This window comes from Micrococcus sp. EWR3.9.1 (assembly GCF_052615555.1).
Genome location: NZ_JBQXFD010000009.1, coordinates 55,877 through 100,242 on the forward strand (window position 1 = coordinate 55,877; position 44,366 = coordinate 100,242).

Here is a 44,366-nt window from a genome sequence, read left to right on the forward strand (position 1 = left end):
GCTCCGAGTCCTGGGCCGCCCGCTACGGGGACGAGGAGATCTCCCAGTTCCGCGGGGCCGAGATGATGGCCCGGCACTGGAACCTGGACCGCGACGCCCTGGAGGAGTTCGCGGTGCGCTCCCACGAACGCGCACTCGCCGCCCAGGCCGACGGTCGCTTCGACCGCGAGATCCTGCCCCTCGCCGGCCTCACCGCGGACGAGGGCCCCCGCACCCCGGACGCCGCGAAGATCGCCTCGCTCGACCCGATCGTCCCCGGCGGGCTGCACACCGCGGCCACCGCGTCACAGATGTCCGACGGCGCGGCCGCCCTCCTGCTCGCCTCCGAGGAGGCCGTGCGCCGCCACGGCCTCACCCCGCGAGCCCGCATCCACCACCTCTCCGCCCGCGGCGCCGACCCCGTGATGATGCTCTCCGCCCCGATCCCGGCGACGGCGTACGCGCTCGACCGCATGGGCCTGACCATCGACGACATGGACCTCGTGGAGATCAACGAGGCGTTCGCCGCCGTCGTGCTGGCCTGGCTGACCGAGACCGGCGCGGACCCGGCGAAGGTCAACGTCAACGGCGGGGCGATCGCCCTGGGCCACCCCATCGGCGCCACCGGCGCCCGCCTGATGACCTCCCTGCTGCACGAGCTCGAGCGCAGCGGCGGCCGCTACGGCCTGCAGACCATGTGCGAGGGCGGCGGCCAGGCCAACGTCACCGTGATCGAACGTCTCTGACCCATCCCCCGGAGGTTTCCATGCCCGACCAGATCACCCACCCCACCGACGCCGGCCACCTCTCCCCCGCCCCGGAGGACACGATCGGCCGCGTGTTCGCACGCGCGGTCGCCCGTTCCCCGCAGGCCGTCGCCCTGCGCTTCGAGGACCGCGACTGGACCTACGCCCAGCTCCGGGACGGAGCGCACCGCGTGGCCCGCCGCCTCCAGGGCACCGGCCTGCCGGCCGGCACCCGGGTGGCCGCCTACGCCACCAACTCGGACGCCTATGCGCTGCTCTTCCTGGCCTGCGTCACGGCCGGCTACGTGCACGTGCCCGTGAACTTCGCGCTCAAGGGCGGCGAGCTCGCGCACGCCCTCGAGGACTCGGGTGCGGAGCTGCTCGTGGCCGACGCCGGCATGCTCGAGCGCGTCGACCAGGTCCAGGCCGAGGGCCGCGCGTCGGCTCTGCGGCACGTGTGGACCATGCTCCCCGCGGGCCACGCCGAGCCCTCCGTGCTTCAGACCGCCCAGGACGAGACGATGGACGCCGCCGCCCCGGAGGCGGAGGTGTCGGCCACCGACCTGGCCCAGCTGCTCTACACCTCCGGCACCACCTCCACCCCCAAGGGCGCCATGATGTCCCACCGGGCGCTCGTGGCGGAGTACCTCTCCTCGATCATCGCGCTGGACTTCACGGCCGAGGACCGCCCCCTCGTGGCCATGCCGCTGTACCACTCGGCCGCGATGCACGTGTTCCTGCTCCCCTACCTGAGCCTCGGCGCCACGGTGCGACTGCTGGCCGCCCCGGACATCCCCCGGATGCTCGAGCTCGTGGAGACCGAGCACATCGGCTCCCTGTTCCTGGCGCCCACCGTCTGGGTGCCGCTGGCGAACCATCCGGACCTGGCCACGCGTGACCTCTCCTCGCTGCACAAGGCCCAGTACGGGGCCTCGATCATGCCGGTGACCGTGCTGCAGCGCCTCCGTCAGAGTCAGCCGGGCATCGGCTTCTACAACTGCTTCGGCCAGTCCGAGCTGGGCCCGCTGTGCACCGTGCTGCGCCCCGAGGAGCACGACGCGCGGCCGGCCTCGTGCGGCCGCCCCGTGTTCCACGTGGAGGCGCGGGTGATGACGGCCGACGGCGCCCCCGCCGCGCCCGGCGAGCCCGGCGAGATCCAGTACCGCTCGCCGCAGCTGCTCTCCGGCTACTGGAACCGCCCGGACGCCACCGCGGACGCCTTCACCGACGACGGCTGGTTCCGCTCCGGCGACCAGGTCACCCAGGACGCGGCCGGCTACATCCAGGTGGTGGACCGCATCAAGGACGTCATCAACACGGGCGGCGTGCTGGTCGCCCCGCGGGAGGTCGAGGACGCGATCTACGAGCTCGACGAGGTGGCCGAGGTCGCCGTCATCGGCCTGCCGGACGAGCGCTGGATCGAGGCGGTGACCGCCGTCGTCGTGCTCAAGGAGGGCGCCGAGCTGACCGCGGAGACCGTGCGCACCCACGTGAAGGAGCGCCTGGCAGGCTTCAAGGTGCCCAAGCGCGTGGACTTCGTGGCGGAGCTGCCGCGGAACCAGTCGGGCAAGCTGCTCAAGCGCGCGCTGCGCGCCGAGCGGACGCAGGAGGCCCGGTGACGCGCAGGCAGAAGCCGACCTACGACGTCGTCACGCCCCTGGACGTCGACTACCTGGACGCGTTCGGGGAGGCGACGGAGGAGGACCGCGCGCACTGGGACCGCGCCCGTGCCTACGGCCGGGAGGTGCTCGAGCGGATCGACGGGCACTGGGACCGGGCGGAGTACCCGTTGGACCTGGTGGCGCGGGCGGGCGAGCTCGACCTGCTCACCGACGGGCTGGAGGTGCCGGGGCACGCGGTGATGTCGCCGTTGGCCGCGGGCCTGGTGGCGATGGAGATCTCCCGCGCGGACGGGTCGATGGCGGCCGCGGCGGCGGTGCAGGGCGGGCTCGTGCTGCGCGCCCTGGTGCACTGCGCGAGCCCGGAGCAGAAGGAGCGGTACCTCGAGCCGGTGGCGCGCGGCACGCTGCCGGGCGGGTTCGCGCTCACGGAGCCGCTGCACGGTTCGGACTCGGTGTCCCTCGAGACGTCCGCGCGGCCCGACGGCGCCGGCGGCTGGGTGCTGAACGGCGCCAAGAAGTGGATCGGCAACGGGGCCGCCGGGGGCATCACGATCGTGTGGGCGCGCGACACCGAGGACGGCCAGGTCAAGGGGTTCGTGGTGGAGCAGTCCACGCCCGGCTACGAGGCCGAGGTGATCACGGGCAAGGGCGCGCTGCGGGCCATCCACCAGGCGGAGATCACGCTGACCGACGTGCGGGTCGGCGACGACGCCCGGCTGCCGGACGTGGCGACGTTCAAGGACGCCGCGCGCGTGCTGGTGGCCACCCGCGTGAACGTGGGCTGGTCCGCGCTGGGCCACGCCACGGCGATGTTCGAGGCCGCGCTCGCCTACGCCCGGCAGCGCGAGCAGTTCGGCAAGCCGCTGGGAGCGCACCAGATGGTGCAGGAACGGCTCGCGCAGATGCTGGACGAGGTGACCGCCATGCAGACCCGCTGCGTGGCCGTGGCCCGCCTGCAGGCGGCGGGGCGGCTGCGTGACGAGCAGGCCTCCCTGCTGAAGTACGCCTGCACCCGGGGTGCGCGGCGGGTGGCGCAGATCGCCCGGGACATGCTCGGCGGCAACGGCATCCTCCTGGAACACCGGGTGATGCGGCACTTCGCCGACGTCGAGGCGCTGCACACCTACGAGGGCACCGAGTCCGTGCAGGCGTTGATCCTCGGCCGGGACCTGACCGGGATGAGCGCGTTCGCGTGAGCCCCGGCCGGCCGTTCCCGTGGCCGACACCCGCACACCCCACCTTCCGACCCCAGGAGCTGACATGACCACCGCACCCACCCCTTCCCCCCACGACGACGCCCCCGCCGTCCTCGTCGAGACGCGGCCCGGCGTCGTGCGGCTGACGCTGAACCGGCCCGCGAAGGGCAACGCGCTCGGGCTGACGATGGCGCGCGAGGTGCTCGCGGCGATCGCCGCGGCCGAGGCGGACGAGTCCGTGCACGTGCTCACGCTGACCGGTGCGGGGCGGATCTTCTGCGGCGGCGGGGACGTCCAGGCCATGGCGGCCTCCCCCGCCGGGCCGGAGCGGCGCGCGATGATCCAGGAGCTCGGCGAGGCGGCGGGCGAGGTCGCGGTGGCGCTGACGGGCTCTCGCCTGCTGGTGCTGGCCGGCGTCAACGGGACGGCCGCCGGGGCGGGGCTCGGGCTCATGCTGGGCGGCGACGTCGTGCTGGTGCGCGAGGACGCGCAGCTGGTGACGGCGTTCTCGGCGCTCGGGATGACGCCGGACACGGGCGTGTCCTACTGGCTGCCGCGGGTGCTCGGGCCGGTGCGCGCGACGCAGCTGCTGCTCGGCGGGCGGCGCCTGAACGGGACCGAGGCCGTCGCGTGGGGCCTGGCGACCGAGGCGGTGGCCGGCGACGCGTTCGCGGCGCGCCTGACGGAGCTCGAGGACGAGCTGGTGGCCGGTCCGGCGCACACCTATGGGCCGACCAAGGCGCTGGCGCGCGGGGCCGACGTCGAGGCGCTGCGCGCGCATGTGCGGCAGGAGGCGGCGTCGATCGCGGCGGCGTCCGAGCACCCGGAGGCCGTGCGGCGGGTGGAGGCGTTCGCGGGCCGGTGAGAGGTGGGCGGCGGCGCGGGCCGTGAGTGGCCAGGCCGGCGGCGCGTGTTCAGCGGGCCGACCCCGGCCGGGTCCGCGAGGGCGTGGAGGTCACTTGAACATCTTCAGGACGTCACCCAGGCCGACCGTGGTGCGCCGGTAGACGGCGTTGTAGGCGGCGCGCTTCGGATCGCGCAGCCAGCCCATCCCCTTGCGGCCGTAGCCGGGGATGACCTTGCGCTTGATCGCGCGCTTGGCGCGGCCCGTGGTGCGGGCCTTGATGGACTTCTTCAGGCTGGGCTTGCGGAGACCGATCTTCATGGGGCGAGCGTACTGGGTGGGGTGGACGGGGTAGCCCGTGACTCCCTTAGCGGTCGGCAGAAACGTATGGGCGAGGAACGCGCAGGCCTTCGGCGAAGTGGCCACCCGTTGCGAGTAGCTCCTGGACGTTTTCCTGGAACCAGGTGCTGCCGGACACGGCCTCAGAGTAGGTGGCGAGGCCAGCCAGGAGAGGGACCATGCTCTGGCTCTCGTACTGACCCCATTGCCGCTTGATCTTCCTCGCCTTCACGCCGAGGTCGGGAAGATTCGGCGGGACCGTGTTCCACAGCCGCGAATGGTGCGCGCAGGCATTCCGCAGTACTGCGAGGCTCCGGACTGTGGAGGAGAATCCCATCTGCCGGAGCCCCCAGGTGTCGGCGACGCCGCGCCGAACGTCCTCATCTCGGACGAAGTCGATCGCCTTGGAGAGGGTGCCGAAGGACAGGACGTCGACGGCGGCCCACACCGGCAGGTCGCGATAGGCATCGGCTCGATGACGGACCACGAAAGCCTGTCGAGCACGATCCAGGTCATCCCGAATCGCTTGGTCCACGGGCACCTGGCGTGCCGGAGGCTGGGTGTAGGAATCAGCCTTCAGGAAGACGCCGTACGGCCCATGCCGTTCTGCGATCACGTGGGCGAACGACGTGCGGAGAGCCACCTCCACCTCTGCGACCGCCATGCCGCACTGCTCACGAAGCTGTTCGTCCGAGCGGTACAGCGAGGCGATCTCCGAGAATCGCGTGCCGTCTCGGAAACGGTTGTCTCCGAACGCAGGGTCGTGCTGGAAGAAGCGCCAGTACCCGGAGAGCCGGTAGTAGCCGACTCTTCGGAGCTCTTCATGGGCTGCGCCGACGTCGTCGATCTCCATCCCCCGGGAGCGCAGCAGGTCGACCTGCTGCGCGTAGGAGATCCAGGGTTTGCGGCTATCTTTCACGTGCTCCTCCGAGACGAACACGGCCCCCGCGCATTTGAGCTGCGTCGCTGGAACGGGGCCTGCAACGGGAAGCTTGGCGGGGGCTCTGTTGCAACCAGTCTATCCCACAAGCAGCCCCTGTGGGGCACGGGTGTGGACAGGTTCACTCCTCCGCCGACGGCCTTTCAGTGCCCACGGGAGATGCATCGTGTCTCCTGGCTGCTGGCCACCGTACCGCCCGGCGTCGCCACGCTCGGCTGCGTGGAGGTGGCCCCGGGATGTTTTTCGCGGCGGAGCGAGCCAGTGGTCAACAGGAGACGTCCCGACCGTGATAGGTGAGGCCACGGAAGGCGCCACTCTTGCGACGGGGACAGGGGCCGCAAGCCCTTCCCGGCCTGCGAGATTACTTCCGCAGCGTCTTGACGAGCGCCTTCTCCATCGATTGCAGCGCCTTCTCTAGGCGGTACATACTGCCTCGGGCCTGCACAGACGTCTCACGCCAGTCATTGAGATCGATTCGGTAACTCAGGGCCTCCACTGGCCCGTACGGTCCGTCGGCCTCAATGGTGACCGTGATCCGTCGATCCACCTCTGGATCGTTCAGGATTTCCACAGCGGTCCCGAGTCCCCAGGAGTGGCTGCGCCCTGGAGGCAGCGATGCGTGACCGGAATTGAAACGGTCAAGTGCCCGCTGGAGGTGCTCCCGATGCCGAGGAGCGTGTGGGACATCCTCATCCACCCAAATCCGCACGTTGGTCGCCACGGTAGGTCCTGAATTACCCACCACCAATACGAGCAGCTGGCCGTCCTCATCCCTAGGGCGGATGTCCACCCACACGTAAGGCTGCATGGAGGCTTCGAACTGCGCCTGCTGGTTCGTGACCTGCTGTCCGGCCAGACGCGCAGACCGGCCCGCCGCGTACGCTGCTGCCGCGGCTGCGGCCGCCGAAACGATCGACGGGATCTGGGGGATGACGTCGTTGACCCAGCTCATGAGCCCCAGTCTGCATATGACCCCTCCGAGGGGGCGTCCACCACAGCGCCAGCGTCTGCCTGCAGGCCTCGCTCGAGAGCGGAAGTTCTTGCCTCATGCTCGCCCAGACTCCTGCCATCCGAGCCCTTCCATGAGGCAGGACCGCTCATGCTTCCTCCGGCGATGAAGCTAGCCGCTGCGGATGAGCTGCTGAACAGGGCATCTGAGGTCAGAACTCCGTCCGGGGTCAGCACTTCCCGGTGCTTCTCACGGTTGGCACGCACCCCGACAGGGGCGCTGTCCCTCAGGCCCTTGGCCACGCGGCTCCCGGCGAAGACCACGAAACCCTCAGATGTCGGACGTCCCGTGGCATTACCGTCGTTGATCGACATCGAGTAGACAGTGTCGTCCAACCGCTGCCCGGGCTGGGGTGCTGAGGATGGGTCTAGCTGTTCATCGACTTCTTCGAAGACGCGGTGCCCGAGCGCACTGATGACCAGTTGGCCCTTTTCTGCGTACTCATTCAGTTCGGCGCGTTTTTCTTCAGTCACATTGCCGCCCGAGGGCGTGTTCGCGTTGTCCACGCGATAGCGGCCGATTGTCTTCGCCAGCTCGAAGAAGTGGTTCTCCAGAAAGGTCACTTCGGTGGGGCCAAAAGAATTACCCAGGGTGGTGAGAAGGATGGCACGGTTCCAGAAGTCATGCCGGCCGTTGGCAACGTGTTCCTGGATGCGGCCCACCAACCCGTTGCCGTTGGCACGGCCCACGGCCTGACCCACGTAGACCGCGTCGTCGCCGGAGTCTGCGTCCTGGCCCAGCAGGAGGTACACACCCGTCGAGTCGAACGCTTCAGGCCGCGGCCGCACATTGAGATTGGTCCGAGGCACTACATAGACGAGGCCCGTCCAGTTGTCGAGGGTGCACTTCAGCCGACCGGTGGGTGCACCGTCCATCAGGAAGACCTGCAGTGTCTTGGGATGTGCCATCTCAGTTCCCCTTCCGGACGCGCGACGGCGTCGCACTCGCCCTTTCATCGACGGAAGTCCCCTGCGAAGGGGCCGTTTCGTCAATGAAAACGGCGGACCGTCCATGGGCAACGTCCACCGGCCCAGCCCCCTCGCTCCGCACCTTCCAGTACAGGTACTCCCCGATCGCGGCAACGATCATCTTGGACGGGTCCCCGCCCCTGCCCACGATGTCCGTCATCTTCGCGAAGGCGTCCTCATTCGCGTACACGGCGCCCATCGCTGACCGTTCCAGGTTCGGGCTCGCCAGGAACTGCTCCAGCGAGTTCGCTCCGGCCTGCCCCAGCAGCTTCTCGTCCTCCATGAGCGGCGCCACGAGGGCACTGACCCACGCCTCCTGCTGGGACGGGGAGGCATCCACGCCTTCGCCGGCGAAGATCTCGTTGATCTTCTCGATCACTTCCTCCAACGGCCCGCGCTGCTTCTCACGCACCTGCCCGCCTCCCACAGCGGTGGTCCCCTTCAGCGCGGCCCCGCCGGTCAGCCCGATGTCCCCCGAGGACGTCTTCTTCTGCCGGATGCTCACCAGCTGCACATCACTCAGGTCGATCAGCTCCTCACCGCCGGGCTGATCGCCCACGAGCTGCACCAGGTGCCGCAGGAACAGCGCCCGCTTGTAGTGCTCGGTGTCCCCGAACTCGTAGATCTGGGAGAGGAAGTCGTAGAGGCTGACAAAGGACCGCATGTCCTTGCGCACCAGAACGAGCTCGTTCACGCGCGTCTCGTCCTGGTTCATCCGCGCATGCGCCAGCTCCTTGCGGAACCGGTATGCCACGGGCTCCAGCGCGGCCTGCAGGCCCTCCTGCCCGCTCCCCGGCTTCCACGCCACCCACACGTCGGCGAACGCGTCGACCTCGTCCCAGTCGTACACGCCCGCGGCGTCGAGCTTCGTCCCCAGGTCATGGATCAGGTTCGGGTCCGTCACCGTCTCCAGCTTCGCGCCCGCGTAGTACGGCTCGAAGGCGGCCTGGATGTCATCTTCGGAGTTCACGAAGTCCAACACGTAGGTGGTGTCCTTGCCGGGTGCCGCACGGTTCAGGCGCGACAGCGTCTGCACGGCCAGCACGCCGGAGAGCTTCTTGTCCACGTACAGGGCGCAGAGCTTCGGCTGGTCGAAGCCGGTCTGGTACTTGTTGGCCACGATCATCACCTGGTAGCTGTCCCCGTCGAACGCCTTGGCCAGGTCGTCGGTCACGGACGGGTTCATGGACCGCTCGGTGACCTTCTCGAGCCCGAAGTCGTCGTCGGTGATCTCGCCGGAGAAGGCCACCAGGGTGCCCACGTCCGTGTACCCCATGTCCTGGATGTACTGGTCCATCTGACGCTTGTACCGGACGGCGGCGGCGCGGGAGTCGGTGACCACCATGGCCTTGGCCTGCCCATCGAGCAGTCCGGCCACGTTGGCGCGGAAGTGCTCCACGATGATCTTGACCTTCTGCGCGATGTTCGTCGGGTGCAGCTTGACCCACCGCATGAGCTTCTTGCTCGCCTCGGTCTGGTCCACTTCGGTGGTCTGCTTCCCGACGGCGGCCCGGTCGCCTTCGGGACGGAACTCGCCCTTCTGTCCGGCCAGGGCCAGCTTGAAGGCGGTGTCGTAGTTGGTGAAGTTCTTCAGCACGTCGAGGATGAACTCCTCCTCGATGGCCTGCTGCATGGTGTACCGGTGGAAGGAGGCCGGGATCTCCTGGCCCTTCTCGTCGTACTCGCCGGAGGGCCGGCCGAACATCTGCAGGGTCTTGTCCTTCGGGGTGGCGGTGAAGGCGAAGAAGCTGATGTTCTCCGGGCGTCCGGTGGCGGCGACCTCGGCGGCGAGGATGGACTCGGTGTCCGCCTCTCCCCCGTCTTCGAGGTCGGCCTGCTCGTCCGGGGTGAGCACGCGCTTGAGCTTGGCTGCGGCGGAGCCGGTCTGGGAGGAGTGCGCCTCGTCCGCGATCACCGCGTAGGTGCGGCCGGCGAGCGTCGAGTCACCTTTGAGGAGTTCGAGCACGGCGGGGAAGGTCTGCAGCGTCACCACGATGATCCGGTTGCCCTGCAACAGCGTCTGCTTCACCAGGGCGGACTTGCTGGTGGCCTCTCCCCCGAGGTTCTTGCGGTCCACGGCCACCACGGTGCCGGAGGTCCGCTCGATCTGCCAGACGGCCTCCTGGAGCTGGTCGTCCAGCACGGTGCGGTCGGTGACCACGATGACCGAGTCGAACACCCGCTGCTCGTCCGCCCCGTAGGTGGAGAGCAGCCGGTGGGCGGTCCAGGCGATGGTGTTGGTCTTGCCGGAGCCCGCGGAGTGCTCGATCAGGTAGGACTTGCCGGCGCCCTCATCGCGGACGGCGGCGAGCATCGAGGTGACGGCCTCCCACTGGTGGAAGCGCGGGAAGATCAGCGTGGACTTCCGGCGCGAGCGGCCGTGCTCGTCCTCCACGGTCTCCTTCTTGAGGAAGACGAACTTCTGGAGGATCTCGAGCCAGGTGTCCCGCTGGAGAATCCGTTCCCACAGGTAGGCCGTGGAGGAACCGCCGTTCGGATTGAGCGGGTTGCCGGCGTGGCCGTCGTCGCCTTGGTTGAACGGCAGGAAGAAGGTGTCCTTCCCGGCCAGCTTGGTGGTCATCCAGACCTCGCGGTTGGAGACGGCGAAATGGACCACGGCGCGGGTGCCGAACCCGAACAGCGGCGTGGCCTTGGGGTTGCGCTCGCGGTACTGCTTCTTCGCGTGGCCGATGGACTGGGTGGAGTCGGTCTTCAGCTCGATCGTCGCCACGGGCAGGCCGTTGACGAAGAGCACCAGGTCCACGGACTGGTTGGTGGCCGGGTTGAAGTGCACCTGACGCATCACACGCAGCCGCATGCGCTCGTAGGAGGCGACGGCGGCCGGGTTCAGGTTCGTGGCCGGCCGCGGCTCGGCCATGCGCAGGGTGGCGGAGGTGCCGACCTTGAAGCCCTTGCGAAGCACGTTGAGCGTGCCGCCGACGCCGGTGTCCTGCGGCTTGTTCAGCACGTCGATCAGGCGGGTGGTGATCTGGTCCCGCTGCGCCTGCTGGGCGGAGGCCGGGGCATCGGCCTTCACGAGGCGCCCGTAGTCCTCCGGCTGGTTCTCGGCCAGCCAGGCGTGGACGTCCTCGGGGAAGATCGCGTTCTTGCGGTCGTAGCCGGCATCGTTGGGCGAGTAGAGCCAGTCGTGCTGCTCCAGGTACTCGCAGATGTAGGTCTCGAGCTCGCTCTCGTTGTGGATGGCCATGTGCGGTCAGTCCTCCGTGGGGATCTCGATCTGGCCGGTGACGGCGGCAGTGATCAGCGCCGCGCGGCGCTCCTGGGCGAGCTCGATGAACCGCTCCGCTTTGGAGATGAGGGCATCGATCTTGGCGGTTTCGCGGTCGAGGTGGTCGGCGATCTCGCGCTGCTCGTCTAGAGGCGGAACGGGGAAAACGGTGCGTCGGAACTCCCTCTCGTTCAGGGACGGCACAGCTCCAGGTTGAACGAGACGGTCCAGAAGAAGTCCTTCCAACATGTACGTCGCGTAGCGGGGATAGAGAAGTGACTTCGGGCTCAGTGCGAGCATGTTGTTGTCGATACAGCTTGGTCGTGTAGCCATGCGAATCCGCCCTAGAAGAAGGGCAGCACCGATCTTTGCCATGACGAGAGTCCCCGATGGGAGGACTTTCGCCCTCAGTTTGTCTGCCGTCTCGCGACTGATCGTGTCTTCAGGCTCTCCTAGCCGCCCGTAGGAGTCCGTCCTACCGAGGTCACGGACTTTATAGAACGCGAGTTCCTCGTCGGTCACCCCCTGAAGCTCGGGCGGGAAACCGGCGCCAGAAGTCAGGTCGAACAGACGCCTCACGTGCATCCGCGACCAATGGCTCGGGGCAGATTCGAGCCACGGCTCACTGCTGGCAGCCGAAGTAGGCTTCACGCCCAAGAAACCTGTTCTCGCCAGAACTGCTGCTCTCCTTCGAGTACGAAGCGCATCGGACAACTGACGCTGTTTCTCGATCAGGGCGTCGATCGTGGCGGTCTCACGGTCGAGGTAGTCCGCGATGGCACGTTGGTCCGCAACGTCCGTAATCGGCACTTCAAGGTCACCCAGGTCTGCCGCAGTGATGGCTGCGAAAGTCGACCCCGTCGCCTCCGCATTCAATAGGTCTGAGCTCGAGGTCAGAAACCAGTAGAGGTACGCCGGGTTCATGTCAGTCGCGCGGACTGCAGCGACGCCACGGCCGATCCCTAGTGGCCCCTCCGCGATGTTGGTTGCACCAACGGGGGCCCGCACGGAGATAAGAACATCGTCCGTACACGCAACCTTCGGAGCAGTCGCGCATTGCCACTTCGGCGACGGGTGGCGAAGCCCGAACTCGGCATTCCCCTGGATAAACGGGAGCGCGTCGGTGAGATCTTCTACCTCGTCAGACACCGGCGATTGTCCGGCAATCACAGTGGCGAGGCGTTTGAGGGGTAGGCTCACCGCTCGACCTCCTGCAACAGCTCGATGATCTCGGCTGTGAGCTGCTTGAGCTCGGCGTCGATCTCCTCGAGCGGGCGCGGCGGCACGTACTTATGGAACAGTCGGGTGAAGGGGATCTCGTAGCCGATCTTCGTCTTGGACTCGTCGATCCAGGCGCCGGGCACGTGCGGGGCCACCTCGGCTTCGAAGTACTCGTGGATGTCCCGGCCGAAGGGCACCAGTTCGGTGTCCCGCAGGGAGGTGTCCGGCTCCGGCTCACCCTTCTTGTTCGTCACCACCTCCGCCTTGGGGTCGTGCACGCCGATGGCCCCGGTCAGGGCCTTCACCAGCGGGGCGCCGGCGGTCACGCCGTGCTCCTTCAACGCCTTCTTCAGGTCCAGCACGAAAGTGGGCTGGTGATCCCACACCCGGCCACGCAGGGAGGCGAGGGCCGCCTCGAGAGCCGAGCGGCCGTCGTCGGGAAGCTTGTCCGCCGGCTTGGTGGCGAGCGCCGCCGCGATGGTGGCGTCCTCCACCTCGAAGCGCAGCTGCAGCGGGCGCTCCACGGAGATCTCCCGGTAGCCGAAGTCCTGCGCGGTGAGGACCTTGGAGAACTCGGCGTTGGCCTCGGACTGGGCGTCGAAGTCCCGGTAGATGTCCAGCACGCGCTGGCGGTCCGCCTTGGACAGCTCCTTGTTCTTCGAGCCCACGTTGCGGCGCAGCTTGGTGAAGAACGTGCGGGCGTCGATCAGCTGCACCCTGCCGCGGCGCTCTGCCGACTTGTTGTTGTCCAGCACCCACACGTAGGTGGCGATACCGGTGTTGTAGAACATGTCCGTGGGCAGCGCGACGATCGCATCCACCAGGTCCGATTCCAGCAGCCAGCGGCGGATCTCGGACGGGCCCGAGCCGGCCCCGCCCGTGAACAGCGGGGAGCCGTTGAGAACGATGCCGGCCCGGCCGCCACCCTCCGAGACCGGGCGGAGCTTCGAGGCCACGAGCTGGAGGAACAGCATCTGGCCATCGCTGATGGCGGGGGTGCCGCCGGGGAAGCGGTTCGTGGCGCCGCCAGCGGCGATCTCCTTCTCCACCGCGGTGCGGGAGGCCTTCCAGTCGCCGCCGTAGGGCGGGTTGGAGAGGACGTAGTCGAAGCGCTCGGTCAGGTGGGCGTCGTTCTTGAGGGTGTCCCCGCGGGCGATGCCGTCCGCGTCCTGGCCCTTGCCGAGCAGCTCGGACTTGCAGATCGCATAGGACTGGTCGTTGAGCTCCTGCCCGAAGAGGCGGACCTCCGCGTTCGGGTTCATGCGGCGCAGGCGCTCGTCCAGCAGGGACAGCATGCCGCCGGTGCCGGCCGTGGGGTCATAGACGGTGCGGACCGGGTAGCCGGTGAGGACGTCGTCGTCGTTGGCGGTGAGCAGGTCCACGAGGAGCTTCACCGCGTCGCGCGGGGTGAAGTGCTCACCGGCGGTCTCGTTGGAGGCGGCGGCGAAGCGGCGGATCAGGTCCTCGAAGAGGGTGCCCATCTCCGCGTTGGAGACGGTGTCCGGGGAGAGGTCGATAGAGGCGAACTGCTGCAGGACCAGGAAGAGGCGGTCATGCTCGTCCAGCTTGGCGACCGTCTTGTCGAACTCGTAATAGGTGAACAGGTCCGCCACGTTCTGGGAGAACCCGTCCACGTAGGCCAGCAGGTTCGTGCGGAGCAGGTCTGGCTCCTGCAGGATGCGGTCCAGGGTGAAGGGGCTGATGTTGTAGAACGTCAGGCCCGTGCGGGACTCCACCAGGTTGTTCAGGACGAAGTCCGGATGCCCCTTGGTCGCCAGCTCCGCGAAGAACTCCCGGTGCGGGGCCATGACCGCCTCCATGCGGCGCAGGATCGTCATGGGCAGGACGAGGGTGCCGTACTGGTTCGGCCTGAACACGCCCCGCAGCTGATCCGCGATCCCCCACACGAAGTTCGAGAGGTTCTGGGGAGAGGGCATGGTGGCAGAGCCTTTCGGAGCACGGCGGTGTGGCAGTCGGCCTCATTCTGGCACGGCAACATCCCCAGGCCTGGGCACTCGCCCGGCACGGCCGATCCCCACTCCGTCTCAGTTCGTTGCGCGGACCCTCCGGCAGCCAGACCCACGCACCGAGGCCCCGGTCTGCGTCGCACTGGGCGACGCATCCCGGGGCCTCGGTCGAAGGCTGCGGCCCGTGAGACGTCAGTTCTCGGCGGCCTGGCCCTCCTGCGCGCGGAGCATGGCGTCGAAGGTGGCATCCGGCTCACCGCGGAAGAAGTTCCGGCCGTAGACCACGAGGCAGAGGATGACGCCCGTCGCCAGGCCCCATGCGGCACCGTTGGACGCCAGCACCGCCGCGGTGACTCCCGCGATGCCGAGATCCTTGAGGCTGCGGGCCTCCATGATGCCGACCTTCACGGACACGAATCCCTGGATGAGCAGGGTCAGGGCCAGAGCCACCCCGAGCACCGGCTGCACCAGCGTCACGATCGGCAGCAGCAGGAGCCCGGTGTTCGTGCCCCACCGGAACGACCCTGCCCCGCCGAAGATCGACTTCATGGCCTTGCGGCCTTCCTTGTAGCGCTCCACGATCACGACGTGCATGGCAGACCAGATCGGACCGCACATGGCCACGTCCGGACCGATCATGGACATGAGGGTGTTGCGGCCGCCGAAGATCAGGTGCGCCCGGTCCGGGTTGTACACGACCGCCTCATCCGTGCGGATCTGGTCGGCCTCCTTGAGGATCGCCCGGGACTGGAGGACGTCACCGAACACGACGATGTAGGTCGCGAGCACGGTGGGCAGCGCGGTGAGGAACATCGAGGCCGGCGGGAGGCCGATGCCGAAGATCGTGTACCCGGCGAAGAGGCCCGCGAAGTCCGGGGTGTTGAACCCCCACTCGATGGTCGGCCACGGGGCTTCGCCGGCCAGGGGCGCGATGACCACGGCCAGGAGGATCACCGGGAGGATGCCCAGGTTGCCGATCGTGTGCCACATCGGGTTCTTGGTCCGCATCGCGGCGAACCGGCTGGAGAAGAGGAGGAGGAAGGCGATCCCCACCGCGATCGTGATGGTGACCGGGAAGGTCTCGAAACGACCTCCCTCGACGAAGAGGGACTGGACGGCGGCGATCCCCGCACCCACCAGGACGCCCGCCTTGATGGCGGAGGGGATCAGCGAGACCACCTTGGAGGCGAGTCCCGTCGCACCCAGCGTGATCGAGAAGACGCCCAGCATGAACTGGAACGCGATGAGCGCATGCACACGTTCCTCCCCCTCGGGGAACGCTGAGCAGTAGGCCATGACCAGCGGGATCGCCGGGGTGATCCAGCCGGGAACCACCGGATCGCCGAGGAGGTGGTGGGTGAGGTACAGGAGGCCGTTGAACACCACGACGGCGAGGGCCACTTCGAACGGCATGCCGAGCAGTTCGACCATCAGGGGGATGGCCGCCAGGTCCACGGCGCACATCAAGAGGCCCTGGACGTAGTCCGGCCACTCGAAGCGGTAGTGCACGAACGGCAGGCGGATCTGGAAGGGCCCTGCCTTCCAATGCGGAGAGACCTCGCCGATGCCTTCATCGTCCAGCGAGTGATGCGCAGTAGTCGTCATGTCCGTGGCCTTCAGTATTCGATGATCTGACGCACCGCACGGCCGTCGGCCAGCTGGTCCATCGCTTCGTTGATGTCCTCAAGCCGCATGGTCGCGGAGACGAGCTTCTCCACCGGAAGCCGACCCTCACGCCACATCTGCTCGTATCGCGGGATGTCGCGAGCGGGCACAGAGGTGCCCAGGTACGAGCCGATGATCGTGCGGGCCTCACCCGTGATGGTGAGCGGTGAGATCTCCGCCGTCTGCTCGGGCGAGGGAAGTCCTGCCGTGACGGTCCGGCCGCCCGGCGCCGTCGCGTTGAACGCCGTCGTGAAGGCCGCCGGATGGCCGGCGCACTCGACGGCGTGGGTGGTCTTGATGCCGCGCTCCGCCATCTCTTCGGGCGAGTAGGCGGCATGCGCGCCATAGCTGAGGGCGAGCTCCCGCTTCTCCTCGGACATGTCCACCGCGATGATCTCCTGCACACCGCTCGCCACCGCCGTCAGAAGGCAGGCGACCCCCACGCCGCCGAGGCCGACGATCGCGATGGAGTCCCCCTCTTCCGGGGCCGCGGCATTGAGCAGGGCGCCGCCGCCGGTCAGCACGGCACATCCCAGGACCGCAGCGACGGCGGCCGGCACGTCAGAGCCGACGGGCACCACGGACTTCCGATTCACGACCGCGTGGGTCGCGAATCCGGAGACGCCCAGGTGATGGAGCACCTCGTCACCGTCGCGGTGGAGTCGGACTCCGCCGCCCAGGAGGACGCCGGCGTTGTTCGCCTCCGTGCCAGGGGTGCAGGGCAAGCGACCGTCGGTCTTGCACGCATCGCATTCGCCGCATCGAGGCAGGAACGTCATGACGACCCGCTGGCCGATCTCCACGTCGTCGACACCCTCACCGAGCTCCTCGACGATCCCGGCGGCCTCGTGGCCGAGCAGCATGGGGACGGGCCGAACGCGATGACCGTTCACCACGGAGAGATCCGAGTGGCACACCCCTGAAGCCTCCATGCGGACGAGGATCTCGCCTGCGCCCGGGGGATCGAGCTCCAGGTCCGAGACAGTGAGGGGACGGGACGAGGCGTACGGCCGCTGCCGGCCGATCTCCTCGAGAACAGCTCCACGGATCAGCATGTGAGCGCCTTGCACGACGGGGGTGTGTGATGTAGGCCTCAGGGCCTCCTCCCATCCCACCAGCGCTCCCCGTCAAGCGCTATAGACATCCAGTCCATCTCTCACCGAATAAAGTTGGCAGAGTGACCACTGACGCTCTCGACCACCGCCTCCTCCGAGCCCTGCTCCACACGGCTGCCGACCTCGCGGAACTGGCCGACACCGAATCCGTCCTGGCGTCCATCGTTCGACGCACTCGGGCCCTCGTCGGAACGGACATGGCGTATCTCAGCCTCAATGACCACGCAGCAGGTGAGACATACATCCGCCGGGCTGAGGGCGTCGTGACCCACGCCTATCGGACGATCCGCATGCCCATCGGCACGGGAGTGCTCGGGAAGGTGGCGGAGGGTCTGGCACCCTTCCAGAGCCTCGACTACTCCAACGACCCGACGATCACCCACATCCCCCAGGTGGACCACGCGGTGCAGGCCGAGGGCGTCCACGCGATCATGGGCTCACCCCTCGTCGTCGACGGCCGACCGCTCGGCGCCCTGATGGTCGCCGAACGTCGCGCCCGGAGGTTCACCCACTCCGAGGTGACCATCGTCGAGTCACTCGCCAAACATGCCGCCATCGCGATCCAGAACGCACATCGCTACACGGAGGCACTCAACGCCGTGGGGCGCGCGGACGCAGACCGGGATCACGAACGCCAGTCCCTGCGTGAGCTCACTCGCCTGGATGAGCTCTCCTCGCGCCAATGCCAGTCCCTTCTGGAAGAGCCCAATGAGACGTCCGTGCTCAATCGGGCCGCCGAGCACTTGGGGGTGGAGGTGGAACTCCTCTCCCCCGAACGTCCGACGTCGCCGCTGCGGCCCGCCCCCGCCCTCCCCTCGCGTCACACCGCAGGGGTGGCCCACCAGGTCGTGGCGCCGGACGGCTGCACCTGGACGCTCGTTCCCGCAGATCGGGACGCGCACGACTGGCTCGCCGTCCGCCGCGCCCTCGACCCTGCCGAGAAGAAGGCCCTGGTCAGGACCGCGCAGCACCTCCTGCTCGCACGACGGCTCCGCAGCGCGCGGCGCGCCACCGAGCTCGAGGCGGGCGCCGGCCTGCTGGCCGAACTCGTCGATGATTCCGCCGGTGGAATCGTGCGACGGCGTCGGGCGCTCGCCGAGCTCGGCCTGCGCGAGGATTCACAGGTCAGCCTGGTCGTCATCGATCTCGCCGCCGTACCTGAACCCCAGTTCGCCGAGCGAGTGCTCTCACCCGTCGCGGGAGTGCGCCTCAGCGCTCCGTGGGGCGGCACATGGTGCGTGGTCGGCGACCGCCCGGATGTGCCTGCCCGCGTGGAGGCGGCAGTTCGGCATGCGACGGACGCCGTATGGCAGATGGCCTTCCTTGGGCCGGGCGAGCACTTCCGCGATCTGCCGGGAGCGTTCCGCGTGCTGGAGAACGCCCTCGCTGTCAGCAGGGTGACCGGAGGGCTCCACGCCGTGGACGCGTCGACCGTGGGCGCCGTCGGCATGGTCCTCGCCGGGGCCGGCGAGGCGAGCAAGGACGTGACGACCCGCCCGCTGGCGCCGTTGCGCGACCTGCCACCCCAGCGTGCCTCGGCACTCCGAGAGACCGCACTGGCCTACCTGGACGCTGGAATGAACGTGGCCGAGACGTCCCGCCGGCTCTTCCTCCACCGCAACACGGTCCTTCAACGACTGGAGCAGCTCGGCGCCGTCCTGGGTTCCGACTGGCACACGCCTCCGCGATCGCTCGACCTCCATCTCGCCCTGCTCTCGGCAGCACGCGACGACGGCGGCGCCCCGGGAGTGACAGCCCCTACCCTCGGGAATCTTCTGCGCACCTGACCCTTCTGGCCCCGCCACGGCCGCCGAGAAGGGTCAGATGCGCAGACGATCCCTGACACACGCCCCACCGCCCCGCGTACGACAAATACACAACACTCACCTTGCGTATCTCACTGAGGTGTGCCTTACTGGTTCTCGGACCCCCGCCGGAAGGACCCCCATGGCCCACGCCTCCACGCACCCCGCTCATCCGCTGCCGCCCGTGGCGCCCCGTCGCCTGCTGCTGGCCCAGCGGCTGCTCCGCGGCGAGGGCTCCGTCGAGGTCACGGCCTTCCGCGCCGGCGAGACGCTCACGACGGCCGTCCACGGCGTGAGCGCGGACGGCCGCCTCGTGGTCGCCCACGTCCCCAACCTCCTCGGGTCGCTCGGCGCGTTCCACACGCTCGCGCCGCTCGACGTGCGCGTGGACGTCCTGCGCGACGCCCTGGACCTCACGCTCCCCACCCGCCTGGCATCCGTGCATCTGCTCGGCACCCTGCGCTGGTGCCGGGACTCGGCCGAGGTCGCGGAGCTGAAGCTGCGCGGTCGCGTCGCGGACCTCGTGGCCGACGTCGGCCCGCGGGTGCGCGTGGGCGTCGTCGAGACCCAGCGGATCCTGCTGCACGACGTCGACGGCGTCGCCGTGTTCTGCTGCCACACCCTGCCGCTCACGTCGCGCGGGCTCGTCGACCAGGCCGAGCTCGCAGACCTGGCGGATGACGTGCTGGGCACCGCCCCCGAGGTGCTCGCGGACCTGGCCGACGCCGTCGCCCTGGGCCTGCTGCCGGGCGAGAGCACCCCGTTGCAGGTCGGCACCGGGCCCCTGCCCGAGTCCCCCGCCCACGCCCTCGACGCGGACGAAGCCGGGGTGACCCTGCTCCGCGTCCGCGACGGCGAGAGCACCGCGGTGCACGTGGCCCTGCCCGGTGCGGGCCGGCTCGACCACAGCCCCCGGCACGCCTGGCGGCGGCTGCTGGACGCGATCCCGGCGCGGGTCGCCCACCCCTGAGGGGCGGCGTCAGTCGATCGTGTAGGTGGCGCAGGTGGCCACGTCCGTGACCTCGATGCCCTCGGCGGTGCAGGCGAGGTCGGCGTTGTAGGTGCACTCGAGGCGGTGGCACGCACCGACGGTCGAGGCGCCCTCGGTCACCGGGCGGCGGACGTCCAGCTGGACGAAGGTGCCGCAGCCGGGCGTTCGGTCGGAGCCGGCGACGGTGATGGCCAGGGCGTTGCAGGACGTCTCGGCATTGAAGGCGCAGGCGCTGGCGGCGCAGGTGCGGACGGCGGTGGTCATGGCGTGATCCTCTCGGTTCGGGCCCGCCCCGGGCTGGGACGGTGCTGCTGGAATCGAGATTACTCCGGCCCACGAATAGCACAAGAGGGGTAAGCCTTAGTCGATAGACGATTAGCGCAAATGGATTTTGCGCATTGTCGTGTGTCGTATGGACCGACGTCGTGCCCGCCGGCCGCCCGGAATCTTCTGCATCTCTGGCCCTTCTGGCGACCACGCGCCCACTCAGAAGGGTCAGATGCGCAGACGATCCGCCGTCCCCGCCTCCTGAGCAGCCCCGGCAGCCCCGGCAGCCCCACCACCCTGGCCGAGTCCGCTCCGCGCCCCTAGCGTGGGGCCATGAGCACCCATCGCCTGTCCTCCACCGCCCTCGGGTTCGCCGCCGGACTGGGCACTGCGGCCGCTGTCACCGCAGCCCGCAAGATCGCCCTCATGGGCGCCGTCGGGAAGGGCCACCCGCTCAAGCACCGCCTCCTGGACGCGGCATCCGGCCTGGTCCAGCCGAAGTACCCCATGGGCGCGATGAGCACCTATCTCAACGGACTGCACTTCTACGCCGACGACCTCGGCCGGCAGGTCGAAGCCAGCCACTTCTGCATCCACCTGCGCCACGACCTGCACCAGTGCGTGATCTTCGACCGCAACGCGCCGGACGCACGGCTGATCGGCATCGAGTACATCATCAGCGAGGAGCGGTTCCGCAGCCTCCCCGACGAGGAGCGGCGCCTGTGGCACAGCCACCACTACGAGGTGAGCTCCGGCGCCCTCACGGCCCCCGGGGTGCCCGAGCTGGCCGAGCACAGTTACTTCGAAGACCTCATCCACACCTATGGGAAGACGTTCCACACCTGGCAGTACGACCGGGACGACTTCCCGTACGGCATCCCCCAGCTGATGATGGGCCTCACCGACGACGGCCAGGTGGACGAGGCCCTTCTGCGCGCCCGCGACGAGCGCGTGGGCGTGGACACCGCGGCCAAGCGGCGCAACCGCGCGGACATCCCGGTCCCGGACGTGGTGCCGGGGGCGAACAGCTGGGAGCGCGGGCGGGTCGTGCAGACCACGCTCGAGGAGCGCCCGGTGCGGGGCCGCGACGACTGAGGGCGGCGTCGTCGGGAGGGCGCCGTTTCCCGAACGACAGCGGTGCGACACGCCGCCGTTTCCCGAACGAAAACGCTCGGCGGGCCGGCGCCGTCATCCGGATCGGGCGGGCGCGCCCCGCGAACGAAAGCACGTCCGCCGCACGTGTCGCGACAGCGAGAACGCTGGGCTCAGACCTTGCCCTTGAGCAGTCGGTGCCAGTAGATCCGGGGCTGGCCGAAGCGGTCGAAGGCCGCCGTGCTCTTCCGCGGCTTCGTCAGGTCCACGCCGGGGATCGACCGGTCCTCGGAGCCGTCGCGGACGTGCTCGTCCAGGACCAGCTCGTCCCGGCTGACCATCACGGGGATCACGGTGTAGCCATCGTACTTCTGGAGCGGCTTCCCCGCGTCCGCGGCCTGGATGTTCTGGGTCAGGATCTTGACCTGCCGGCGCAGGGCTCCGCCGGAGGGCCGTGTGCCCAGGGCGGCGGCGTCGCCCAGCGCCCACACCTGCGGGTGCACGGGATGCCGCAGGGTCGCGGGATCCACGGCCGCCAGGCCGGCCTCGCCGTCGTCCGCCAGGCCTGCCTCGGCGATGAACTCCGGGGCCCGCACCACGGGCGTGATGTACGCGGCCGCGACGTCGGTGATCCGCTCACCGGTGTTGAGCACCACCTCGCGGGCCTCGTGGTCCACGGCGTTCACCTCTGCGCCGGCGTGCACATGGATGCCGTACCTCGCCACGGCCTCGGCCAGAGCGGGGTCGATGGTCTGCCGGTCCAGGATCCGGCCGTACGGGGTCACCAGGCGGACGTCCACGTCCGGCAGGATCCCCGTGCGCTCCCACGCCGCGCAGGCCAGGAACAGCGCCTTCAGCACGGTGCCGCCGCACGAGGAGGGCTCAGCCGGCACATTCGCCACCACACGGTCCCCCGCGGCCACACGCGACAGCAGGGCCCGGGCGGCGTCCACGTGCTCGGGCACGTGCGCACTCGCCGCCCATCCGGCGGCGTAGGCCTCACGCAGCCCGTCGATCGCACCCCACCACGGGGTCAGCCCCGGGCAGAGCACGAGGTGGCGGAAGCCCACGGTCAGCCCGGTGCTCGTCACCGCGGTCCGTTCCTCGGCGTCCACGGCCACGACGTGGTCCGGGATCCATTCGACCCCGTCCGGGATGACGGCCCGCATCGGCCGTTCGAACCGGGCCATGTCCGCCTGCCCGCCCGCCGCGTAGTTCAGCATCGGCCGGTAGCGGTGCAGCTGTTGGCCGTCGGCGATGGCGACCCGACCCTGCCGCTTCCGCCGCAGTGCGGCGGCCAGGGACACGCCGGCGTTGCCGCCGCCGACGATCAGGATGTTGTACTGCTCGGTCACGTGGTCCTCCGTAGGATGACGGGGTCAAAGGAACGGTACGTCCGCCCCCGCAGACGTGTTCCGCGGCGGACGGGACGTGCCGCCTATCCTCCACTGGGGGCCGGAGCTGGCGCTAGGCCGCAAGGCCCAGCAGTCGCAGCTGGTCGGCGTACTTGCGCAGCCCCACCTCCATAGCCTGCGGGTTCTGCGCGTACCAGTCCAGGTGGGTCTGTCGCAGCTGCTCGGCCGGGACGGTCTGTCCGGCCACGGTCCAGTCCTCGGTCGGCGCGGCGTCGAGGTCGAGGGCCTCGACCACGACCGCCTCGAGGGGCGCACGCACCCCGCCGAGGAGCACGCGGGAGGCGGGCACGGGCTGGACGGCGACGTCGCCCGGCAGGCGCTCGGCCACGCGCTCGGCCACGCGGGTCAGCAGCGTGTTGGTCGGGTGGTTCACGGTGTAGAAGCCGACGCCCCGCTCCGCCGCCACCAGATCCGCCATGGACAGCGTCCCCTTCGCCTCCTCCCGCGCCCGCAGCGCCTGCACGGACGCGGCCGCGGCCTCGCGGATCGCCGCGGGCGCCACCTCCCGGCGACGGCCCGTCGCCGCCTCGGCCAGCACGCGCAGGTCGTGGTATGGCACGACGGGCGGGTCCTCCCCCGGCCGCTCGGCCGCCCCGGGCGCGAACTTCCAGTTGCGGAGGGTGACCTGCCAGGGGAAGCGCGAGACGTCGTACACCACGGGGATCCGCACCACGGCGGCGTCCTCGGGCAGCCGGGCCACGAGCTGGTCCGTGCCGATGGGCATGCCCCGGTAGTCGTGCGGGATCGGCTGGGTGACGAGCGCCTTCACGCGCGGCAGCAGCCGCTCCAGGTGCTCGACCTCGTCCGGCTGGGCCTCGAAGGCGGGCGGCACGCGCACACGCTCACCAGGTCCGCCCCGTGCAGCGGTGTGCCGGGCTCCCCGCCGAGCAGCCGCCGATACGACTCGCCCTGGCAGTTGCCCCACACCAGCAGCAGGTCGCCCTCGGGCAGGTCCTCGAGCCCGTAGAAGTGGCCGTAGTGCCGGCGTCGTCCCTCGTCCTCGTGCACGCCTGCGTCCTCTCTCCTCAGCCGTCCTCGCGCCGGATCCAGTCGACGCCCGTCTTCCCGAACCACCAGGCCAGGAACGCGGAGAGCGCCGCGAAGTCCAGCTCGTCCAGCTCGCTCATCGGTCCTCCCGTGCTCCGTCCTGTCCGCGATTGTGCCAGCCCCGCGGGCACCGGCCCGCTCAGCCCCAGCCGCCCCACCACGCCTCGAGGTCCGGCACGGCGGCCACGGGCGCCCAGCCCAGCCGGGAGGCGGGCACCCGCCACCCCCGCGCCGTCCCGCCCCTCCGACGCCGCCACCGCGCCCGCGCGCACGTCAGCACGGCGAGCACGGCCCGCTCGCCCGGCTCGGCCGGCTCACCCAGCACCTCCACGCGCTCGACGCCGGCCCGTTCCAGGCGCAGCAGCCACGCGGCGACGGCGTCCGCGTCAGGCCGGGCTCCGGCCGCGGCGGGCCGCAGCGGGACGTGCACGTCCACGGACCAGTCGGGCACCGACCGCACGGCGTCGAGGTCGCCGCGCGCCGGCGTCGGCGGCAGGTCCTGGGACGCCGCCGCGCCGCCGTCGGGCTCGCCCAGCAACCGCACGCGGGGGTCGCCGAGCGCGCGCGCCGCCGCCTCGTCGAGGCCGCCTACGACGCCGACCCGCGCCCCCGGTGCCGCGCGCAGCACGGCGTCCACCGCCACCACGGCCGCCGCCGCGCCGTCCGCGCCCTCCGGCACCCGCACTCGCGCCTCGACCCGCAGCGGGCCGGCCAGGGACAGGCCGTGGCCGCGGGCCGTCGTCGCGGGGATGCGGGAGGCCAGCACGAGCGCCTCGCGGGCCTTCACCCGGGCGGCCTCGGCGGCGTCGCCGCGTCCGCCGAAGTCGGCGCCGGCCTGCCACGCCACGGCGTCCGGCGCGTGGCGCAGGGCCGCCCCCACGCGCCACAGCCGGTGCGCCAGCTCCCAGTCCTCCCCGCCGTAGCCCACGAACGCGGGGTCGAAGCCGCCGGCGTCCTCGTAGATCTCGCGCGCCACCGTGAGCACGGCCGAGATGACGTACCGGTAGCCGGTGGAGTCGGCGCGACGCAGGTCGTCCGTGGCGCGGTACCCGTCACCCAGCCAGGCCGGCTCGGCCAGGCGGGCGTCCGCGGGCACCTCGTGCCCGGGCCGCCAGCCGTGCGCCCAGGCCCGTTCCAGCCAGGCCTCGGCCAGGTGCCGCCGCCGGCCCACCACCGCGGCGTCCCGGGGCGCCTCGGCCACCGCCGCCAGGGCCGCGGCGAGGTACCCGGGCTCGGGGAGCATGTCCCCGTCGAGGAAGGCGAGCACGTCGCCGTCGGCAGCCTCCGCCCCGAGCGCCCGGGCCGCCGAGGCGCGGAACCCGCGGTCCTGCTGGCGCACGGTCACCACGTCGAACGGCAGGCCGGGGTCCACCCGGGGCGGGACGGGCGAGCCGTCGTCGGCCACCACGAGCTGCAGTCCGCCGGTCAGGCCGCGCTGGGCCGCGAGCGCGGCCGTGAGCCGGTCGAGGTCCGCCTGGGCCCGGTAGTAGGGCACCACCACGGAGACGGCGGGGCTCACGCCCACCCGTGCACGCGGCGGAGTACGTCGAAGAGCATCCGCGCGCAGTCCTCGGCGCCGGGCGCGAGGTCCACGCCGGGGTCCAGCCACGTGCGCTCGGGGTCCTCGACCGCTTCGGCGATGGCCTCGGCCATCGCGTAGGCCGGCGACCCGTTCGGGTGCACGAGCCGCAGGGTGCCCGGGCGCAGCCTCTCCATCTCCTCGGTGTACCGGCCCGCCGAGGCGATCGCCCGCCGTCCCACCGAGGTCCACGCCGCCAGGGACCCGGACGCGGACACGTTGCGGTGCGCCGCGAACGGGATGCCCGCCGAGAGCAGGGCCGCGTCCGCGAACTCGTCCGGCACGAACCCGGTGACGCGGAACTCCAGGCCGCGCGCCTCGGCGTCGCGGGTCAGCTCCGCCACGAGGTCGTCGTGCCCGATGCTGACGGGTCCGAGCGCCGTCAGCCGGCGCGGCGCCCCGGAGTCCGGGCCCCACTGGCGGTGCAGCTCGGTGAGGGCCTCCAGGGCGAGGGCGTGCCCCTTGCCCGGGTAGACGAAGCCGAAGAGCACGAGGTCCCGGTCGAGGCCGGCCATGCTCTCCGGCACCACCGGCTCGGCGCGGGCGGCCGCGGCCCGGCGGTCCTCCACGGGCAGCGGGACCACGTCCGCGGCCACGTCCACCAGGTCCGCCAGCAGCGCCCGCTCGTGCTGCGAGGAGACCACGACGCCGGCCACCGCCTGGGCGAGCCGCGCGTACGCCTCGCCGCGGCGGCGGTAGCGGCCGTCGCCCTCGGCGGGCTGCGGGATGTCGTGCAGGGTGAGCGTGGTGCCCGCGGGCAGGACGTCGACGAGCAGGTCCGCGGCGGCGGTCGCGGTGGGGCCGAACAGCGCGTCCGTGACGTCCAGGTGCACGGCGGCGCCCAGCGCCCGCGCCTCCTCCAGCAGGGGCACGAGGCCCCGGAACGCCGCGACGTCCTCCGCCGTGAGCAGCTCCACCTCGGCGCCCACCCGTTGGAGGGCGGCGGCCGTCTGCCGGCCGTGGCGCACCACGCCGTGCTCCGGCGCGCCCACGGTCACGTACAGCACACGTCCCTGCGGCTGCGAGTCCACGTCCACGATCCCCTTCACCTGCGGCGGCGCTCCTCTGACGCGGCGGCGCGCCGGAACGGACAGGATGCCGCTGCTCCGATTCTCCGATCCTGCCCTGACAGACTAGATTTCGCGACCCCCGACCCGGGACGGGGACACGCCGCCCGCGCGGCATCGCATCCCCCAGGTCAGGAGGCCCTCCCCCGTGAGCATCACCGTCCAGCACGTGCCCGCGCAACACCCGTACACCCGCGCGATCCGCCCCCTCGACCCGGGCGCCGCGCCGGACGTGGAGTTCCTGCCGGACCCGCCGGTGCCGGGCGCGCCCGCACACCAGTGGTGGCCGCCCCGGGCCCTGCACGCGGAGTGGCTGGCCGAGCACCGCCCGGACGTGCTGCACGTGCACTTCGGCTTCGAGCACTTCAGCCCCGCCCAGCTGGCCGCCGCCCTGGACGCGCAGCACGCGCACGGGGGCGCCGTCGTCGTGACCGTGCACGACCTCGAGAACCCGCACCTGACGGACCAGGGCCCCCACCGGGACCGCCTGGCCGTGCTGCTGGGCCGCGCGGACGCCGTGCTCACGCTCACCCCCGGCGCCGCGGCGACCCTCGCCCGCGACTACGGCGTGCGCGCCCTCGTGGTCCCCCACCCGCACATCGTCCCGCTCGAGGACCTCGTGGCGCAGGGCGACGACGACGCCCCCGGCGCGGAGCCCGGCCTGCTGCCCCCCGACGCGTCCGACGACGGCGACGGCGCGGCCGCCCCCGCCCGCCTGCTGGTGCACGCCAAGGACCTGCGCGCCCAGGTGGCCCCGGTGGCGCTGCTGCCGGTGCTCGCCGCCGCCGTCGGGACGCTGGCCGAGCGCGGTGTCGACGCGCGGGTGACCGTGGAGGTCCAGGACACCGTGCAGGACGAGGACGCCCTGGCCGCGCTGCGCGCGGGCTGTGCCCACCACGGCTTCGAGCTGTGGCAGCACGACCGGCTCGACGACCCCGCCCTGCACGCGCTGCTGCGCGACGTGGACGTGTCCGTGCTGCCGTACCGCATCGGCACCCACTCGGGCTGGGTGGAGATGTGCCGGGACCTGGGGGTGCCGGTGGCCGTCGCGGACATCGGGCACATCGCGGACCAGTCCGGCGCCTGGTTGACCCCCGACTCGCTCGCCGCGTTCGACCCGGAGGATCCCGACTCCCTCGCCGACGCGCTCGAGACGCTGGTGCGCGCCCGCGCGCGCACGGCCCCCGCCGACCCGGCCGCCCGGGCCCGGCAGCGTCGTCGCGTGGCCGCCGCCCACGTGGCCGTCTACCGCGAGGCCCTCGCCCGGGCGCGCGGGGCGTTGCCGGGCGTGTCCGTGCTGGTCATCACGGGGCACCGGGACGAGCACCTGGCCCGCGTGATCGCCGGGCTGGAGCGCTCGCACCGTCGCCCGGACCAGGTGGTCGTGGTGTTCATGGGCCAGCCGGACGGGCGCGTCCCGGCCACGGACCTGCCCGTCACGGTGGGGCACGTGGCCGCCGAGGCCGGGCTGCCCCTGGCGCAGGCCCGCAACCGCGCGGCCGAGCTCGCCACCGGCGAGATCCTCGTCTTCCTCGACGTGGACTGCATCCCGGCCGCCGAGACCGTCGGCGTGCTGGCCACCGAGGTCGCGGCCCACCCCGGGTCCGTGGTGATGGGCCGGCCCCGCTACCTGCGGCCGGGCTGGACCCGCGACGTCGGGGAGGCCGACCTGACCTCGCACCGCGCCGACGCCCTGCTGCGCCGCCTCTCCGTGCCCCACCGGGCACGCGCGCACCTGACCGCCGGCCCCTCGGACGAGTGGCACCTCGTGTGGACGCTGATCCTGGCGCTGCGGCGCGCGGACCTGGCCCGCATCGGCGGTTTCGACGCGGGCTTCACCGGCTACGGCGCCGAGGACACGGACCTGGCCTTCCGCGCCCGCGACGCCGGCCTGACGCTGCGGTTCAGCCCCGCCGAGGCGTTCCACCAGCACCACGGCGTGATGACCCCGCCGCTGCACCACCTCGAGGACATCCTGGTCAATGCCCGCCGCTTCCGGCAGGTGCACGGCCGATGGGCCATGGAGGGGTGGCTGCGCGCGTTCGCGGACGCGGGGCTGATCGCGTGGGACCCCGAGGGCGAGCGGCTCGAGCTGCTGCGTCACCCCACGGAGGCGGAGCTGACGGCCGCCCGCCGCGACGACGCCGCGTACTGAGCGCGGTGACGGCCGGGGGCGGCGGGGCGGACTCAGCCCAGGGCGCCCTCGATCGCCGCCTCCCAGCGCCGCCGGTACTCGTCCGGCGCCACGAGCAGCAGGCCCGCGAGCCGGTCGGCGGCGGTCGGGTCCGCGAGGGCGCCGCGCACCGCGCCGGCCCAGTCGGCGTCCGGGTCCTCCCACGCGCACCACGGCACGCCCGCGGCCCGGTGGATCTCGCGGACGAACACGCGCTGCTCGTCGAACGGCCGCGGTTCGGGGGCGAGCACCACGGGGCGGCCGGAGCGGGCGGCGTCCACCACGGCGTTGTGCCCGGCCGAGACCACCACGACGTCGGCGTCCGCGGCCCGGCGGGCCGGCGCCTGGACCCAGCCGTGCAGCGTCACGGTGGCGGGCATCGCCTCCGCCGCGAGCCCGCCCGGCGCCTCCGGCTCGCCCACCCCGGCGATCGGGCCGTACACCTCCCATGTCGCCTCCGGCACGGCGGACGCCGCCCGGGCCAGGTCCGCGGCCCGCACCCCGCCGCCGCCCGTCCCGGCGATCACGGCGACGCGCGGGGCGGCGCGGGCCGTCGACGTCGTCGTGGTGCGGGTGCCGAGCCGGCCGGTGACGTCCGCGACCCCGAGGTAGGTGACCCGGTCCGCGTGGGCGGCGCGCCAGGCGGGGACCTCGAGCTCGGCGGCGTAGTGGGCGAAGAGGCCGTCGGCCTCGGCATAGACGAGGGCGTGCGCGGGGTCGGTGCGCTCGCCGTGCATGCGGCGGTGCAGCACAGGCCAGCCCGCCAGGCGCAGGAACAGGGCCGCCTCCACGGACACGTCCACCACGCACACGTCCGGGCCCACCCGCTGCGCCGCCGCGTGGAGGGCGTCGAAGCGCGCCCGGATCTCAGGCCCCACCGGGGACCAGTGCAGGGGCGAGCGCGCCGGCTGCTCGTGGCCGGGCACGAGGTCCGAGGGCAGCGGGATGACGGGGACGTCCGCAGGCAGCAGTTCGGCCGCCCGAGGGTGGGCGGTCACGACCGTCACGTCGAACGCCCCGGTCGACGCCAGGCCCGCGGCGTGCCGCAGGTGCCCCGCCCCGTGCTGGTGGGCGTAGTAGAGGACCCGCCTGCGGGCCGGGGCCATCAGAGGGACTCCAGGTCCGCCGCATCGGCGGACGGGCGCGGGACCCCATGCGGGTCGAACCCGTACGCGTCCTCGGCGGCGGCGAGGTCACGGGCGTCCTCGGCGGCCTGCTCGAGCAGGTCCACGTAGCCCTCCACCATGGTCTCCGCGCTGAACCGGCAGGCCCACGCACGCACGCGTCCCCGGTCCTTGCGGCGGGCGTGGCGGATCGAGACCGCGAGCTCCTGCGCCGTGTGGTGCACGGCCAGCGCGCCGGCCTGCGGGGCGACGATCTCCCCCATCGCGCCGCTGAGCAGCGCGGCCACCGGCACGCCGAGCGCCATGGCCTCGACCACGGCGAGCCCGAACGGCTCGGCCCACAGGGGGGTGGCCAGGAAGACCTCGCCCGTGGCGAGCATGTGCGGCAGCGCGTGGTGGTCGAGGTGGCCGTGGTAGACGGTGTCCGGGCCGAGCCGCGGCACGACCTCGCGGGCGTGGTACTCCTCGTCCGAGATCGGCCCGGCGAAGTGCAGCTCCATGCCCGCGATCCGGGCGGCGTCGATCGCCACGTGCAGGCCCTTCTCCGCCGTGATCCGGCCCGACCACACGGCGCGGCCGCGCACGGGGACGGCGTCGGAGACCCACTGGTGCAGCTCGATCCCGTTGGGCACCACATCCACCCGCGGCAGCCGATGCTGCCAGGCCAGCGCGTTCGACGCGGACACCGAGGCCCACCGGTGGTGGTCGGGAGCCGTCCAGCCCGGGGCGTCGACGACAGCCAGCACCTCCGCCAGCGTGGCCGGCGTGTGCAGGACGGTGACCACGGGGCGGGCGCGCAGCAGCTCGAGCGGCGCCGGGGAGAGGGAGTTGTTCAGGACGGCGTCGGAGTCGTCATCGAGGATCAACGCGCAGGCCCGGCGGGCGGCCTCCTCGCGCACGCGGGCGCCCGCGCGGCCCGGGCCGGCGCCCTCGGCGGGCAGCACGGCGACGACGTCGCCCGGCACCCGGGTGCCCTCCCGCGCGTAGACGGTGACGTCGTGGCCCCGGCGCACGAGGTGCTCCACGGTCATGGCCGTGTGCATCTCCAGCCCGCCCTCGTAGGGCGAACGAATGGGGTGGAGCATGTGGGTGAGCACGCTGATGCGCATCGGCGTCCCCTTCCCGGCCCGGGCCGGGCCGAACGGCCCCGTGCGGGGCGGCAGAAGCGCGACTGACCTGCGGTGAGACGGCCGCATCACGTCCGCGCTGACGTACCCCGGCACTGTAGACACCCGGGGGGTCCCCCCGGAAGCGCCGACCCCCCTCCCGGGTGAGGGCGGGGAAGGCGCACACGCCCCCGTCACGAGAAAGTCCCGGCCCGCGACCTCGAGGATCGCGGACCGGGACGGTCCGTGGAGCTAAGGGGAATTGAACCCCTGACCTTTTCATTGCGAACGAAACGCTCTACCAACTGAGCTATAGCCCCAGGTCATGCCCTCCCGCAGGAGTGCACCGGACCATCATACGCCCGACGCCCCCGATCCTCCAATCCGGCGGCTGCGCGCGGCGACCACGCCGAGCACCACCCCCGCCAGGTCCGCGACGACATCCACCGGGTCCCCCGTCCGCAGCGGCACCCACGCGTGCTGCACGAGCTCGCTCACCGGCGCGTGCACCGCGAACGGCAGGGCCCACCACGCGCTCCGCCCCCGCCCCACGGCGAGGAACGCGGGCAGCGCGAACACGGCCACGTGGATCGCCTTGTCCAGCCCCGGCGCGGCGAACCCGGCCTGCGGCACCTGCTCGCCCGGCAGGTACAGCACCACCAGCTGCACCACGACGGCGACGGCCAGCGCCGCCGCCAGGGCGCGGCGCCGTCGTCGGGAAGCGGGGGCGGAGGGGGCGGCCGGGGAGCCGGGGGGAACGGTCATCCGCCCATTCTGTCCGGCTTCTGCGCCGGGCGCTCCTGATCCCGACCCCGCTGAAAAGGCTCTATGTTTTTGCCATTTCTGCGCCGACCATGTGAGGATCAGCCCATCCGGGCGGGCTCGTCCCGCCGGGATGCCGGTGTTGACAGCGCCGCCCAGGGCCGAGGGACCGCGATGGCTTGAGCAGAGAGCTCGCCGTTCGTGGACTCGGGACCCGGCGGGATGCCCTCCACCTCCCCGGCCCCTGGCCGCGACGTGATCGGTACGCCACCCTCCGCCCTGCGGAGCCATGCCCGGACCGGACCGCGCCGGGAGATCGGGACGTCCGTAGTCACTCGCGCGAAAGGAAGTTCGATGCCGCCCTCCCAGGACGCAGCATCCCTGACCCAGCTCGGCGTGATCGGGGTGATCCTGCTCGTCGTGCTGTTCTACGGCGGGACCATGATCATGTCCGTGGCCATCTCCAAGAAGAAGGAGAACGCCGACGCCTACATGACGGCGGGCAACCAGATCGGCTTCGGCGTGTCCGCCGCCTCCATGACGGCCACCTGGATCTGGGCCGCCTCCATGTACGCCTCCGTGACCGCCGGCTACACGTACGGCGTCTCCGGTGCTCGGCTCCGTCATCTCCCTGACCTCCAACTTCATCGCCGGCGGCGCCCTGATCTCCCTGCTGTCCCCGCTGTCCTTCGGCGCGGGCATCCTGATCGTGGCCGCGGGCGTGCTGCTGTACACCCTGTGGTCCGGCTTCCGCGCCTCCGTGCTCACCGACTTCGCCCAGGTGATGGCCATGCTCGGCGCGACCGTCATCATCATCCCCGCCGTGTTCTTCGCCGCCGGCGGCCCGGACATGTTCCAGGCCGGCGTCGAGGCGGGCCACGTCACGGCCCAGCAGCAGAGCTTCTTCTCCTCCGACGCGTTCATGAACCAGGGTGCGCCGTACATCGCCGCCGTGCTGGCCTACGCGATCGGCAACCAGACCATCGCCCAGCGCCTCTTCGCCGTGCGTGAGGACCTCATCAAGCCCACCTTCGTCACGGCCACCCTCGGCTACGGCGGCACCGTGATCGGCGTCGGCATGCTCGGCGTCATGGCGCTCTACCTGGGCGTCGAGCCGCTCGACGGCGACGTCAACAACCTCCTGCCGCAGATGGTCGCCGACCACCTGCCGCTGGCGCTCGTGGCCCTGGCGTTCCTGATGATCATCGGCTCGCTGTCCTCCACCGCCGACTCGGACCTGTCCGCCCTCTCGTCGATCGTGATGACGGACGTCTACGGCCAGTCGGTCGGCCGCAAGAACGCCGACCCGAAGACCATGCTGCTGATCGGCCGGATCACCATGATCGTGGCGACGGCGGCGGCCCTGTACTTCGCCACCGCCAAGTTCGACATCCTCGACCTGCTGGTCTTCGTGGGCGCCCTGTGGGGCTGCCTCGTGTTCCCCGTCATCGCGTCCTTCTACTGGGGCAAGATCACCAACGCCGCGTTCACGGTGTCCGTGCTCGCCGCGCTGGCCGTGTTCCTGCCGGTCCGCTTCGAGTGGATCCCGCTCGAGGGCGCCTGGGCGATCGTGGTCGAGACCCTCGCGATCCTCGGCGTGGGCGTCGTGCTGGGCATCATGTCCTTCGGCTTCTTCGGCCTGCGTCCGGCGGTCGTGGTCGGCGCGATCGCCTCGGTCGTGATGCTGTTCCTCGGCTACGGCTTCCTGCGGGACTACGCCACCCTCACGGGCTCGCTCGTGGCCTACGCCGTGTCCTTCCTCGTGTGCTGGGGGCTGTCCGTCCGCTCCGGGCAGGACTTCGACTTCGACCGGATCGCGCGCGTGACCGGCGACTTCGACCCCGCGACCGAGGACCTGCCGCAGGTCGAGCGCGCCTCGGCCCCCGTGTCCTGATCCCCCGTCCACCGACTCACAAGGAGCATCCGCATGACCGTCGGTCTCACCCTGTACGTCCTGATGTGGCCCGTCCTCGTGCTGGCCGTCCTCGTCGCGATCGCCCGCGGCTTCGTCGCCGACTGGGCCGCGGCCCGCCGCGAGGGCCGCTCGATCATCTGAGGCCTCCGCCGGGGGCGGCCCGTGACCCTGGTGGTCCTCGCCCTCGACACGGTCGTCCGCCTGACGCCCGCCGAGACCTCGGCCGCCATCCCGGGCATCGCCGGGCTCGAACACTTGCTCGTGACCGCCGGTCTCGCGCTGCTGTTCGTCGCCCTGTACAGCGGCGTGCGGGAGCGTCAGGCCCACCTCGAGACGGGCCGCGCCGGCGGCGCCGTCGTCGAGGGGGCCTGACCCGCTCGATCCCCTGCTATACCGCGCCCGCGTCAGCGAGCGCGGTCGAGCAGGATCACGTCCAGGCGGCGCGGCCCGTGCACGCCTTCGACGCGCTCGAGCTCGATGTCGCTCGTGGCCGAGGGACCGGAGATCATGGTGATCGGCGCCGTCGCCTCCACGCGGGCCAGCGCCTCCGGGAAGAGCTCCACCACGGAGTCCAGCGGCACGATGCACACGTGGTGGTCCGGGACCAGGGTGATCGCCCGGCGGCCCTCGTCCGGGCGGCCGCTGAGGAAGATCGTCCCGGTCTCCGCGCAGGAGACCGTCGAGGACGTCACCACCGCGTCTACCTCGTTCAGCGCGTCCACGCTGAGGGGCTCGCGCTCGCCGTCGTGGGCGCCGCGGACCGCGGCCCGCTCCCCCGTATGGCCCACCGCGGGCTCCGTGATGCGCTCCCGGCCGGCCCCGCGCGAGTCCGCGGGGAGCCAGTCGGGCTCCAGACCGGCCGGCACCACGTACCGGGCGTCCGGGCCGAGCAGCTCGGCGATGGCCGCGGCCACCGTCTCCTCGGTCTCGTCCCGCACGGAGGCCCGGTAGTCGATCAGCCGATCGCGCAGCATCTCCACCACCTCGGACCGGTCCCGGGAGGAGGTCCGCCGGTAGGTGCGCTGCACCGGGTCCGCGACCGGGCCGTCCGCCGTCGCCTCGCGGATGCGCCGCAGGATCTCGGCCTTCGCCTCGCTCATCGTCCGTCCTCCCCGACGTGCTCGTCCTCCTGGCGGTCCAGCCCGGCGACGCCGTCCAGGGCGGTCCGGTGCTCGGTCTCATCCTTGTGGCGGGCCCACCAGTTGCGGAAGGACTCCCGCGGGGGTGCCGGCACGTCACGCTCATCGGTCCACCCGCCGGCGATGCCCGGCAGCCAGCCGAGCACCCGGTCCGGCCCGGCCGCGACCCGGCCCAACCCCAGGCCCCGCTCGGCCAGCGACATGCGCCGACCCGAGGACATCACCACGGAGGCGCCCTTCATCACCACGTCCATCTGCGAGGGCATGACGGACTCCACCGCCGCCTTGGCACGGGCCAGGGGGCCGGCACCGGCGTCCTCCTCCGTGCGCAGCGCCTTCCGGGCGGCGTGGGTGGCCTGCACGTCCTCGTCCCGGAGGTGGATGAGGATCGAGGGGATGTCGATGGCCACGGGGCACACGTCGTAGCACGCGCCGCACAGCGTGGAGGCGTAGGGCAGGGTGCCGTTCTCCCCCGCGTCCACACCGGTGAGCTGCGGGGAGAGGATCGCGCCGATCGGGCCCGGGTAGACGGAACCGTAGGCGTGGCCGCCGGTCTGCTCGTACACGGGGCACACGTTCATGCACGCCGAGCAGCGGATGCAGTGCAGCGCGGAACGGCCCTTCGGGTCGGACAGCACCGCGGAACGGCCGTTGTCCAGCAGGACCAGGTGGAACTCCTGGGGACCGTCGCCCTCGGTGACGCCCGTCCACATGGAGGTGTACGGGTTCATCCGCTCACCCGTGGACGAGCGCGGCAGCAGCTGCAGGAACACCTCGAGGTCCTCGAAGGTGGGCACGAGCTTCTCGATGCCCATCACGGTGATCAGCGTCTCCGGCAGGGTCAGGCACATGCGGCCGTTGCCCTCCGACTCGACGACGGCCAGCGTGCCCGTCTCGGCGACGCCGAAGTTCGCCCCGGAGATCGCCACCTTCGCGCTCAGGAACTTCTCGCGCAGGTGCCGGCGTGAGGCCTCGGCCAGGTCGGCCGGCTCGGAGGTGAGGCTCTCGTCCGTCTCCGGCATCTCCCGGAGGAAGATGTCCCGGATCTCCTGGCGGTTGCGGTGGATCGCCGGGACGAGGATGTGGCTGGGCCGGTCGTGGCCGAGCTGGACGATGAGCTCGGCCAGGTCCGTCTCGACGGCGGCCACGCCGGCATGCTCGAGCGCGGCGTCCAGGCCGATCTCCTGGGTGGCCATGGACTTGACCTTGATCACCTCGTCCACGCCCTTGGCGGTGACGAGCTCCGTGATGATGCGGTTGGCCTCGGACGCGTCCCGGGCCCAGTGCACGACGCCGCCGCGTGCGGTGACCTCGGACTCGAGCCGCTCGAGGAGCGCGGGCAGGTCCGCCATGACGGACTGCTTCAGCGCGGAGCCGGCGGCGCGCAGCTCCTGCCAGTCCGGCAGCTCCTCGACGACGCCGGCACGCTTGGCACGGATGGTGTGGGTGGCCCGGCGGATGTTGGCGCGCATCTGGCCGTTCTTCAGCTGCTCGCGGGCGGACTCGGGGAACGGGGTGTTCAGCAGGATCTCGCCCTCGCCGTGGACGGGGCGGACGGTGGGCATTCCCAGGCGCACGCGGGTGGGTGCGGTGCTCATCGGCGGGCCTCCTGTACACGGGCGGACAGTCCGCGGCGGACGCCGGCGGACGCGGGGATGGACAGTTCGACGGGGCCGTCGACCTCGAGCGGGTTCTCCCGGGTGGCCGCGAGGATCTCGGCGAGGTGCACGGTGCGCAGCGGGCGGCCGTCCTGGCCGCGCGCCTCTCGACGGTGCATGGCCCCGTCCAGGTGGAGCAGGCAGGAGGCGTCCCCGCCCGTGCAGAGGGAGGCGCCGGACGCGGTGACCTTCTCGATCTTCTCCTCCGCGATGGCGGCGGAGACGTCCGGGTTCTTGAGGGCGAAGGTGCCGCCGAAGCCGCAGCACTCTTCGGCGTCCGGCAGGGGGCGCAGGTCGATGTCCGCCACGGTGCGCAGCAGGTCCTCCTGGCGCGAGCCCAGGCGCAGCAGGCGCATGCCGTGGCAGGAGGGGTGGTAGGTCACGGTGTGCGGGAACCAGGAGCCGAGCTGGGCCGCGGCGTCCGTCACCCCGAGGACGTCCGTGAGCAGCTGGGACAGCTCGAGGGTGCGGGAGGCGACGACCTCGGCGTCGCGGGCCAGCCCCTCGTCCCCGCAGGAGCGGGCGACGTCCGGCTGCTGGTGGCCGAGCGAGGCCACGCAGGAGCCGGAGGGGGCGACGGCGAGATCGTAGTCGGCCTCCATGAAGGTGCGGACGTGGTTGCGCACGACGGGCAGGGCGTCCTCCACGTACCCGCTGTTGACGTGCATCTGCGAGCAGCAGCCCTGGCCGGGCGGGAAGACCACCTCATGGCCGAGCCGCTCGAGGATGCGGGCGGTGGCGAGGGCCACCTTGGGATACATCGCGTCCACGATGCATGTGGCGAACAGGGCGATTCTCATGCCGGTCTCCGTTCCGGACGGGGCGCCTGGGGCGCCGTGCGGTGCGGCAGCACACGGGTGCCGTAGTGGTCAGACCATATCACGCCAGCCCCTTGCAAGGTGACCGCCCTCACAGTACGCTCCTTGGTCTGACCACAGTGGTCCGACCATCACCGGCCCGACCGGATTCCGCCCCGTCCCCTCGCCCACCGGGAGACCCCCGTGCACACCTTCACCCCCACCCCCGATGCCGCCGGCAGCGTCGCGCTCTCCGCCGCGCTCGGCGTCCTGCCCCTGCTGACGTTCTTCGCCACCCTCCTCGGCCTGCGCCTCAAGGCCTGGCAGTCGGGACTCGCCGCGCTCGTGGTGGCTCTGCTCGTGGCCGTGCTGGGCTTCCACATGCCGGCCCACCTGGCGGCGCTGGCCGCCGCCCAGGGAGCGACCTTCGGCCTGTTCCCGATCGTCTGGATCGTCGTGATGGCGCTGTGGTTCTACCAGGTCACCGTGCTCTCCGGGCGATTCGACGACATGCGCGCGATCTTCGACTCGCTCGGCGGCGGAGACATCCGCATCCAGGCCGTGCTCATCGCGTTCTGCTTCGGCGGCCTGCTCGAGGCCCTCGCCGGCTTCGGCGCCCCCGTGGCCATCACGGCCACCATGGTGCTCGGCCTGGGTGTGCCCCCGCTGCGGGCGGCCACCGCCGTGCTGCTGGCGAACACCGCGCCCGTGGCCTTCGGCGCCGTGGGCACCCCCATCACCACCGCGGGCACGCTCACCGGCATCCCCGCCACGCACATCGGCGCGATCGTCGGCCACCAGGCCCCGTTCGTGGCCGTGTTCGTGCCGTTCCTGCTCGTGTTCATCATCGACGGGCTGCGCGGCGTGCGGCAGACGTGGCCGGCACTGATCGTGATCGGCGCGAGCTTCGCCGTCGCCATCTGGCTGGCCTCGACCTACTTCTCCTACGAGCTCACCGACGTCGTGGCCTCCCTGGTCTCCCTCGCCGCCGCCGTCCTGCTGCTGCGCTTCTGGCGGCCGCGGGGCGCCGAGGAGGCCCGCCAGCGCCTCGACGCCCCCGCCCGCGCGGCGGCGCAGGACCTCACCCCCGGCCGGATCTTCATGGCCGTGCTGCCCTACATCGTGGTCGTGGCCGTGTTCGCCCTGGCCAAGCTGGTCCCCTCGATCACCGCGGCCCTGAACTCCGCCACCGCCAAGATCCCGTGGCCCGGGCTCGACGGGCACCTCGTCGACGCCTCCGGCGCGCCCCTGGCGAGCACCGTGTACAAGTTCGAGTGGCTGGCCTCCCCCGGCACGCTGCTGCTGATCGCCGGCCTGATCATGGCCGTGGTCTACTCCCGGTTCGACCACGACGGCCGGTTCCCGCTCTCGGTGGGGAACGCGCTCGCCGAGATCGGCCGCTGCTTCGCCCGCATGCGCTGGTCCGCCCTGACGATCGTGATCGTGCTCTCCCTGGCCTACGTCATGAACTTCTCGGGCCAGACGGTCGCCATGGGCACGTGGGTGGCCGGCCTGGGCGCGGCCTTCGTGTTCCTGTCCCCGGTGCTCGGCTGGCTCGGCACCGCCGTGACCGGCTCGGACACCTCCGCGAACGCCCTGTTCTCCACCCTGCAGCAGACCGCCGCCACGAACATCGGCGCCGATCCGGCCCTGCTGGTGGCCGCCAACACCTCCGGCGGCGTCGTGGGCAAGATGATCTCCCCGCAGTCCCTGGCGATCGCCGCGACGGCGGTCGGCATGGAGGGCCGGGAGTCCGAGATCCTGCGCCGCGTGGTGGTGTGGTCGCTCGTGCTCCTGCTGGCGGTGTGCACGCTCGTGTACCTGCAGTCCAACGTGCTGGCGTGGATGCTGCCGGCGGCGGGCTGACCGCCTGCACCACCCGAGCGGGGCGGCGTCCGTCGGTAGGATGGACGGTCGCCGCCCCGCCCCCTCGGAAGGTCCGTCCATGACCGCTGCCCCCGCCTACACCATCGTGCTCGACTGGCTCGAGGCCGAGCTGCGCTCCGGCGCCGTGGTCGTGGGGGACAAGCTGCCCGGCGAACGCACCCTGGCCGAACGCTTCGGCATCTCCCGGGCGTCCGTGCGGGAGGCCACCCGGATGCTCGAGGCCATGGGCCTGATCCGCGCCAGCGCCGGCTCCGGGCCGAACTCGGGCGCCGTCGTCGTCTCCGAGCCGTCCGCGGCGCTGGGCTGGGCGCTGCGCCTGCACATCGCCACCCGGTCCCTGCCGATGGCCGACGTCGTCGCCGCGCGCGTGCTCCTCGAGACCGATGCGGCGCAGGCGGCCGCCGCCACCTCCGGCGACCCCGAGAGCGTCGCCGTCCTGGCCGAGGTGGAAACCCTGCTGGACCGGATGGACGACCCCGCGCTGCCGGAAGAGGACTTCCACCTGCTCGACACCGAGTTCCACGTGCGGCTGGCCACCCTGGGCGGGAACGTCGTGACGGCGATGATGCTGGACTCCCTGCGCCAGGCGACCATCGGCTACGTGACCGAGACCGTGGCCGGGCTGTCCGACTGGCCCGCCGTCCGCGCCGGCCTGCAGGCCGACCATCGGCGGATCCTCGCCGCCTCCGCCGCCGGGGACGGCCGGGCGGCCGCGCAGGAGCTGCGGGAGCACGTCCTCGGCTTCGCCGCCCTCGCTCAGACCGGCAGGGTGCCCGCCGGCGGCTGAGCCGGCGAAGGGTCCGACGAGCACGCGGGGGTCCCGCCGGACGGACGGCTCCGGCGGTTCAGGCGGTGACGCCGTGCACCAGGGCGCCCACGCCCACGGCGGTCAGCGAGCCCAACGCACAGCAGAACTCCACGAGCATGCCCACACCCATGGCCGTGAGCGCGCCGATCGAGCTGCTCAGGGCGGCCCGGGCGTCCCGGGTGCGGGCCCACTGGGAGGCGAACAGGCCGACGGCGAAGCCGAGGAACAGACCCACCACCGGGATCACGAAGAACCCGACGGCGGCGCCGGCCACCCCCCACAGGATCGGGCCGCGGGTGACGCGTTCACGCCGCAGCCGCCGACCGGTCAGCACCGCGGACGCGCTCAGCCCCGCCACGGCGAGACCGGCCGCGATGACGCCGAACGTCCAGGACGCGGGGGAGCCCAGCAGCGCGGCCCAGCCGAGAGCCGTCACGAGGTTGAGCAGCGAGCCGGGCAGGACGGGATACACGGTGCCCACCAGCCCCACCAGGAGCAGGAGCACGGCCACGAGGGAGATCAGCGTGGGAGTCACCGCACCAGTATGACGGGACGGGCCGGATGGGCTAGATTCGCCGCATGCTGGTCGCTGTGCCCACCGAAGTGAAGAACAACGAGTTCCGTGTGGCCCTGACGCAGGGCGGGGTCCAGGAGCTGGTGCGCGCGGGCCACCAGGTCCTCGTGCAGTCGGGGGCCGGCGCCGGCTCCGGCGCCTCGGACCAGGACTACCGCGACGCCGGCGCCGAGCTGGTCGACGACGTCGACGAGCTCTGGGAGCGCGCCGAGCTGGTCCTCAAGGTCAAGGAGCCGCAGCCGGAGGAGTACGGCCGCCTGCGCCGCGGCCAGGTCCTCTTCACCTACCTGCACCTGGCCGCCTCCCCCGCGTGCACGCGGGCGATCCTGGACGCCGGCACGACGGCGATCGCCTACGAGACAGTCACCCGCGGCCGCTCCCTGCCGCTGCTGGCCCCCATGAGCCAGGTGGCCGGCCGTCTGGCCCCCGCCGCGGGCGCCTACCACCTCCTCCAGCCGCAGGGCGGCTCGGGCGTGCTGATGGGCGGCGTGCCCGGCACCCGCCGCGCCCGGGTGGCCGTGATCGGCGGAGGTGTGGCCGGCGAGGCGGCGGCCGTGATCGCCGCGGGCATGGGCGCGGATGTGACCGTCCTGGACGTCTCCCTCGAGCGGCTCGCGCAGCTGGACGCCGTCCACCAGGGCCGGATCCGCACGCTGGCCTCCTCCCACCTGAACATCGCCGAGACCGTGGCGGACGCGGACCTCGTGATCGGCTCCGTGCTGATCCCCGGCGCCGCGGCCCCGAAGCTGGTGACCGCCGAGATGGTGGAGTCCATGCGGCCCGGCTCCGTGCTGGTGGACATCGCGATCGACCAGGGCGGCTGCTTCGAGAACTCGCGGGCCACCACCCACCAGGATCCGACGTACCTCGTGGGGGACAAGATCTACTACTGCGTCTCCAACATGCCCGGCGCCGTGCCGCAGACCTCCACCTCGGCCCTGACCAACGCGACCCTGCCCTACATCAAGCGCATCGCCGACCTCGGATGGCGTGCGGCGCTGGCCGCGGACGAGGGCTTCGCGCGGGGCCTCAACGCGCACGACGGCGTGCTCACCCTGCCCTCCGTCGCCACGGCCGTGGCCGACGAGCTCGGCCTGGACCCCCGGAAGGACGTCCGCGTCACCTCCGAGGTGCTCGCGGAGGCCTGAGCCCCGCGCCCGTCGCGCGCGGGGCCGGCCGGCCGCTCAGAGCCCCGCGAGGAACGCCCGGTGGAAGGACCGGTCGCCGGTCACCTCGGGGTGGAAGGCCGTGGCGAGCAGGTGGCCCTGCCGCACGGCCACGGGCAGCCGCGCGTCGCCGTCGAGCCCCGGGTCCGCCGCGGGCACGGACAGGCGCGACGCCGGTACACTCGCCAGGACCTCGACGCCCTCCCCCGCCTGGACGACGGCGGGGGCGCGGATGAACACGGCGTGCACCGGCTCCGCCGCGACCGCGGGGATGTCCAGGTCCTCCTCGAACGAGTCGACCTGCGCGCCGAAGGCGTTGCGCCGCACGGCCACGTCCAGCACGCCGAGCCCACCCTGATCCGGCGCCGGGTTGCGGATCTCGCGGGCCAGCATGATCAGCCCCGCGCATGTGCCGTAGGCGGGCAGGCCGTCGCGGAGGGCGGCGATGAGCGGGTCCTTGAGCCCCATGATCCGGGCGAGGCGGTCCATCACGGAGGACTCGCCGCCGGGCAGCACGATGCCGTCCAGACCCTCGAGGTCCGCGGGGCGGCGCACGGGGCGCGTGCGCGCGCCGAGGGACTCGAGCACGTGGGCGTGCTCCCGCACGTCGCCCTGGAGGGCGAACACGCCGACGGTCTTCTGTGGACTCACCATGGCCCCGACCCTAGGGCCTCCGGGCACCCGGGACTCCGCGGCTCACCAGCCGCGCTCGGCCAGGCGGTGCGGGGCGGGCAGGTCGCCCACGTTGATGCCCACCATGGCCTCGCCCAGGCCGCGGGAGGCCTCGGCGACCGCCATCGGGTCGTCGAACTGGGCGGTGGCCTTGACGATGGCGCGGGCGCGCTCGGCCGGGTTGCCGGACTTGAAGATGCCGGAGCCCACGAACACGCCGTCGGCGCCCATCTGCATCATCAGGGCCGCGTCGGCCGGGGTGGCCACACCGCCGGCGGTGAACATCACGACGGGCAGGGCGCCGGTCTCGGCGACCTCGCGCACCAGCTCGTACGGCGCCTGCAACTCCTTCGCGGCCACGTACAGCTCATCCTGGGCCAGGCCCTGGAGCTGGGCGATCTCCTTGCGGATGGTGCGGATGTGCTTCACGGCCTCGGAGACGTCGCCGGTGCCGGCCTCGCCCTTGGACCGGATCATGGCCGCGCCCTCGGTGATGCGGCGCAGGGCCTCGCCGAGGTTGGTGGCGCCGCACACGAAGGGCACATCGAAGTCCCACTTGTCGATGTGGTTCACGTAGTCCGCCGGGGAGAGCACCTCGGACTCGTCGATGAAGTCCACCTTGAGCGCCTGCAGCACCTGGGCCTCCACGAAGTGGCCGATGCGTGCCTTGGCCATCACGGGGATGGACACGGCCTCGACGATGCCGTCGATCAGGTCGGGGTCGGACATGCGGGCCACGCCGCCCTGGGCGCGGATGTCGGCCGGGACCCGCTCGAGCGCCATGACGGCCACGGCACCGGCGTCCTCGGCGATGCGCGCCTGCTCCGCGTTGACGACGTCCATGATCACGCCGCCCTTCATCATGTCCGCCAGGCCGCGCTTGACGCGGGTCGTGCCGGTGCCGCGGGCGCCGTCGTCGGCGGCGGAGGCGGTGGAGGCGGAGAAGCTGCGGGCGCGCTCGTCGCTCATGGTGGTCCTTCCGAAGGGGTGGCGGCCCCGGCCGCGGGGCGGCTGGCCGGGGCGAAGACGCGGCCAACTCTAGTCCCCCGGCGGCGGACCCCGGCCCGCGTCACGGACGACGACGTCACCCGGCCCCGTGCCGGCGCAGCGTACGGCGTCGGCGCCAGACGACGAACGCGACCACGGCCGCGAGGATCAGCACGAGGGCGAGGACGCCCCGGCCCTCTCCGAGCGCCGCGCCGATGACGGCCCACACCACGGCCATCCCGACGGTCCCGTACACCACGCCCCACAGGAACGTGCCGAGCGCGGCCGCCGGCAGGAACCGGCGCCAGGGCATGCGGGCGACGCCGGCGGAGCCGATCACCGCCGTCTGGATGCCCACCGTGAGGTAGCAGAACGGGATGGCCCACACCCCGTGGCGCTGGATGAAGCGCTGGGCTCGGACATAGACGGGACCCTCCATCACGCGGGCGAACCAGCGGGTCCGCTCAACGCCGGAGGCCAGCCCCCGCCCGAGCGAGAACACGATCAGGGTGCGCAGGATCGCCAGCATCCAGAAGAACCCGATGGACCACAGCAGCGGCAGCCCGTCGATCCACGCCATCATGGGCGGAGCCACCCGTCGGTGCGGGGACTCAAGCGCGCGCCCCGGCCGTGCTCACGCGTTCCAGAGCCCGTACGAGTCCGCGAGGTCCGCGATCTTCTGGGCACGCAGCACGCGGGGCAGGTACGAGCCGTCGCCGACGGCGGCGCCCTGAGCATGCTTCTCGAGCAGGTCGCGGGCCCACGCGAGCTCGTCCTCGGACGGGGACATCGCCCGGTTGACCCAGTCCACCTGATCCGGGTTCAGGACGAGGCGGCCGGTCATGCCCATCGAGGCGGTGACGGCGCAGGAGCGGATGACCGCGTCCTCACCGTCCGTGTTGCCGGGCGGTCCGTCGATCGCCCCGGGCAGACCGCCCACGCGGGAGGCGATCACCATGCGGGAGCGGGCGTAGGCCATGGCCAGCGGGTCCTCGCCGACGCCGACGTCCTTGCGGAAGTCGTTCACGCCGAAGGCGAGACGGAACGTGCCCGGCGCCTTGGCCACGGCCGTGGCGTTCTCGATGCCCAGGGCGGACTCCAGCAGGGCGATCACCGGGGTGCCGGCGCGCAGACGCATCGCGGTGAACGTGACCTGCTCCGGCTCCTCGGTCTCGGCCAGCACGACGCCGCGCACGCCGTCGAGGCCCGCGAGCGCCTCGAGGTCCCGCTGCCAGTGGTCCGTGGAGGTCGCGGAGATGCGCACCCACGCCGTCATGCCGCCGGAGAGGGCGTCCACGACGTGCTGGCGGGCCGCGTCCTTGCGCTCCTCCGGCACGGCGGCCTCGAGGTCGAAGATGACGGAGTCGGCCTCGGAGGCCAGGGCGGGGGCGAACGCGTCGGGGGTGGCCGCGTTGACCAGCAGCCAGGAGCGGCTGAGCTTGGCGGGCAGGGCGGCGGCGCGACGGTTCCTCACGGGCATGGCCTCCAGCCTAGC

General features: G+C 71.8%; 39 protein-coding genes, 1 tRNA gene and 1 pseudogene (1 of these 41 cut by a window edge). 14 read left to right on the top strand and 27 right to left on the bottom strand.

The window, feature by feature from the left end:
* The 4 genes from ACUJ8O_RS07295 to ACUJ8O_RS07310 form a co-directional block, all read left to right on the top strand.
* Nucleotides 1–725, top strand: partial view of an acetyl-CoA C-acetyltransferase gene (locus ACUJ8O_RS07295; RefSeq protein WP_095346985.1) — the 3' portion only. The gene continues 424 nt to the left of window position 1, outside the view; the window shows 725 of its 1,149 coding nt (coding positions 425–1,149); its start codon lies beyond the left edge, outside the window; its stop codon occupies nucleotides 723–725.
* A gap of 20 nt (nucleotides 726–745) precedes the next feature.
* Complete coding sequence (locus ACUJ8O_RS07300) at nucleotides 746–2,344, top strand: fatty acyl-CoA synthetase (RefSeq protein WP_445373272.1); 1,599 nt, start codon at nucleotides 746–748, stop codon at nucleotides 2,342–2,344.
* Nucleotides 2,341–3,543: an acyl-CoA dehydrogenase family protein gene (locus ACUJ8O_RS07305; RefSeq protein WP_060974321.1), complete on the top strand. Its 1,203-nt coding sequence runs from the start codon at nucleotides 2,341–2,343 to the stop codon at nucleotides 3,541–3,543. Before ACUJ8O_RS07300 ends, ACUJ8O_RS07305 begins: the two co-directional genes overlap by 4 nt.
* Before the next feature lie 64 nt (nucleotides 3,544–3,607).
* Complete coding sequence (locus ACUJ8O_RS07310; RefSeq protein WP_230297340.1) at nucleotides 3,608–4,408, top strand: enoyl-CoA hydratase/isomerase family protein; 801 nt, start codon at nucleotides 3,608–3,610, stop codon at nucleotides 4,406–4,408.
* A gap of 90 nt (nucleotides 4,409–4,498) precedes the next feature.
* Here the strand turns inward: ACUJ8O_RS07310 and ACUJ8O_RS07315 are convergent, their stop codons facing one another.
* From ACUJ8O_RS07315 to ACUJ8O_RS07355, 9 genes are all read right to left on the bottom strand, one after another.
* A complete protein-coding gene (locus ACUJ8O_RS07315; protein WP_002857973.1) occupies nucleotides 4,499–4,708 on the bottom strand; it encodes a hypothetical protein in 210 nt (69 codons plus the stop codon).
* Between the two features lie 46 nt (nucleotides 4,709–4,754).
* The gene (locus tag ACUJ8O_RS07320; RefSeq protein WP_049161111.1) at nucleotides 4,755–5,666 is read right to left on the bottom strand and encodes an Abi family protein; all 912 of its coding nucleotides are present in this window, start codon (nucleotides 5,664–5,666) and stop codon (nucleotides 4,755–4,757) included.
* 361 nt (nucleotides 5,667–6,027) lie between these two features.
* Nucleotides 6,028–6,618 (bottom strand): hypothetical protein, encoded by a 591-nt coding sequence (locus tag ACUJ8O_RS07325; RefSeq protein WP_036339603.1) that lies wholly within the window; start codon nucleotides 6,616–6,618, stop codon nucleotides 6,028–6,030.
* The gene (locus ACUJ8O_RS07330) at nucleotides 6,615–7,583 is read right to left on the bottom strand and encodes a GIY-YIG nuclease family protein (RefSeq protein ID WP_049161110.1); all 969 of its coding nucleotides are present in this window, start codon (nucleotides 7,581–7,583) and stop codon (nucleotides 6,615–6,617) included. Before ACUJ8O_RS07330 ends, ACUJ8O_RS07325 begins: the two co-directional genes overlap by 4 nt.
* A gap of 1 nt (nucleotide 7,584) precedes the next feature.
* Complete coding sequence (locus tag ACUJ8O_RS07335; protein ID WP_445373273.1) at nucleotides 7,585–10,851, bottom strand: type I restriction endonuclease subunit R; 3,267 nt, start codon at nucleotides 10,849–10,851, stop codon at nucleotides 7,585–7,587.
* Between the two features lie 6 nt (nucleotides 10,852–10,857).
* Nucleotides 10,858–12,072 carry a restriction endonuclease subunit S gene (locus tag ACUJ8O_RS07340; RefSeq protein ID WP_052001197.1) on the bottom strand — a complete coding sequence of 405 codons (1,215 nt, stop codon included), beginning with the start codon at nucleotides 12,070–12,072 and terminating at the stop codon, nucleotides 10,858–10,860.
* Nucleotides 12,069–14,030: a type I restriction-modification system subunit M gene (locus tag ACUJ8O_RS07345; protein ID WP_036318116.1), complete on the bottom strand. Its 1,962-nt coding sequence runs from the start codon at nucleotides 14,028–14,030 to the stop codon at nucleotides 12,069–12,071. Before ACUJ8O_RS07345 ends, ACUJ8O_RS07340 begins: the two co-directional genes overlap by 4 nt.
* A gap of 222 nt (nucleotides 14,031–14,252) precedes the next feature.
* On the bottom strand, nucleotides 14,253–15,665 hold the full coding sequence (locus ACUJ8O_RS07350; RefSeq protein ID WP_052001199.1) for a hypothetical protein: 1,413 nt from the start codon (nucleotides 15,663–15,665) through the stop codon (nucleotides 14,253–14,255).
* An 11-nt stretch (nucleotides 15,666–15,676) separates the two neighbouring features.
* On the bottom strand, nucleotides 15,677–16,780 hold the full coding sequence (locus ACUJ8O_RS07355; protein WP_036313417.1) for an alcohol dehydrogenase catalytic domain-containing protein: 1,104 nt from the start codon (nucleotides 16,778–16,780) through the stop codon (nucleotides 15,677–15,679).
* A gap of 122 nt (nucleotides 16,781–16,902) precedes the next feature.
* On the opposite strand from ACUJ8O_RS07355, the gene ACUJ8O_RS07360 reads away from it, so the two are divergent.
* On the top strand, nucleotides 16,903–18,627 hold the full coding sequence (locus tag ACUJ8O_RS07360; RefSeq protein WP_036313420.1) for a helix-turn-helix domain-containing protein: 1,725 nt from the start codon (nucleotides 16,903–16,905) through the stop codon (nucleotides 18,625–18,627).
* 160 nt (nucleotides 18,628–18,787) lie between these two features.
* Entirely contained in the window at nucleotides 18,788–19,615 is an 828-nt protein-coding gene (locus ACUJ8O_RS07365; RefSeq protein WP_036313423.1) for a hypothetical protein, read from the top strand.
* Nucleotides 19,616–19,624: 9 nt separating this feature from the next.
* Here the strand turns inward: ACUJ8O_RS07365 and ACUJ8O_RS07370 are convergent, their stop codons facing one another.
* Entirely contained in the window at nucleotides 19,625–19,900 is a 276-nt protein-coding gene (locus ACUJ8O_RS07370; protein ID WP_020624892.1) for a DUF1540 domain-containing protein, read from the bottom strand.
* Between the two features lie 336 nt (nucleotides 19,901–20,236).
* Here ACUJ8O_RS07370 and ACUJ8O_RS07375 point away from each other — a divergent pair, with 336 nt between their 5' ends.
* The gene (locus ACUJ8O_RS07375; protein WP_161787818.1) at nucleotides 20,237–20,998 is read left to right on the top strand and encodes an OBAP family protein; all 762 of its coding nucleotides are present in this window, start codon (nucleotides 20,237–20,239) and stop codon (nucleotides 20,996–20,998) included.
* Between the two features lie 170 nt (nucleotides 20,999–21,168).
* On the opposite strand, the gene ACUJ8O_RS07380 is transcribed toward ACUJ8O_RS07375, so the two are convergent.
* From ACUJ8O_RS07380 to ACUJ8O_RS07400, 5 genes are all read right to left on the bottom strand, one after another.
* Entirely contained in the window at nucleotides 21,169–22,350 is a 1,182-nt protein-coding gene (locus ACUJ8O_RS07380; protein WP_159228083.1) for an NAD(P)/FAD-dependent oxidoreductase, read from the bottom strand.
* Nucleotides 22,351–22,462: 112 nt separating this feature from the next.
* Complete coding sequence (locus ACUJ8O_RS07385; protein ID WP_445373274.1) at nucleotides 22,463–23,242, bottom strand: WcbI family polysaccharide biosynthesis putative acetyltransferase; 780 nt, start codon at nucleotides 23,240–23,242, stop codon at nucleotides 22,463–22,465.
* A complete protein-coding gene (locus ACUJ8O_RS07390) occupies nucleotides 23,176–23,418 on the bottom strand; it encodes a hypothetical protein (RefSeq protein ID WP_445373275.1) in 243 nt (80 codons plus the stop codon). Before ACUJ8O_RS07390 ends, ACUJ8O_RS07385 begins: the two co-directional genes overlap by 67 nt.
* A gap of 178 nt (nucleotides 23,419–23,596) precedes the next feature.
* Entirely contained in the window at nucleotides 23,597–24,976 is a 1,380-nt protein-coding gene (locus tag ACUJ8O_RS07395; RefSeq protein ID WP_236601213.1) for a glycosyltransferase, read from the bottom strand.
* Complete coding sequence (locus ACUJ8O_RS07400) at nucleotides 24,973–26,085, bottom strand: hypothetical protein (protein ID WP_445373276.1); 1,113 nt, start codon at nucleotides 26,083–26,085, stop codon at nucleotides 24,973–24,975. Before ACUJ8O_RS07400 ends, ACUJ8O_RS07395 begins: the two co-directional genes overlap by 4 nt.
* A 166-nt stretch (nucleotides 26,086–26,251) precedes the next feature.
* Here ACUJ8O_RS07400 and ACUJ8O_RS07405 point away from each other — a divergent pair, with 166 nt between their 5' ends.
* Complete coding sequence (locus ACUJ8O_RS07405) at nucleotides 26,252–28,258, top strand: glycosyltransferase (protein ID WP_078026230.1); 2,007 nt, start codon at nucleotides 26,252–26,254, stop codon at nucleotides 28,256–28,258.
* A gap of 32 nt (nucleotides 28,259–28,290) precedes the next feature.
* Here the strand turns inward: ACUJ8O_RS07405 and ACUJ8O_RS07410 are convergent, their stop codons facing one another.
* From ACUJ8O_RS07410 to ACUJ8O_RS07425, 4 genes are all read right to left on the bottom strand, one after another.
* Nucleotides 28,291–29,382: a glycosyl transferase gene (locus ACUJ8O_RS07410; RefSeq protein ID WP_078026229.1), complete on the bottom strand. Its 1,092-nt coding sequence runs from the start codon at nucleotides 29,380–29,382 to the stop codon at nucleotides 28,291–28,293.
* A complete protein-coding gene (locus ACUJ8O_RS07415) occupies nucleotides 29,382–30,509 on the bottom strand; it encodes a glycosyltransferase (RefSeq protein WP_078026228.1) in 1,128 nt (375 codons plus the stop codon). Before ACUJ8O_RS07415 ends, ACUJ8O_RS07410 begins: the two co-directional genes overlap by 1 nt.
* Nucleotides 30,510–30,753: 244 nt before the next feature.
* A tRNA-Ala gene (locus tag ACUJ8O_RS07420) sits at nucleotides 30,754–30,826 on the bottom strand.
* A gap of 34 nt (nucleotides 30,827–30,860) precedes the next feature.
* On the bottom strand, nucleotides 30,861–31,271 hold the full coding sequence (locus ACUJ8O_RS07425) for a VanZ family protein (RefSeq protein WP_078026227.1): 411 nt from the start codon (nucleotides 31,269–31,271) through the stop codon (nucleotides 30,861–30,863).
* A gap of 351 nt (nucleotides 31,272–31,622) precedes the next feature.
* Here ACUJ8O_RS07425 and ACUJ8O_RS07430 point away from each other — a divergent pair.
* From ACUJ8O_RS07430 to ACUJ8O_RS07440, 3 genes and pseudogenes are all read left to right on the top strand, one after another.
* Nucleotides 31,623–33,162 (top strand): annotated as a pseudogene (locus ACUJ8O_RS07430) (sodium:solute symporter family transporter).
* A 33-nt stretch (nucleotides 33,163–33,195) separates the two neighbouring features.
* Complete coding sequence (locus ACUJ8O_RS07435) at nucleotides 33,196–33,324, top strand: putative transporter small subunit (protein WP_036339645.1); 129 nt, start codon at nucleotides 33,196–33,198, stop codon at nucleotides 33,322–33,324.
* A 21-nt stretch (nucleotides 33,325–33,345) separates the two neighbouring features.
* Nucleotides 33,346–33,555, top strand: coding sequence for a hypothetical protein (locus tag ACUJ8O_RS07440; protein ID WP_445373277.1), 210 nt, complete (start codon nucleotides 33,346–33,348; stop codon nucleotides 33,553–33,555).
* A 32-nt stretch (nucleotides 33,556–33,587) separates the two neighbouring features.
* Here the strand turns inward: ACUJ8O_RS07440 and ACUJ8O_RS07445 are convergent, their stop codons facing one another.
* The 3 genes from ACUJ8O_RS07445 to ACUJ8O_RS07455 are packed head-to-tail and all read right to left on the bottom strand — an operon-like array spanning nucleotide 33,588 to nucleotide 36,780.
* On the bottom strand, nucleotides 33,588–34,283 hold the full coding sequence (locus tag ACUJ8O_RS07445) for a LutC/YkgG family protein (protein ID WP_445373278.1): 696 nt from the start codon (nucleotides 34,281–34,283) through the stop codon (nucleotides 33,588–33,590).
* A complete protein-coding gene (locus ACUJ8O_RS07450; protein ID WP_445373279.1) occupies nucleotides 34,280–35,920 on the bottom strand; it encodes a LutB/LldF family L-lactate oxidation iron-sulfur protein in 1,641 nt (546 codons plus the stop codon). The genes ACUJ8O_RS07445 and ACUJ8O_RS07450 overlap by 4 nt, the downstream gene beginning before the upstream one ends.
* Nucleotides 35,917–36,780: a (Fe-S)-binding protein gene (locus ACUJ8O_RS07455; RefSeq protein ID WP_445373280.1), complete on the bottom strand. Its 864-nt coding sequence runs from the start codon at nucleotides 36,778–36,780 to the stop codon at nucleotides 35,917–35,919. The genes ACUJ8O_RS07450 and ACUJ8O_RS07455 overlap by 4 nt, the downstream gene beginning before the upstream one ends.
* 201 nt (nucleotides 36,781–36,981) lie before the next feature.
* On the opposite strand from ACUJ8O_RS07455, the gene ACUJ8O_RS07460 reads away from it, so the two are divergent.
* Both ACUJ8O_RS07460 and ACUJ8O_RS07465 read left to right on the top strand, forming a co-directional pair.
* Nucleotides 36,982–38,643, top strand: coding sequence for an L-lactate permease (locus tag ACUJ8O_RS07460; protein ID WP_020628227.1), 1,662 nt, complete (start codon nucleotides 36,982–36,984; stop codon nucleotides 38,641–38,643).
* A 79-nt stretch (nucleotides 38,644–38,722) separates the two neighbouring features.
* Complete coding sequence (locus ACUJ8O_RS07465) at nucleotides 38,723–39,451, top strand: FadR/GntR family transcriptional regulator (protein ID WP_036313468.1); 729 nt, start codon at nucleotides 38,723–38,725, stop codon at nucleotides 39,449–39,451.
* 58 nt (nucleotides 39,452–39,509) lie between these two features.
* Here the strand turns inward: ACUJ8O_RS07465 and ACUJ8O_RS07470 are convergent, their stop codons facing one another.
* Nucleotides 39,510–40,007, bottom strand: a complete 498-nt coding sequence (locus ACUJ8O_RS07470; RefSeq protein ID WP_257746623.1) for a DUF456 domain-containing protein — start codon at nucleotides 40,005–40,007, stop codon at nucleotides 39,510–39,512.
* A gap of 44 nt (nucleotides 40,008–40,051) precedes the next feature.
* Between ACUJ8O_RS07470 and ald the strand changes: the two genes are divergently transcribed.
* Complete coding sequence (gene ald, locus ACUJ8O_RS07475; protein ID WP_152744086.1) at nucleotides 40,052–41,194, top strand: alanine dehydrogenase; 1,143 nt, start codon at nucleotides 40,052–40,054, stop codon at nucleotides 41,192–41,194.
* A gap of 36 nt (nucleotides 41,195–41,230) precedes the next feature.
* Here the strand turns inward: ald and pdxT are convergent, their stop codons facing one another.
* The 4 genes from pdxT to ACUJ8O_RS07495 form a co-directional block, all read right to left on the bottom strand.
* Entirely contained in the window at nucleotides 41,231–41,866 is a 636-nt protein-coding gene (gene pdxT, locus ACUJ8O_RS07480; protein WP_445373281.1) for a pyridoxal 5'-phosphate synthase glutaminase subunit PdxT, read from the bottom strand.
* A 42-nt stretch (nucleotides 41,867–41,908) separates the two neighbouring features.
* Complete coding sequence (gene pdxS, locus ACUJ8O_RS07485) at nucleotides 41,909–42,853, bottom strand: pyridoxal 5'-phosphate synthase lyase subunit PdxS (protein WP_036313496.1); 945 nt, start codon at nucleotides 42,851–42,853, stop codon at nucleotides 41,909–41,911.
* Between the two features lie 115 nt (nucleotides 42,854–42,968).
* Nucleotides 42,969–43,454: a DedA family protein gene (locus tag ACUJ8O_RS07490; RefSeq protein WP_036339675.1), complete on the bottom strand. Its 486-nt coding sequence runs from the start codon at nucleotides 43,452–43,454 to the stop codon at nucleotides 42,969–42,971.
* Nucleotides 43,455–43,505: 51 nt separating this feature from the next.
* Nucleotides 43,506–44,351, bottom strand: coding sequence for an HpcH/HpaI aldolase/citrate lyase family protein (locus ACUJ8O_RS07495; protein ID WP_445373282.1), 846 nt, complete (start codon nucleotides 44,349–44,351; stop codon nucleotides 43,506–43,508).
* Nucleotides 44,352–44,366 lie beyond the last annotated feature (15 nt).

What these genes read in the sequence shown, in the direction of transcription:
- ald (WP_152744086.1), top strand. Translation starts at nt 40,052, where the DNA reads ATGCTGGTCGCTGTGCCCACCGAAGTGAAGAACAACGAGTTCCGTGTG.
- ACUJ8O_RS07465 (WP_036313468.1), top strand. Translation starts at nt 38,723, where the DNA reads ATGACCGCTGCCCCCGCCTACACCATCGTGCTCGACTGGCTCGAGGCC.
- ACUJ8O_RS07325 (WP_036339603.1), bottom strand. Translation starts at nt 6,618, where the DNA reads ATGAGCTGGGTCAACGACGTCATCCCCCAGATCCCGTCGATCGTTTCG.
- ACUJ8O_RS07455 (WP_445373280.1), bottom strand. Translation starts at nt 36,780, where the DNA reads ATGAGAATCGCCCTGTTCGCCACATGCATCGTGGACGCGATGTATCCC.
- ACUJ8O_RS07300 (WP_445373272.1), top strand. Translation starts at nt 746, where the DNA reads ATGCCCGACCAGATCACCCACCCCACCGACGCCGGCCACCTCTCCCCC.
- ACUJ8O_RS07490 (WP_036339675.1), bottom strand. Translation starts at nt 43,454, where the DNA reads ATGATGGCGTGGATCGACGGGCTGCCGCTGCTGTGGTCCATCGGGTTC.
- ACUJ8O_RS07350 (WP_052001199.1), bottom strand. Translation starts at nt 15,665, where the DNA reads ATGACGACTACTGCGCATCACTCGCTGGACGATGAAGGCATCGGCGAG.
- ACUJ8O_RS07345 (WP_036318116.1), bottom strand. Translation starts at nt 14,030, where the DNA reads ATGCCCTCTCCCCAGAACCTCTCGAACTTCGTGTGGGGGATCGCGGAT.
- pdxS (WP_036313496.1), bottom strand. Translation starts at nt 42,853, where the DNA reads ATGAGCGACGAGCGCGCCCGCAGCTTCTCCGCCTCCACCGCCTCCGCC.
- ACUJ8O_RS07450 (WP_445373279.1), bottom strand. Translation starts at nt 35,920, where the DNA reads ATGAGCACCGCACCCACCCGCGTGCGCCTGGGAATGCCCACCGTCCGC.
- ACUJ8O_RS07495 (WP_445373282.1), bottom strand. Translation starts at nt 44,351, where the DNA reads ATGCCCGTGAGGAACCGTCGCGCCGCCGCCCTGCCCGCCAAGCTCAGC.
- ACUJ8O_RS07365 (WP_036313423.1), top strand. Translation starts at nt 18,788, where the DNA reads ATGGCCCACGCCTCCACGCACCCCGCTCATCCGCTGCCGCCCGTGGCG.
- ACUJ8O_RS07435 (WP_036339645.1), top strand. Translation starts at nt 33,196, where the DNA reads ATGACCGTCGGTCTCACCCTGTACGTCCTGATGTGGCCCGTCCTCGTG.
- ACUJ8O_RS07425 (WP_078026227.1), bottom strand. Translation starts at nt 31,271, where the DNA reads ATGACCGTTCCCCCCGGCTCCCCGGCCGCCCCCTCCGCCCCCGCTTCC.
- pdxT (WP_445373281.1), bottom strand. Translation starts at nt 41,866, where the DNA reads ATGGTGAGTCCACAGAAGACCGTCGGCGTGTTCGCCCTCCAGGGCGAC.
- ACUJ8O_RS07410 (WP_078026229.1), bottom strand. Translation starts at nt 29,382, where the DNA reads ATGGCCCCGGCCCGCAGGCGGGTCCTCTACTACGCCCACCAGCACGGG.
- ACUJ8O_RS07335 (WP_445373273.1), bottom strand. Translation starts at nt 10,851, where the DNA reads ATGGCCATCCACAACGAGAGCGAGCTCGAGACCTACATCTGCGAGTAC.
- ACUJ8O_RS07330 (WP_049161110.1), bottom strand. Translation starts at nt 7,583, where the DNA reads ATGGCACATCCCAAGACACTGCAGGTCTTCCTGATGGACGGTGCACCC.
- ACUJ8O_RS07310 (WP_230297340.1), top strand. Translation starts at nt 3,608, where the DNA reads ATGACCACCGCACCCACCCCTTCCCCCCACGACGACGCCCCCGCCGTC.
- ACUJ8O_RS07375 (WP_161787818.1), top strand. Translation starts at nt 20,237, where the DNA reads ATGAGCACCCATCGCCTGTCCTCCACCGCCCTCGGGTTCGCCGCCGGA.
- ACUJ8O_RS07315 (WP_002857973.1), bottom strand. Translation starts at nt 4,708, where the DNA reads ATGAAGATCGGTCTCCGCAAGCCCAGCCTGAAGAAGTCCATCAAGGCC.
- ACUJ8O_RS07370 (WP_020624892.1), bottom strand. Translation starts at nt 19,900, where the DNA reads ATGACCACCGCCGTCCGCACCTGCGCCGCCAGCGCCTGCGCCTTCAAT.
- ACUJ8O_RS07355 (WP_036313417.1), bottom strand. Translation starts at nt 16,780, where the DNA reads ATGCTGATCCGTGGAGCTGTTCTCGAGGAGATCGGCCGGCAGCGGCCG.
- ACUJ8O_RS07445 (WP_445373278.1), bottom strand. Translation starts at nt 34,283, where the DNA reads ATGAGCGAGGCGAAGGCCGAGATCCTGCGGCGCATCCGCGAGGCGACG.
- ACUJ8O_RS07415 (WP_078026228.1), bottom strand. Translation starts at nt 30,509, where the DNA reads ATGCGCATCAGCGTGCTCACCCACATGCTCCACCCCATTCGTTCGCCC.